51 protein-coding genes, 1 pseudogene and 1 riboswitch (1 of these 53 running past the window's edge) are annotated in these 57671 nt (G+C 33.0%); of the genes and pseudogenes, 16 read left to right on the top strand and 36 right to left on the bottom strand.

From position 1 onward, the window contains the following. The 5 genes from KPL55_RS14030 to KPL55_RS14010 form a co-directional block, all read right to left on the bottom strand. Positions 1–1192 carry the 5' portion of a DNA gyrase/topoisomerase IV subunit B gene (locus tag KPL55_RS14030; RefSeq protein ID WP_216307361.1) on the bottom strand. Its footprint begins 764 nt before the window's first position, so only the first 1192 of its 1956 coding nucleotides appear in the window; the start codon lies at positions 1190–1192; its stop codon lies beyond the left edge, outside the window. Positions 1193–1418: 226 nt separating this feature from the next. Continuing rightward, positions 1419–1805, bottom strand: a complete 387-nt coding sequence (locus KPL55_RS14025; protein WP_216307360.1) for a hypothetical protein — start codon at positions 1803–1805, stop codon at positions 1419–1421. Between the two features lie 104 nt (positions 1806–1909). After that, entirely contained in the window at positions 1910–2413 is a 504-nt protein-coding gene (locus KPL55_RS14020; protein ID WP_216307359.1) for a dihydrofolate reductase, read from the bottom strand. After that, the gene (locus tag KPL55_RS14015) at positions 2413–3198 is read right to left on the bottom strand and encodes a thymidylate synthase (RefSeq protein WP_376770449.1); all 786 of its coding nucleotides are present in this window, start codon (positions 3196–3198) and stop codon (positions 2413–2415) included. The genes KPL55_RS14020 and KPL55_RS14015 overlap by 1 nt, the downstream gene beginning before the upstream one ends. 45 nt (positions 3199–3243) lie before the next feature. Then, complete coding sequence (locus tag KPL55_RS14010) at positions 3244–4989, bottom strand: ABC transporter ATP-binding protein (RefSeq protein WP_216307358.1); 1746 nt, start codon at positions 4987–4989, stop codon at positions 3244–3246. Positions 4990–5266: 277 nt separating this feature from the next. On the opposite strand from KPL55_RS14010, the gene KPL55_RS14005 reads away from it, so the two are divergent. After that, positions 5267–6256 (top strand): 3-oxoacyl-[acyl-carrier-protein] synthase III C-terminal domain-containing protein, encoded by a 990-nt coding sequence (locus KPL55_RS14005; protein WP_216307357.1) that lies wholly within the window; start codon positions 5267–5269, stop codon positions 6254–6256. Positions 6257–6282: 26 nt separating this feature from the next. On the opposite strand, the gene KPL55_RS14000 is transcribed toward KPL55_RS14005, so the two are convergent. From KPL55_RS14000 to KPL55_RS13965, 8 genes are all read right to left on the bottom strand, one after another. Then, positions 6283–6675 (bottom strand): hypothetical protein, encoded by a 393-nt coding sequence (locus KPL55_RS14000; RefSeq protein WP_216307356.1) that lies wholly within the window; start codon positions 6673–6675, stop codon positions 6283–6285. A 46-nt stretch (positions 6676–6721) separates the two neighbouring features. Then, the gene (locus KPL55_RS13995) at positions 6722–9352 is read right to left on the bottom strand and encodes a cation-translocating P-type ATPase (RefSeq protein WP_216307355.1); all 2631 of its coding nucleotides are present in this window, start codon (positions 9350–9352) and stop codon (positions 6722–6724) included. Positions 9353–10107: 755 nt separating this feature from the next. Beyond that, positions 10108–10896: an anaerobic sulfite reductase subunit AsrB gene (gene asrB / locus KPL55_RS13990; RefSeq protein ID WP_216307354.1), complete on the bottom strand. Its 789-nt coding sequence runs from the start codon at positions 10894–10896 to the stop codon at positions 10108–10110. Next, positions 10896–11954 (bottom strand): anaerobic sulfite reductase subunit AsrA, encoded by a 1059-nt coding sequence (gene asrA, locus KPL55_RS13985; RefSeq protein WP_216307353.1) that lies wholly within the window; start codon positions 11952–11954, stop codon positions 10896–10898. Before asrA ends, asrB begins: the two co-directional genes overlap by 1 nt. Before the next feature lie 30 nt (positions 11955–11984). After that, positions 11985–12659 carry a TorD/DmsD family molecular chaperone gene (locus tag KPL55_RS13980; protein WP_216307352.1) on the bottom strand — a complete coding sequence of 225 codons (675 nt, stop codon included), beginning with the start codon at positions 12657–12659 and terminating at the stop codon, positions 11985–11987. After that, positions 12660–13274: a 4Fe-4S dicluster domain-containing protein gene (locus KPL55_RS13975; RefSeq protein WP_216307351.1), complete on the bottom strand. Its 615-nt coding sequence runs from the start codon at positions 13272–13274 to the stop codon at positions 12660–12662. It abuts the gene before it with no gap. Next, positions 13274–15961, bottom strand: coding sequence for a molybdopterin-containing oxidoreductase family protein (locus tag KPL55_RS13970; RefSeq protein WP_216307350.1), 2688 nt, complete (start codon positions 15959–15961; stop codon positions 13274–13276). Before KPL55_RS13970 ends, KPL55_RS13975 begins: the two co-directional genes overlap by 1 nt. Before the next feature lie 156 nt (positions 15962–16117). Continuing rightward, on the bottom strand, positions 16118–17005 hold the full coding sequence (locus KPL55_RS13965) for a LysR family transcriptional regulator (protein WP_216307349.1): 888 nt from the start codon (positions 17003–17005) through the stop codon (positions 16118–16120). Between the two features lie 197 nt (positions 17006–17202). Between KPL55_RS13965 and KPL55_RS13960 the strand changes: the two genes are divergently transcribed. From KPL55_RS13960 to KPL55_RS13920, 9 genes are read left to right on the top strand one after another with little or no spacing between them, the layout of a single operon-like run. Beyond that, positions 17203–18093, top strand: a complete 891-nt coding sequence (locus tag KPL55_RS13960; protein WP_216307348.1) for a LysR family transcriptional regulator — start codon at positions 17203–17205, stop codon at positions 18091–18093. A gap of 30 nt (positions 18094–18123) precedes the next feature. Continuing rightward, positions 18124–19149: a molybdopterin-binding protein gene (locus KPL55_RS13955; RefSeq protein WP_216307347.1), complete on the top strand. Its 1026-nt coding sequence runs from the start codon at positions 18124–18126 to the stop codon at positions 19147–19149. Between the two features lie 2 nt (positions 19150–19151). Next, positions 19152–20357 (top strand): molybdopterin molybdotransferase MoeA, encoded by a 1206-nt coding sequence (locus tag KPL55_RS13950; protein ID WP_216307346.1) that lies wholly within the window; start codon positions 19152–19154, stop codon positions 20355–20357. A 17-nt stretch (positions 20358–20374) separates the two neighbouring features. Further along, positions 20375–20869, top strand: coding sequence for a cyclic pyranopterin monophosphate synthase MoaC (gene moaC, locus KPL55_RS13945; RefSeq protein WP_216307345.1), 495 nt, complete (start codon positions 20375–20377; stop codon positions 20867–20869). A gap of 34 nt (positions 20870–20903) precedes the next feature. Continuing rightward, positions 20904–21983 (top strand): molybdopterin-guanine dinucleotide biosynthesis protein B, encoded by a 1080-nt coding sequence (gene mobB / locus KPL55_RS13940; RefSeq protein WP_216307344.1) that lies wholly within the window; start codon positions 20904–20906, stop codon positions 21981–21983. Further along, a complete protein-coding gene (moaA, locus tag KPL55_RS13935) occupies positions 21973–22953 on the top strand; it encodes a GTP 3',8-cyclase MoaA (RefSeq protein ID WP_216307343.1) in 981 nt (326 codons plus the stop codon). Before mobB ends, moaA begins: the two co-directional genes overlap by 11 nt. A 23-nt stretch (positions 22954–22976) precedes the next feature. Next, positions 22977–23414 carry an MOSC domain-containing protein gene (locus KPL55_RS13930; protein WP_216307342.1) on the top strand — a complete coding sequence of 146 codons (438 nt, stop codon included), beginning with the start codon at positions 22977–22979 and terminating at the stop codon, positions 23412–23414. A 46-nt stretch (positions 23415–23460) separates the two neighbouring features. After that, positions 23461–23973: a MogA/MoaB family molybdenum cofactor biosynthesis protein gene (locus KPL55_RS13925; RefSeq protein ID WP_216307341.1), complete on the top strand. Its 513-nt coding sequence runs from the start codon at positions 23461–23463 to the stop codon at positions 23971–23973. Positions 23974–24023: 50 nt separating this feature from the next. Continuing rightward, the gene (locus KPL55_RS13920) at positions 24024–24359 is read left to right on the top strand and encodes a hypothetical protein (RefSeq protein WP_216307340.1); all 336 of its coding nucleotides are present in this window, start codon (positions 24024–24026) and stop codon (positions 24357–24359) included. 237 nt (positions 24360–24596) lie between these two features. Here KPL55_RS13920 and KPL55_RS13915 read toward each other — a convergent pair whose 3' ends face one another. After that, on the bottom strand, positions 24597–26483 hold the full coding sequence (locus tag KPL55_RS13915; RefSeq protein WP_216307339.1) for a subtype A tannase: 1887 nt from the start codon (positions 26481–26483) through the stop codon (positions 24597–24599). A gap of 174 nt (positions 26484–26657) precedes the next feature. Here KPL55_RS13915 and KPL55_RS13910 point away from each other — a divergent pair, with 174 nt between their 5' ends. Then, on the top strand, positions 26658–27026 hold the full coding sequence (locus tag KPL55_RS13910) for a hypothetical protein (RefSeq protein ID WP_216307338.1): 369 nt from the start codon (positions 26658–26660) through the stop codon (positions 27024–27026). Here the strand turns inward: KPL55_RS13910 and lpdD are convergent. Next, positions 26972–27283 (bottom strand): prenylated flavin chaperone LpdD, encoded by a 312-nt coding sequence (gene lpdD, locus KPL55_RS13905; protein ID WP_216307337.1) that lies wholly within the window; start codon positions 27281–27283, stop codon positions 26972–26974. The two genes, KPL55_RS13910 and lpdD, sit on opposite strands and share 55 nt — an antisense overlap. 184 nt (positions 27284–27467) lie before the next feature. Between lpdD and KPL55_RS13900 the strand changes: the two genes are divergently transcribed. Next, entirely contained in the window at positions 27468–28358 is an 891-nt protein-coding gene (locus KPL55_RS13900) for a LysR family transcriptional regulator (protein ID WP_216307336.1), read from the top strand. Between the two features lie 127 nt (positions 28359–28485). Here KPL55_RS13900 and KPL55_RS26770 read toward each other — a convergent pair. Beyond that, a pseudogene (locus tag KPL55_RS26770) lies at positions 28486–28797 on the bottom strand (glycosyl-4,4'-diaponeurosporenoate acyltransferase CrtO family protein); the annotation flags it as partial. Positions 28798–30081: 1284 nt separating this feature from the next. Here KPL55_RS26770 and KPL55_RS13895 point away from each other — a divergent pair. Beyond that, complete coding sequence (locus tag KPL55_RS13895) at positions 30082–31248, top strand: N-acetylmuramoyl-L-alanine amidase (RefSeq protein WP_216307335.1); 1167 nt, start codon at positions 30082–30084, stop codon at positions 31246–31248. 574 nt (positions 31249–31822) lie between these two features. Here KPL55_RS13895 and rlmD read toward each other — a convergent pair. Both rlmD and KPL55_RS13885 read right to left on the bottom strand, forming a co-directional pair. Next, a complete protein-coding gene (gene rlmD / locus KPL55_RS13890) occupies positions 31823–33175 on the bottom strand; it encodes a 23S rRNA (uracil(1939)-C(5))-methyltransferase RlmD (protein ID WP_216307334.1) in 1353 nt (450 codons plus the stop codon). Between the two features lie 16 nt (positions 33176–33191). Next, positions 33192–33542, bottom strand: coding sequence for an RDD family protein (locus tag KPL55_RS13885; protein ID WP_216307333.1), 351 nt, complete (start codon positions 33540–33542; stop codon positions 33192–33194). A gap of 341 nt (positions 33543–33883) precedes the next feature. Between KPL55_RS13885 and KPL55_RS13880 the strand changes: the two genes are divergently transcribed. Next, a complete protein-coding gene (locus KPL55_RS13880; protein ID WP_216307332.1) occupies positions 33884–34636 on the top strand; it encodes a TSUP family transporter in 753 nt (250 codons plus the stop codon). A gap of 55 nt (positions 34637–34691) precedes the next feature. Here the strand turns inward: KPL55_RS13880 and KPL55_RS13875 are convergent, their stop codons facing one another. The 15 genes from KPL55_RS13875 to KPL55_RS13805 form a co-directional block, all read right to left on the bottom strand. Continuing rightward, positions 34692–34958: an ATP cone domain-containing protein gene (locus KPL55_RS13875; RefSeq protein WP_216307331.1), complete on the bottom strand. Its 267-nt coding sequence runs from the start codon at positions 34956–34958 to the stop codon at positions 34692–34694. 226 nt (positions 34959–35184) lie between these two features. Next, positions 35185–36438, bottom strand: coding sequence for a phosphoribosylamine--glycine ligase (gene purD / locus KPL55_RS13870; protein ID WP_216307330.1), 1254 nt, complete (start codon positions 36436–36438; stop codon positions 35185–35187). A gap of 66 nt (positions 36439–36504) precedes the next feature. Then, positions 36505–38007, bottom strand: coding sequence for a bifunctional phosphoribosylaminoimidazolecarboxamide formyltransferase/IMP cyclohydrolase (gene purH, locus KPL55_RS13865; protein ID WP_216307329.1), 1503 nt, complete (start codon positions 38005–38007; stop codon positions 36505–36507). Positions 38008–38009: 2 nt separating this feature from the next. Beyond that, the gene (purN, locus tag KPL55_RS13860) at positions 38010–38630 is read right to left on the bottom strand and encodes a phosphoribosylglycinamide formyltransferase (protein WP_216307328.1); all 621 of its coding nucleotides are present in this window, start codon (positions 38628–38630) and stop codon (positions 38010–38012) included. Continuing rightward, positions 38618–39616: a phosphoribosylformylglycinamidine cyclo-ligase gene (gene purM, locus KPL55_RS13855; protein WP_216307327.1), complete on the bottom strand. Its 999-nt coding sequence runs from the start codon at positions 39614–39616 to the stop codon at positions 38618–38620. The genes purN and purM overlap by 13 nt, the downstream gene beginning before the upstream one ends. Positions 39617–39625: 9 nt before the next feature. Then, positions 39626–41059: an amidophosphoribosyltransferase gene (gene purF / locus KPL55_RS13850; protein WP_376770448.1), complete on the bottom strand. Its 1434-nt coding sequence runs from the start codon at positions 41057–41059 to the stop codon at positions 39626–39628. A gap of 325 nt (positions 41060–41384) precedes the next feature. Beyond that, the gene (gene purC / locus KPL55_RS13845) at positions 41385–42092 is read right to left on the bottom strand and encodes a phosphoribosylaminoimidazolesuccinocarboxamide synthase (protein WP_216307326.1); all 708 of its coding nucleotides are present in this window, start codon (positions 42090–42092) and stop codon (positions 41385–41387) included. Between the two features lie 65 nt (positions 42093–42157). Then, positions 42158–42637: a 5-(carboxyamino)imidazole ribonucleotide mutase gene (purE, locus tag KPL55_RS13840; protein WP_216307325.1), complete on the bottom strand. Its 480-nt coding sequence runs from the start codon at positions 42635–42637 to the stop codon at positions 42158–42160. A gap of 125 nt (positions 42638–42762) precedes the next feature. Then, a riboswitch (purine riboswitch) is annotated at positions 42763–42862 on the bottom strand. A 137-nt stretch (positions 42863–42999) separates the two neighbouring features. Further along, entirely contained in the window at positions 43000–46824 is a 3825-nt protein-coding gene (locus tag KPL55_RS13835) for a phosphoribosylformylglycinamidine synthase (RefSeq protein WP_216307324.1), read from the bottom strand. Between the two features lie 255 nt (positions 46825–47079). Beyond that, positions 47080–47760 (bottom strand): GntR family transcriptional regulator, encoded by a 681-nt coding sequence (locus KPL55_RS13830; protein ID WP_216307323.1) that lies wholly within the window; start codon positions 47758–47760, stop codon positions 47080–47082. A 7-nt stretch (positions 47761–47767) separates the two neighbouring features. After that, positions 47768–48448, bottom strand: coding sequence for a hypothetical protein (locus tag KPL55_RS13825; protein WP_216307322.1), 681 nt, complete (start codon positions 48446–48448; stop codon positions 47768–47770). A 175-nt stretch (positions 48449–48623) separates the two neighbouring features. Then, on the bottom strand, positions 48624–50756 hold the full coding sequence (locus KPL55_RS13820; RefSeq protein WP_216307321.1) for a hydantoinase/oxoprolinase family protein: 2133 nt from the start codon (positions 50754–50756) through the stop codon (positions 48624–48626). A 102-nt stretch (positions 50757–50858) separates the two neighbouring features. Beyond that, positions 50859–52208: a citrate transporter gene (locus KPL55_RS13815; protein WP_216307320.1), complete on the bottom strand. Its 1350-nt coding sequence runs from the start codon at positions 52206–52208 to the stop codon at positions 50859–50861. 387 nt (positions 52209–52595) lie between these two features. Beyond that, the gene (locus KPL55_RS13810; RefSeq protein ID WP_216307319.1) at positions 52596–52748 is read right to left on the bottom strand and encodes a hypothetical protein; all 153 of its coding nucleotides are present in this window, start codon (positions 52746–52748) and stop codon (positions 52596–52598) included. A gap of 809 nt (positions 52749–53557) precedes the next feature. Continuing rightward, complete coding sequence (locus KPL55_RS13805) at positions 53558–53734, bottom strand: hypothetical protein (RefSeq protein ID WP_216307318.1); 177 nt, start codon at positions 53732–53734, stop codon at positions 53558–53560. 278 nt (positions 53735–54012) lie between these two features. Between KPL55_RS13805 and KPL55_RS13800 the strand changes: the two genes are divergently transcribed. After that, positions 54013–54192, top strand: a complete 180-nt coding sequence (locus KPL55_RS13800) for a hypothetical protein (protein WP_216307317.1) — start codon at positions 54013–54015, stop codon at positions 54190–54192. A gap of 413 nt (positions 54193–54605) precedes the next feature. Here KPL55_RS13800 and KPL55_RS13795 read toward each other — a convergent pair whose 3' ends face one another. Then, positions 54606–55175: a phosphatase PAP2 family protein gene (locus tag KPL55_RS13795; RefSeq protein ID WP_216307316.1), complete on the bottom strand. Its 570-nt coding sequence runs from the start codon at positions 55173–55175 to the stop codon at positions 54606–54608. Positions 55176–55469: 294 nt separating this feature from the next. On the opposite strand from KPL55_RS13795, the gene KPL55_RS13790 reads away from it, so the two are divergent. Further along, positions 55470–55619 carry a hypothetical protein gene (locus KPL55_RS13790; RefSeq protein ID WP_216307315.1) on the top strand — a complete coding sequence of 50 codons (150 nt, stop codon included), beginning with the start codon at positions 55470–55472 and terminating at the stop codon, positions 55617–55619. Between the two features lie 108 nt (positions 55620–55727). Here the strand turns inward: KPL55_RS13790 and KPL55_RS13785 are convergent, their stop codons facing one another. Continuing rightward, on the bottom strand, positions 55728–55940 hold the full coding sequence (locus KPL55_RS13785; protein ID WP_216307314.1) for a heavy-metal-associated domain-containing protein: 213 nt from the start codon (positions 55938–55940) through the stop codon (positions 55728–55730). A 139-nt stretch (positions 55941–56079) separates the two neighbouring features. Further along, on the bottom strand, positions 56080–57671 hold a 1592-nt coding region (locus tag KPL55_RS13780), incomplete at its 5' end, for a heavy metal translocating P-type ATPase (protein ID WP_246599503.1).

Genomic DNA, 57671 nt, shown 5'->3' with positions numbered 1-57671 from the left:
AAATAGCATTATTTATTACATTAGTAGCCATCTCTTTGTTATCTTCTATCCATTCTAAAATTTTAACATAACATAACTCATTCATCATGCTGTATGCTTCATTATTTCCTAATTTACTTTTAGTTTGACCTTCAAAGATTGGGTTACTTATTTTTATTCTTACTATTGCTGTCATGCCTTCTCTTAAATCGTCACCTTCAAATTCTTTATCTTTCTCTTTTAAAAGATTGAGTTTTTTAGCTCCTTCTTTAAAAGCTCTTGTCATTCCTGTTTTAAAACCAGTTTCGTGAGTTCCAGATTCTGTAGTTGGTATATTATTAACATAACTTGCAATGTATTCTGTAGTAGAATCAGTAAATTGCATACAAATTTCACCGTATAGTTGTATCCCATTTATTTCTTTCTCTCCTTGAAAATATACAGGATCTTTGTGTAGTAACGTTTTACTCACATTAAGATAATCAATAAAATCAAGTAGACCTCTGTCTGAATGATATTCTTTTACTTCATTTCCTTCTTTACGCTTATCAATAAATACTAAAGTAATTCCTTTGTTTTGAAAAGCTAATTCCTGTAATCTCTCATCAATAAAATCAGAATTAAACTCTAATGTAGTGAATACATTTTTATCAGGCATAAAAGTAACTTTACTACCTGTTTCTTTTGTTTCTCCTACTATTTCAAGCTTACTCACTGCCGTACCAGGCATAAGTCTTTTAAGTTCATCATCATAAGCATATTCAAATCGTTGAGTGAAAATTTTACCCTTTTGTTTTATCTCAACTTGCAACCATTCTGACAATGCATTTACAACTGCAGCTCCAACACCATGGAGGCCACCAGAAGTTTTATAATTTTTATTGTTAAATTTCCCACCAGTATGAAGTTCAGTAAATACCATTTCTACACCAGATTTATGTTTTAAAGGGTGTATTCCTGTAGGAATTCCCCTGCCATTATCAACAATAGTTACACTTTTATCTATGTTTAATATTATTTCAGCTCTATTTCCATACCCATTAGCTATTTCATCTATAGAATTATCTAAAATTTCCCATATACAATGATGTAGACCTTTGCTTCCAGTAGACCCTATATACATACCTGGTCTTATTCTTACAGGCTCTAGCTTTTCTAGAGAAGTTAGGTCGGTTACATCATATGTTTGAACTTCTGCATTTTCTAAACTCATAAAAATCCTCCAGTAATATTTTATCACACATTTGTTATTCTATATGTTTCTTAGCAAAAGGTAAAGAGATTTAATTAAAAAAATAGAACGTTAGTTTCTGTTTTTTGAAAATTTATAAGTTTTTAGAATATTTATGCCCAATTTTCTACAAAAATATTGACCGGCAAAGTAAAACTTTTTTGCCGGTCAATATTGTAAATAACTATAATTTTATTTTCCACCATACTCAAGACACTGGTTTATTAGTTGGTGGCAATAATGCTGCAGCTATTCTTACAAGATATTTCAAACTTTCTTCATCCACATTAATTTGGAAATTCAATAAATTAGTGCCCTCTTTTGCAATCTTAATAGCCTCTTTTTCCTTAAGGTCATTTTCACTGTTTTTATAGTTAGTTTCTACAAATTGTACTGCTTTTGAAATAATTCTAATAATTTTTTTTGCATTTTCAGGTGTAAATTCACTGGCAGATAAAGAACCAAGTATTACATTAGCAAGACCAAAATAATCATCCTTAATATTTAGATTTTTATCCTTTAACAAATAAGCTAAATAACCAAGTCCTATTACTAAAAGCACAATTAATATATATTGAATAATTATCTCTACCACAACGTACCCTCCTATTTTAGTAGTATACTAATTTGAATTTATACTATTTAAATATGCTATTCAAATTAAAAAGGGTACATTTTTTAACTAAATTATAGAAATACTTATGCTTTTGCTCCAATTTTACGGTCTAATGTTAAAAATTTATATGCTGTTGCTATGTCGTCATCAACAAATCCTGTTTCTTCTTCTCTAATATTCCATTCTAAATAATTTAGCTCTGGAAAGAATATATCAGCATCATATTTTTTATCTATTTTTGTTAAGTGTATTTTATTACAATAAGGTAGCAATAATTTATAGATTTCTCCTCCACCTATAACAAAATATTCTTTATTTTCTTCTAAAGATGATAATAATTCTTCTTTAGAATGCAAAACTAGAACCCTGTTGTCATCTACCACAAAATCTTTATTTTGTGTAATAACTATATGTTGCCTTCCTGGGAGAATACCAGGGAGAGACTCAAATGTTTTTCTTCCCATTATTATTGTATTTCCAGTTGTAATTTGTTTAAATCTTTTTAAATCCTTTGAAAAATGCCATAGTAATTTATTACCTTTTCCTATAGCAAAATCTTCTCCAATAGCAACAATACATGTAAGCATTAAACGGCCACACTCCCCATATTTATTTTACCAAGATGTTTATAATCTATAAGTTTAACATCTTCCGGCGTAAAGTCATAGAAGTTTTTAATTTCTGGATTAATCCAAAACTTAGGGGCTTCTAATGCTTCTTCTTTTCTTGAAATTTGCAATTTTAAACCTTCAATATGATTTTCATATACGTGTGCATTATTTATAACATGAGTAAATAAACCTGCTTTGAGTCCTGTGACTTGTGCTATCATATGAACTAAAACTGCATATTGACTTGTGTTAAACGGAACTCCTAAGGCCATATCCCCAGATCTTTGTACTAACATACAATTTAGTCTTCCATCAGTTACATCCCACAAAGTTAAAAAACAGCAAGGTTGAAGGGCCATTTCAGAAAGATCTTCTATATTCCATAGGTTCATCATCATTCTTCTGTCTTGAGGATTATTTTTTAAAGCCTCAATAAGCGAATCAATCTGGTGATACTTAGCTATTTGATATCCATACGCCTTTCCTATGGTACCGTCGTCCAACGCCCATTCATCCCATATATGTATATTTTGTTCTTGAAGTTTTTTAACGTCATTTGATTGGTCTTTAAATATCCAAAGCAATTCCTTTACAGCTGTCTTAAATGCGACAAATTTAGTTGTTAATATTGGAAATTCTTCCTCTAAATCAAACTGCATAATCTGGTGAGGAAGTTTATACGTTGCAACCCCAGTACGATTTTGGTCATGGTATCCTTTTTTTATAATTTTATCCGCCATTTTAAGGTATTGTCTATCCATTTCATTTATCATATTTATCATTCCTTTCTTCATTTGTGTATATAATTATATCTGCTCTACTTCCTTAAACTGCATATTATAAAGGTTAGAATATAATCCATCTTCCCTTATAAGTTCATCATGTGATCCTCTTTGATTTATTCCTTCATCAGTAAGTACAATTATTTCATCCGCATTTTTTATTGTACTTAGTCTATGAGCAATAACAAATGTTGTTCTATTCTTCGTGAGACTTTCCAATGATTTTTGAATATATTGTTCATTTTCATTGTCTAGCGCAGATGTAGCCTCATCAAGTATTAAAATTGCTGGGTTCTTTAAAAACACTCTCGCTATTGATATTCTTTGCTTTTGTCCACCAGAGAGTTTTACTCCTCTCTCCCCGGTATAAGTATCATAACCATGTTCAAGCCTCATAATAAAATCATGAATATTTGCATTTTTGGCTGCATCAATTATTTCATGGTCCAAGGCTTCTGGTCTGCCATATAATATATTTTCTTTGATAGTTCCAGAAAATAAATAAACATCCTGTTGAACTATTCCAATAGATTTCCTAAGAGATTTAAGTTTTATATCTCTTATATCAAATCCATCTATTGTTATAGACCCATCATTTACCTCGTAAAATCTTGGTATAAGGCTACAAAAAGTTGTTTTACCTCCACCTGACGGACCAACAAGCGCAATATTCTTACCTGGCTTTATCTTCACATTTATATTGCTTAATACATTATGCTTATTATTATAGCTGAATGAAACATTATTAAACGAGATCTCTCCCTTTGGATTAACTAATTCAACTGCTCCATCTTTATCTATTATATCCGGCTTTGTATTTATAACTTCAATAAATCTTTGAAATCCTGAAAGCCCTCTTTGGAATTGCTCTGTGAAATTTACAAGTTTATCAATAGGATTTAAAAACGTATTAATGTAGAGTATGTAAACCACTAGATCAGATACTTGTAATGAACCGTCACTAATGAATACTCCCCCTAAAAGTATTGCACTAAGATACAGTAATCCTTGAAAAAAGCTGTTACCGCTATGAAATCTGCCCATTATAAAATAACTTTTCTCTTTTGTCTTCAAAAAATCATTATTTCCCTTCGAGAATTTAGTGTTTTCTATTCCTTCGTTAGCAAATGATTTCACAACTCTAATCCCTGCTAAACTATCTTGTATTTGAGCATTTACACCTGCAATCTTTTCCTTATTTTCAGTAAATACATCCCTCATCTTTTTATTATAGAAATATGAAAAATATAACATTATCAATGTAAATAAAAATAGTACAAATGTTATTTTAGTATTTATATTTGCGAGTATTACAAAAGACCCTACTATTTTTAGTATTGAAATGAAGACATCCTCAGGTCCATGATGTGCAAGCTCTGATATATCAAAAAGGTCTGTGACTATTCTTGACATGAGCTTTCCTGTATTTGCCTCATCATAATAAGCAAATGATTGCTTTTGAAGATTATCAAAAATGTCTTTTCTCATATCTGTTTCCATTTTCGCTCCCATTATGTGTCCCCATGATGTTATGAAATACTGACAAAAATACCTTACAATATACATAATTAATAGTGCAATACCCACATATAAAACATATTTAAATATTTTATTTCCGTCTTCAAGTACATAAACGTCGTTTAACAAATACCTTACAATCAAAGGAAATACCAAATCAACTGCAGATAAAATTAATGCACAAAACATATCCGCAAAAAACAGATACTTATATGGTTTATAATAGCTTATAAAGTTTTTTAAAATTTTCATTTTCTTGTAACTCCTTATCCCTAAAGTTATTTTATCATAATAATTATAACACTAAGCCCGTTAATATGGGTATTATTATAATTGCATTTTTTAATTGTAAATATATTCTATGTTATCGTTTTTATAACAACTTTGTCGAAATTAGTTGGTTTATTGTTGTAATTTTATTGTAAATAAACCAAACTCATGCTTTAATTTAATATATAGGTAATTACCAAAAGCCATCTACCTACTATATCAAAAACAAAAGATAAAAAAATTAGGGGGACTTACATCAATGAACAATGTAAAAATTCTAAAAGTAGAAGTTTATCATCCTGAAAAACATGTGGATAATAGCTTTTATATTGACCATTTTAAATCTCAGGGCAAAGAAATATCAGGCCTGCTAAACGCTTTTGGGCGGGAAAAGAGATATATAATAGATAACGAAGAAAATACCATTACTATGGGTATAGAAGTAGCTAATAAAGTGTTAAAAAGTGCAGGGCTCGAAGGAAAAGATATTGACATGGTACTATTTTCTTCCCAGTTTCCTGAATATACATTTCCAAGCCAATCATTAATAATACATAATGCAATAAATGGTAAAGAAGATTGTATGTGTATGGATACAAACACTAACTGTGCTGGAATGCTGGTTACAGTTGAGAATGCAATAAGATCCATGATGGGAAATCCTCATGTAAAAAGGGCTTTAGTTATAGGGTCTGATTATACTTCAATACACTGTAGAAACGACGATGAATTAACTTACCCTAATTTTGCAGATGGTGCAGCCGCCGTTATCTTAGAAAAAACAGATGAAGATGGTGGATTTATAGACAGTCTGTGTAAAAGTAATGGTGCAACATGGGAAGCTGTTAAATACCCCGCTTGTGGTATGTCAAAAGTATATAAAGAAGGGTTGTCAATTAGAGATAGAAAATTAGATTGGACCCCTTTTGACGGATTATTTATAATTGACAATGCAGTAACTTCTATTCATGTTCTATTAAATAGGAATAACCTAAAAATAGACGAAATAGAAAACTATTGTTTTTCTCAATATTCAAAAGCATTTGCAACGCTTGGTTCTGAAAAACTTGGTGTAGATATAAATAAATTTATTTATATAGGAGATGTATATGGCTATACAGGTACAAGCAGTCCATTTATAGCACTGTATGAAGGAATTAAAACCGGCAAGATAAAAAGAGGAGACATTGTATGTCTATGGTCAGTTGCAATTAATTGGACAATTTGTACTATGCTTATAAGATATTAAAAAACGTGGGATTTCCCACGTTTTCTTTATGATTTAACTTCAAAGTTTGGAAGTGCTACTTCTTTCGCTAGTCTTTGTAGTTGCATTTTCATTACTAGATTTTTTTCACAATCAAATACAATTTTCTTAAACCCATCTTTTTTGTACATTTCTAAGCAAGCCTTTAACATATTAGTCATATCTACACCAGATTTAACATCTTTTCCTGAAACTTTTAACTCTTTACAGTCAAATTGCAATTCAAGATCTTTTGCACTAGCAGATTTAAGAATTACATTGTACTCAGTTACAAAACCATTAGCATCAGCAGGTCCAAATGAACCAAATGCCTTTGCAAAAAGTATTTGTTTTGATTTGTCTAACTTCAATTCAAATTTTTTATCATTAATTGTTGTAATGTAAACCACATCCTCTTTCATATTTCTACATATTTAACCATATTATGATTAATATTTCTTTATTTTATTATATATTACAATTATTGTTTTGTGAAGTAGATTTTACAAAAAAAACTTTATATATTTGAATAAGAACTAGAGGCATAAAAGATAGTCCATATACTATGACACGTTGATCTAAAGTTAAAGGAGCTACTTCAAAAACACCCATCAGTGGCTTAAAACTTAAAACAAATTCTAAAAGTAAATAACCTAATATAGTTGCAATCCATAAATATTTATTTGAGAAAACCCCTATTTTAAATATAGATTCTCGTGACCTAGAATTAAATCCATGGAGCAGTCTTGATAAACATAGTGTTGCAAATGCCATTGTGCTTGCAACTAAAACATTACCACTTGATAATCCTACATGGAATGATGTCATTGTACCTAGCGCAATTAGTAATCCTTCAATTAGCACTTCTATTGAAAAAGATTTATTTAGTATAGGCAAGTTTATATTTCTAGGTTTTTCATTCATTATATTTTTGTTGTGTGGCTCAAGACCTATTGCAATAGCAGGGAGACTATCGGTAACCAGGTTGATGAAAAGAAGGTGCACTGGTGCAAAAGGCATTGGAAGCGCTGTAATCGAGGTATAAAGCACTGATAGAACAGCAGCAGTATTCCCAGATAATAGAAATTTGATTGAATTTTTTATGTTTGAATATATACTTCTACCATTAGAAATTGCCTTTACAATGGTAGAAAAATTATCATCCATAAGCACTATGGCAGCAGCGTCCTTAGCAACCTCAGTACCCGTTATTCCCATGGCTATACCAATATCTGCTTGTTTTAAAGCAGGCGCATCATTTACTCCATCACCTGTCATCGCTACAATATTTCCTCTTTCCTGCCATGCCCTTACTATTCTGATCTTATGCTCAGGTGATACCCTTGCATATACAGATATATTCTCTACCTTAATTTTAAGTTCTTCATCATTTAAAGAGTCAATCTCATAGCCGTCTATAGCTTCAGATTCATTATTTAATATACCTATTTGTTTAGCTATAGCAGAGGCAGTTATCTTATGATCTCCAGTTATCATTACCGGTTTAATACCTGACCTAATACAGTCTGCAACTGCTGCTTTAGATTCCAGTCTTGGAGGATCCATCATAGAAATTAGACCTACAAATATTAAGTCATTTTCATCTATAATACCTATTTGTTTTCCATTTTCTATTTCTTTATAAGCGAAGGCTAAAACCCTTAGACCACTTTCAGAAAACTCCTTATTTACTCTCTCAATCTCCTTTTTACCGTCTTCACTCAGGATTTCAACTCCACTTGATGTAACAATCCTTGTTGTTCTTAATAAAAGCACATCAAGCGCACCCTTGGTTATTATATATGTTTTGTCTTTAAGTTTATTTGCTGTACTCATTAGTTTTCTATCAGAGTCAAATGGTACCTCAGAACTTCTTGGATAGTCTTTTCTAATATCTAGCTCATCTAAATCATATATTTCACCTAAGTTTACAAGTGCAACCTCAGTAGGGTCTCCAATTTCTTTATCTTTAACTGTTATAGCATCATTACACAATAATGCCATTAGTACAAGATTCTTTTCCAATATCTTATCATGGTCAAGTTCATCATGTCCAAGGACCTTTTCATCAACATATACCTTTTGTACAGTCATTTTGTTCTGTGTTAGCGTTCCAGTTTTATCTGAGCATATTACTGAAATACTTCCCAAGCTTTCAACTGCATGAAGCTTTCTTACAACAGCATTTTCACGAGACATTTTTTGGGTTCCGATGGCAAGAACTATTGTTACTATTGAACTTAATGCCTCTGGAATTGCAGCAACAGCAAGTGATACAGCAAACATAAAGGAATCAATAATTGCATACCCTCTAAATATATTAAGGGCTAGAATAAGTGCTGATATCACAATTATAACAAAGGCTAGTTTTTTTCCAAAATTATCTAAATTAACTTGTAGTGGAGTTTTCTTTTCTTTTGTACTTTCTAAAAGGTTAGCTATTTTACCTATCTCTGTTTTCATACCAATAGATGTAACTAAAATTACAGCTCTGCCATAGGTTACAAAACTCCCAGAAAACACCATGTTTTTCCTATCTCCAATAGCTACATTCTCCCCATTTACTAGATCAGTTATTTTTAGAACGCTTTCTGACTCACCTGTAAGTGAACTTTCATTTATCTGAAGACTGTAGTTTTCAATTATTCTTCCATCAGCACCTACAGAGTCTCCTGCATCTAAATACAAGATATCCCCAACAAGTAATTCTTTTGAAGCAATTTCTAGCTTCTGGCCATTTCTTAAAACCTTGGCTGTGGGGGAAGAAAGATCCTTAAGGCTTTTCAAAGATTGCTCTGCTTTAATATGCTGAACAGTACCTAGTATTGCATTTATAATAACAACCACAAGAATAACAAGTGTACTCTCAAACTTACCTAGAAAAGCTGATATAACTGCCGCAGCTAGAAGTATTAGTACTAAGAAGTCCTTAAACTGCTCTAAAAATATCTGGATGTGGCTTTTTCTAGCGCCTTCAGTTAATTCATTAAAACCTTGTTCTTCTCTCCGTTCTTTTATTTCAATGTCATTAAGTCCTTTGCCATTAACCCCCAAGAAACTCATCACTTCTTCAGATGTTTGTTTATAAAATATGTTCATTAATATTCCCCCTCTTTTAGTGCTTATTTAATAACAGGATAAAATAAAAGACTCTACAACTGGTATAATATAAATACCAGTTGTAGAGTCTCACTAAACTTTAGAAGTTATCAAAGCCGGGACTTAATCCGTGGTGACGACTTTGATTCTGTTTAAAAAAACAGAAAGTTACTCCCTCTACATATATAATTTTATAACTCATTAATAATCCTATTATTTAATATATTAATATTTTTAGCTATATTTGTCAACATAAATATTAAAAACTTGTTTAAACTATTAATTTACCTTAACTAAATCTACAATCGTCTCAATATGAGGTATGTATTTGCATTTTATTTTATCTGTATATTTTATAATATTCTGTGAGCATTGATATAATACCACATATGAGGTATATAATAATTTTTAAGCACTAAAATTATTTAATTATATCTAATCATATTTTATGGACCGGTGGAAAATGGTCGGAATTTCCGCCGCATCATTGAATTTTATGTATCTTCATTAAAGAAAGATACGACAGAACTAAATTTAAACTTATACTACATTAACCCTACAAATCTATATTTATTAAAGAATACCATTATTACCTTATATTAAATATAAAATTTATTATTTTAAAACATAATACGCTTAGACTTCTCTTAAAATAATTCAAAGGAGCCTAGACGTATTAATGTTATGTGTACATGATAGAATATGGTTCATAACCCTAAGGCAGCAATGCAAAAATATCCGATCCTAAGCTATCCTTAGTCAAGCAAGTCTTTTGCTTTGCTATAATTGAAAACCGGTCCTTCTAGGCAGACATAGGTCTCATTTATCTTACAGTGCCCGCACTTGCCTACTGCACAAGACATTTTTCTTTCAAAAGAAACCCATATTTTAGATTCTTCCACACCATTCGCAAGGCACTCCTTAGCCGCAAAATGCATCATAATTGGAGGACCAACTATAACTACATTATAGTCTTTGAAACTACTAAATGGTATTTTCTTAATATGTGCTGTAACCATTCCAGTTTCATATCCATCTGCTTTAGTATTATCTAAGGTACAAATCGTATTGAATCCAGTTTTGAATTTTTTAAGGTCATCTTCGAACAGAACGCAGTCAACATCTTTGAAACCAGCAATTAAATTTACGGATTTAATTTCTTCTGGATGTTCATAAAAGTAGGTCAAAAAGCTTCTAACTGGAGCCAGACCGGTACCACCAGAGATTACTAGCAAATCCTTGTTCTTAAATTCATCCACAGGGAAGGAGTTTCCATAAGGACCTCGCATAAACAGCATGTCTCCAGGTTGCATACCGAAAATTCCTTGGGTCATTCTCCCTACTTTTCTAATAGTAAACTCAACCCATCCCTCTCCCTTAGCACTTACAGATATTGGAGCTTCGCCTACCTTGGGGATTGACAGTTGAAAAAATTGTCCGTGCTTGATTTTAGCATCACATGCAACTCTGAAGGTATATTCAGCATTAGTTTCATGTATGACACCTAGAATTTTATGGGGTGTCGGCATCATGATATTATTCATTATTTAGTCACCTCCCTGAATGTCTCTTCCTTGCTTGATAATTTTTCCATTTCTTCACTCAAGCTGTTAATAGTATCTGCGAATGAAATCTCTTGTGGGCATCTGCTGATGCAACGTCCACAACCTACACACATATGTTCCTCGCCGCCAAAACGAGCATTGTAATCATAAACCTTGTGCAAGGTTTTAAATCTCATCATTTCGCCTGCTGTTTTTCGAACTTTATTTCCGCCCGCCATAGTTGTAAAATCTTCAAGCATACAAGATGACCATATTCTTCTTCTCTCTCCGTTACGGCTAGTTTCATTATATATGATGTCCGTAGTGTCGAAACAACTACACGTACCACAGACTGTATTGCAACTGCCACAGCTTATGCAATCAGTATTGAAGCTCTCCCATAATCCCAAATTGCATGCTTTTTTCAAAAGGTCAATGCTATTAATTTTAGGCAATTTGACTTTTTTTTGATTATCATGAACAAACTCAGGAGTAAAGTCTTTTAATGTTTCCCCTGCGAAGTACTTTTCGAATTCATCACCCTTCGTATTCACAAGCAAGCCACCGTTTTCAAACCTTACAGCTGCACTATAATTGTCAGTCTTATTTGAACCCATGGAAACACAAAAGCAGTTATCAAAGCCTTCTCGGCATTCCATCATGAAAATCTTTACTTTATCACGTAATCGTTTATAATAATTATCTTCCATATTACCATTTTTCAAAAATATAGTGTCCAGTCTCCTAATTGCGTTAATATCACAGGGACGGGCAAAGATAATGATGCCTTTGCTATCTTCAATACTGCTCTCACTACATTTATCCTCAGTAAAATAAAGAAGCGCTTGACTAATAGGGTAAAAGACTTCTTTCGGTGAAAAATCGGATTCTACATCATAAACGATCTCTGCCACCGAATTAATTTGCGCATAACGTATTAAGTCAGTATTAGACTTCCAGCCACGCTTTTCAAAGCGCCTGGGAGCATATATCTTGTATTCTTTTTTAAGTTCATTGATAATTTTGTCCATTCTTTCCGAACTTACATAGTAACCCAATGACTACCCCTCCTATTTTTCTAAATTATTTTATAATAATTCATCCATCGAACTTTTAAGCATTGCACTGTCCAACCGCAAGTAGCCATTAGTGATTTTACCAATCCCTTTGTAGAACTCAGTACCTGCATATTTTTCTACATCGGCACAAAATGAAGGAACCCACTTGAGCAGATGCTGACTTAGAAAATCCATCTGCTGTTTTAAACAAGATAAAAATTCTGATTCATTTTGTGTATCCAAAACGCATTGCGCCTCGTGGCATAGAAAGGACATAAATTGCAGTTCTAAAGAGATATGGTCTTCAAAAAGTTCAGGCCTTTCATCATCTTTGCTAAGACCCTTTGCTGCGTATATCAACGTCACTTGCTCCCAAGCCTCCTGCATAATAACTCTCTTTTTACTGGTATACACTGACTCATATGGATATGCAGCAGAGCCCTCTGCTATCCCAGCACCAAGAAAAACTTTCGTATAATCTACAGCTAGGTCGGTCAACGGGTCGCTACTGCAGTTATCCAGATACTCACTAAGTACTAGGTAGCCTTCGCTGAGTTCAGTTTCTGAGCACTCCACAGGAAATCTCATGGCTTTCATTTGCTGCAGTAATGGTCCATCCACCTCTACTCTATAGAGACGTCCCAAAAAACGATACAGATTTTCCCGGTTTTTCATAAGTTCCAAGTACTCTGATTTTTTATCCATTTATCTTTTCCTCCCATTTTGCTCTTTACACTCCTGTGGGATAACATCAACCCATTTGTCATGGCGTAAAATGTATCGAACTGAAGGATTATTATCAAAATTACGAAGGCTATATACATTTTCGCTTCCAGCTTCTTTTAGTGCTACTGAAGCATCACTGCTGGAATCGTTAATATCACCAAAATGGAGCGCTCTACCTGAACAATTTTTTACACAGGCAGGCTTTCCACCATCTTCTGTTAAATCTGCGCAAAGATTGCATTTATCCGCTACCCTCATTTCATTGTTGAAGGTGTTTACCTCATATGGGCAGGCTTTTATACAACTTTTACAACCGATACATTTTTCCTGGTCAATAACAATAACACCATCATCACTACGTTTATAACATGCCCCAGTAGGACAGACTTTGACGCAAGAAGGATCAGCACATTGTTGACACATCACTGGTAGAAAATACATTTTTACATCTGGATATATTCCTGTGGGACCTATGGTAGGTACTGTGATTCTTGAAGAACCAAGTGCAACTTCGTTCTCCATCTTACATGCCACCTGACATCCATAGCAGCCTATACACCTATCTAAATCAATTACCATAACATTCTGTTTCATTATTTAACCACCTCCGTAGGATCAGATGGCTGTGGAAGCCATGGCTTAAAATCTTCAGGTTTTAGCCAGACGCCTTTTGGTGGGCCATCATCAGCTCTTGAAACTTTTACAAGATAACCTCTGAGAGTATACGTACCAACAACATCATTAAATGGAGCAGTTGCTTTTGAAAGCACGTTGACGTTCATTTCACGCCATCCTTCAGTCTCAGTGTGATAATTTTCAGGGAAAATAAAACGTTCCATATATACGGCTCCAGGATTTATCCCTTTTGTCACATTGGCTAATGCTTTGATCTTTCCTCTTAATGATTCCACCCATACCCAGTCTCCATGGGAAATGCCATAAGTTAATGCAGCTTCAGGGTGAATCCAGATCTCAGGCACAGGATATATCTCCCTTAACCATGGGATATCTCTTTGTGTTGAATGATGATATATAGGAAGTCGTCCATTTGTCATAACTAAAGGGTACTCTTTAGCAAGCTCACTGCCCTCAAGAGGACTTTCAGATGGTTCTAAGTAGTATGGCAATGGATCATAATCAATAGACGCAGGAGGCAATGGATAAGTGGTATATGGCATACCTGTTCTTCCTAATGTAATCAGGCTTTCCAGATAAAGCTCGATTTTCTTAGAAGGTGTATCAAATCCTCTTGGCTTACCTGTCTCTGAATTAATCTGTTTGTAAGCATAGTACTGCTTCCACTCATTTTTAGGTAGAAATTCAAAGGGAGCCTTTTGAGTGAATTCTTTCCATGTCATATCAAAGGCACTTGTACAGACATCAAGAAGGTCCTCCATCTTGTTCCAGTAAGGAAGATTGCTACCCATAAATTCCGAATTAAATGCTTTCTTACAGTCTTCGTGTCCGAGCTCTCCACAGCGTTTGGACAACTTGGACCAGAATAATGTTTCATCCATAGTTTCCCAAAGATGGGTAACCGCTTGTCTAGCAAAGACCTTGTTGCAAGATTCTACAGGCATATCTGTCTCTAACCATTCTGCTGCTGGAAGAAGTATATCTGCATAGTTAGAGAATGATGTAGGATACATGTACATGTGTACAACAAACTCCATTTCTTTAAGAGCAGGAACCCATGACCCACTATCGGCTACATTTGCGAACTTATTACCTGAACGTTCAATCCACACTCTTGGTTTATAAGGTTTTCCAGTAATCATTGCCTCCTTAACACTGGAAGCATGACCTGCCCACCAAAATAAAAGTCCTTTGTATTCGGTCCCGCCCAAACGCTTTTTGAGTTGTTCTTCTGAAAGCATCTCACGAGCAACTGGTACTATATATGTTGAAACAGCAGCATCGCCTGGGATAACACCACTTGTTTTAAAACGTTGCATCAATGCTCCAGGTTTTTCAATATTACCCATCAGTGCATTAAGAATAACCGCTCCCATAGCTGCTTGTACAGAGTTAGGGCTTTGGTCAGTGGCAACGCCTAGGCATAGGCCTGCTGGAGAGTTTTGTACATATATATTAATGGCTTCTTCAATCTTGTTTGCATCAAGCCAACAAAGTTCTGCTGCCTTCTCAATAGTATAAGGTTCTACCCTCTCCTTTAGAAGCTGAAAACCAGTTTTACACTCAACTCCATTTACCACGAAAGTACCTTCAAGGGAAGGACGCAAATCATCATTCCAAGGATAAACTATGGGCTGTGCTGAGTTGGTAATTGTGTCCCAAACCATAAAGGTATCTGGAATTCCTGGAGTATTATCTTCATTGTCGCGTAAGAACATCTTAGTATTAACGTCCACAAGATATGGGAGATTTGTCCATTTCATTACAAAATCTTGGTCGTAAAGCGTTTTGTCAATGATGTACCGTGTCCACGCTTGCAATAGTGCCACGTCGCTTCCAGGTCTTATAGGTAACCAAACATCAGCCTTGGCTGCATCAGGTGTTAGTCGTGGGTCAATTACAACTGTTTTCACTCCTTTAGCACGAAGATCAACAACAGCGCCTCCTCCCATTGCAGGACTAGAATACGAAGGAGCTGCTCCCCAAAGGACTAGACATTTTATTGGCGTATCATCTGTATAATAAATTTCTTGAGCGTTTGAGTCAGCGATACTGTAGTCAGAACCACCATACATCAAATGATTGGTAAGAATACGTGGCAGATAACATTGTGCACAACCAGGCTCAAACCAGTTAGGAGTACCAAACACATTACAAAATCTAGCAACACTCCAAAACTCAGGGTTTCCACCGCCTCCAGTTGAGCAAACTACACTTTCTGCACCATGCTTTTCACGGGTTTCCATTAGTTTCTTTGCAATAATGTCAATAGATTCATCCCATGAAATACGCTTCCATTTATTCTCACCACGCTTACCAACTCTAAGCATTGGATACTTATTACGATTAGGATTGTAAAGAGCTTGTATACCGGAAAGTCCTTTGGCACACATTGCTCCCTTGTTCATGGGATTCTCTGGATCTCCTTCAAGCTTGACTACTCGTCCATTTTTGACATGGGCAATAACGCCGCAATTGGAAATACATGCTCTGCAACATGTCTTGACGAGCTTAGTCGAAGATGATGCCTCTGCATGTGATGACTCATTTTGCGATAAACTTCCGGAGTCATCTAGCGCTGATGTAATTCCTGTTATGTTTATTAAGCTGAGAAAGTCTTTCTTATTTAATTTTTGTTCTTCCATTTGTTTGCCTCCTTTACTAATGAATGATCTTAGCTAATCGTATACATATTGTGAATGAAATAACTGCCTGTTTTTAGGATAACATCATATGATTTAGATTCCCAATTCAAAATAAAGGACTGATTATTCCAAAAAAGAATAACCAGTCCATTTTTATTATTCATTATTTCTAGCTATTAACCTATTAACTAGTTCTTTAACCTTAGGATTCTTTTGACTGTCTTTATTAATAACCACGCCTAGTATAGTTGGAATACTAGGTGAAACAGGTATTAAAACAACATTTTCAGCTAACAAATGACTGGCTAGTCTACGTGTTATTAAAGCAGAACCACGTTTAGCTTCTACCCCACTCAAAATAGTTTCTGGTCTCCCTCTAGCTATAATATCCGGAACAATATCATGTTCTTCAAAGAAAGTCATACATAAGGTAGATATACATGTATAAGTTTCCATTAACATAAGAGAAGTATTTTTTAATTGTTCCGGAGTAACATGATCTAGTTTTGCTAAAGGATTATCTTTATGAACAGCTAAAACAATTTCATCTACAGAGACAGGAACAAAAGTATTTTTGCTATTAGCTAGGTTTTGTTCATGCCAATAAGTTATTGCTATATCAAAACTATTACCTAACATTTTACGAAATAATTGGGGTTCTTCTAGCTCCATGATATTGATTATGAAAGAAGGATTCTCTAATTCAAATCGACTCATAGGAATATACAAACCATAATAACTCATTACAGGCAAAGTTAGTACTATAACTCTCTCTTTATATCCAGGTTGTAACTTTTCCGCCATATATGTCAAACGACGAATTTCTTCTAATGCCTGTCTAGCTTGAGGTAATAATTGCTCTCCTTTATCTGTTAATTCAATCCGTCTATGTTGACGATTAAAGAGTTGAACACCTAATTCACGTTCTAATGCTTGTATTTGTTTACTAATAGAAGATTGAGCAATATTTAGCTCTAAAGCAGTTTCCATATAACTACCAGTGTCCACTATAGTTACAAAATATTTCAATTGGTCTTCTGTCATCACATCTCACCTATTCCGTTTTTGAATTAATTATATGATGATTCGAAATTGATTACAAGTGTCTATTGTGATATTTTATTAACAAAGATACTTTTTAAAATGAAAGCTAGCCATAATAGTAGGCAAGCTAATGCAAACCATTTCAAGAAATATATTGTTATAAGATAGTATTTAAACTTACAGAAAGGAGATAAGAGATGCCAATTAGCTTGTTGCGTGAGTTTATTGCACTTTCTAAAAACTTAAATTTTAGTACAACAGCGCAAGAACTTTATATTACACAGTCTGTAATTAGTAAACATATTGCATTATTGGAATTGAAAATTGGCGTAACTTTGTTAATAAGAAATCACCATAGCGTTGAATTAACATCAATAGGAAAATTATTTTTAGTCGAGGCTATTGCTATAGTAAATCGGTATGATGAAGGTATGAAGAAAATAAAACTGGCAGTATGGGGAATTAAAAAGGATTTGAAAATCGGTTATTTACATGCACATACTAGAGATATTCTTGGATCATCTATACACCTATTTGAAAATCTTTACCCTCATATTGAACTAACATTAATGGCTTGTGAATATGGAGAATTACCCCAAAAGCTTAAAAATAATGATGTTGATTTAATCCTGACCCTTAACTTTGATAAAGATCTTTTATCGTGGTGCGATACATACAAGCTATATAAGGACGTTCTTTGTGCCGTCGTATGTAAAAATCATCCTTTAGCTAAACAACAAAATGTCATGATCCATGAGTTACATTCAGAGCGCATTTTAATGCCTTCAACTAAGAATTTTAATGGGTATGCAACATTTGTTAACGATATTTTTAATTCAGAAAAAATATCTCAGGACAAGAAGATTCGATATAAATGTATAAATTCTTCATTATTAATGGTTGAAGCGGGATATGGCATTGCAATTATCCCCCAAAAACTCAAATCTAATGCAAGTGAAAAAGTTCGTTTTGTACCACTTAAAGGAAGTCAATATTCGTTTGATGTTATTGCAGCTTGGAGAAAATCAGATAACAACCCAGCAATAAAAAATTTCATAGAAGCATTGTCTGTTGGGGTTAAAGAATAATCTTCTTAAATTAGAAAGGACTGTTAACTTATGAAAGAAATTAAAACCATAGATGCTGTTGGTCATATTCTTTGTCATGACATAACTCAAATTATAAAAGATAAAGTTAAAGATCGTGCCTTCAAAAAAGGCCATATTATTAAAAAAGAAGACATTCCAGTTTTACTTTCTCTCGGAAAGGATCATCTCTATGTTTGGGAGCAAAATGAAAATACGCTGCACGAGGATGATGCTGCTAAATTCATTTATAATTTTTGCAAAAACGAATATATGCACCCAAGCGAAGTTAAGGAAGGTAAAATTGATATTATTGCAGATGTAGCTGGCCTCTTTTGCGTAGATACAAAAAGACTTATTGAGGTCAACTGCCTAGATCAAATAATCATTGCTACTAGACACACGAATTTTCCTGTAAAAAAAGGGGATAAGCTGGCAGGTACAAGAGTTATTCCTCTTGTTATAGAAAAAGATAAACTTCAAAGAGCAGCTGAAATTGTAGGTGCTACTCCTCTACTTAAACTTTTTCCTTTTAAGAAACTTAAGGTTGGTATAGTTACTACAGGAAGTGAAATTTTCTATGGTAGAATAAAAGATACTTTTACACCTGTAATAATTGAAAAACTCAAGAATTACGACCTTGAAGTCATAGAGCACTTTACGGTAAATGATGATGAGGCAATGATAATAGAAGCCATTTTAAAATTAAAATCATGTGGCTGTGAAATGATTTTATGTACTGGTGGCATGAGTGTTGACCCCGATGACAGAACTCCAAGTGCTATTAAATCTTCTGGAGCTACTATTATTACCTATGGGGCTCCTGTGCTTCCTGGTGCTATGTTCTTACTTGGTTACTTTGAAGATTCTACTCCTATTATGGGTCTACCTGGTTGCGTGATGTATGCTAAGAATACTATCTTTGATTTGATTTTACCAAGAGTTATAGCTGGTACCACCTTGTCAAAGTGTGATTTTGCAGTTCTTTCCCATGGTGGCTTATGCTTGCAATGTGATACTTGCTCCTTTCCTAACTGTAGTTTTGGAAAAGGGGTGTAAATATGCCAAATATAGAATTAGAAGAAGCCCTCAAAATCGTGCTTAATTCAGTATCCCCTAATAAAGAGACTGAACTTATAGAAATTTCAAAAGCTAGGGGGAGAATTTGCAGTGAAAACATTTTTGCACCTATTAATAATCCGCCTTTTAATCGTTCTCCACTAGACGGTTACGCCTTAAATTCTAGTGACACCCACCTTGCAACTTCTAAAAAACCTGTAACCCTTTGCGTTATAGGGGAAGTTTGTGCCGGTGCCACCTTTAATAAAAAACTTCAATGTGGTGAAGCTATCCGAATCATGACTGGTGCAAAAATTCCTGATGGATGTGACTGCGTTATAGCTCAAGAAAATACAAACTACGGAGAAAATGTAGTTCAAATATATAAAAGCCTCAAGCCCTATGAGAATTTCTGCTTTTTAGGTGAAGATATTAAAAAAGACACTACAATTATAAGAAAAGGTGAAAAACTATCATATATACACTTAGGTGTACTTGCTAGTATGGGTATTCAGCGGATATCCGTTATAGAAAAAGTAAGGGTAGGTTTATTAATTACTGGAGATGAACTGACCCCTCTAGGTAATAATCTAGAGGAAGGCAAAATATATAATTCTAATCTTTATTTGCTGCAATCTAGACTAGAAGAATTATCCGTAGAGGTTACTGTAATGTCTCCTCTTAAAGACCACATTGTAGATGTAGCAAATGCTATTACAATGCACATTGATGATTTAGATCTTTTAATAACTACGGGTGGAGTTTCTGTTGGAAAAAAGGATATCTTCCATGATGTACTTCCTCTTCTTTGCGCTAAGCAGTATTTTTGGCGAGTTAATATAAAACCAGGAACTCCTGTGATTTACTGGGAATACAGAAAAAAACCAATTATAAGTCTTTCTGGAAACCCCTTTGCAGCCCTTACCACTTTTGAACTTATAGCTCGCCCGCTAGTATCCAAACTATGCTACGACCCAAGCCTTGATTTAATGCATAAAAAGGCTATATTTAAGGGCAGCTTTACTAAAAAAAGTGCTACTAGAAGATTCCTTAGAGGAATATTTTCAGAAGGTGAAGTGAGTCTTCCTGAAGGTTTACTTTCTTCAGGTGCCCTTTACTCTATGACTTATTGCAACTGCCTTATAGATATAGAAAAAGGCAGTCAAGGCTTATTAGATGGACAAAATATAAAAATCATTTTAATATAAAAATTAAGGAGAGTAATATGAATACTGATAGTAATCTTACGCATTTTGACGCAAGTGGCAATGCCATTATGGTAGACGTATCAACTAAACCTGTTACAGAAAGAGTAGCTACTGCTAAAGGAAGTATCAAAGTAAGTAAAGAAGTTATTAATGCCATTACAGGGCACACAGTTCATAAAGGTGATGTACTTGGTGTTGCCAGGATTGCGGGCATAATGGGACTAAAAAAAACCTCAGATCTTATTCCTATGTGTCACCCTTTATTTGTGACAAAGTGTAGCATTGACTTTACTATAGACGAAGTTGCTTTATGCATACACGCCATTTGTACAACTAAGGTTTCAGGGCAAACTGGTGTGGAAATGGAGGCACTAACTGGAGTGAGTATAGCTTTACTTACTATCTACGACATGTGTAAGGCTCTGGACAGATCCATGGAGATTACAAATATTCACTTGGTTAGAAAAAGCGGTGGAAAAAGTGGCGACTACTTTAATAAAAAATTTACATAGCCTTTAAATATGTTTTATTTTTGGAGGAGAAGAAATGTATACAATTTCTGGTTTAGTTTTAACAGGAGGACATAGCACCCGTATGGGACAAGACAAAGCCTTTTTAAAATTATATGATAAAAGCTTTTTAGACGTAATACTAACGTCTCTTTCTATATTCCCTTCTAATTATATAAGTTGTAATAAAGGGCAATCATCTAAACTTTCAAGTTACAATTTAATAACCGATGAATATGAGTCCATAGGTCCTATAGGAGGGCTATATTCTGGACTTCACTCTATTAAAAGCGACTATATTTTTGTTTGTTCTTGTGATACACCTTTAATATCTTCTTCTTTTATAGAATTCATTTGTAGTTATATAAGTAGTGATTTTGATGTATACGTACCTATTGATAGAAGTAAAAGAGCCCATCCTCTTTGTTCACTTTACAGTAAAAAATGTTTAAACTTACTGAGGGAACAAATTGAAAAGGGAAACTATAAACTTTGGAATAGTTTAAATTTACTTAAAGTAAAATACATCGATATTTCTAACACTGTATTTCAGGATGAAGAACTTTCAAATATTAATACTAAGCTTCAGTATGGGGAAATTTTTTCTAAAAAGTCATACCCTAGGGTTCTTGCTATTAGTGGTGTTAAAAACTCTGGAAAAACAACCCTTATCACAAAGCTGATTCCTCTATTAAAAGAAAAAGGACTAAGGGTTGCAACTATAAAACATGATGGCCACGACTTTAAGGCAGATACCCCCAATACTGATACTTATAAACACCTTGAGGCCGGAGCCTACGGGACCTCTGCTTTTTCAAATACAAAGTACATGTTAATAAAAAATCAGCCCTTTATTAGTGAAGCTATGCTTATAGAAGAGTTTAGTGAAGTTGATCTTATTTTACTTGAAGGCTTTAAATACTCTTCATATAAAAAAATAGAAATAGTAAGGTTTAAAAATTCTAGTGCACCTGTAGGTGACCCAAAAACTATTATAGCCCTAGCAACTGATGGCCCTACTAGCTTTGAAGGCCGTGTTATAGATTTGAATAATATATACATCATTGCTGATTTAATAATAAATTACACAAAAGGAGGTGTCGACCTTGCTAGATAAACTACATCGCAACATAGATTATATAAGAATATCCATTACAGATAACTGCAATTTACGATGCATCTACTGCCTTCCGCAGGAAGGTTCTAATAATAGTTGTTCTTTAAAAACAATGTCCTTTGAAGAAATAATAAAACTTTGTACCCTCTTTGTTAAGCTTGGCATAACTAAAATAAAAATCACTGGTGGGGAACCATTAGTTAGAAAAAACTGTATAGATATTATTAAAGGTATCAAAAACATTCCTGGTATAAAAGAAGTAACTCTTACTACAAACGGAGTTCTTCTAGAAGAAAATATGCCCGCTTTAAAAGAAGCAGGCATAGACGGTATAAATGTAAGCCTAGACTCCATGGATGAAAACACTTTTAAGCTTATTACTAGAAGAAATCAACTTTCAAAAGTACTACTCGGTATAGATAAAGCATTAGAAGCTAACATTAAATCAGTAAAAATTAATTGCATTCCAATATCAGGAGTAAATGATTCTGAACTTATAAATATAGCCTCTTTGGCAAAACATCGTAATATTTTAGTCCGTTTTATTGAGATGATGCCCATTGGCTACGGTACAAATTATACTTGTATTAAAGAAAATCGTATGGTTTCTATACTGGAAAAAGAATTTGGAAATCTTACCCCCTGTAGTCAGAAACTTGGAAATGGTCCTTCTACCTACTATACACCCCCAAGTTTCCATGGGAAAATAGGATTTGTTAGTGCAGTGAGCCACAAATTTTGTAGCTCTTGTAACCGCATTCGCTTAACTTCATCTGGATTTTTAAAAACTTGCTTACAATATAATAAGGGGTTGGATGTTCTCTCTCTTTTAAGAAGCGATGTCTCTTGCGATGAAATTTTAAAAGCTATAGAATCTACAATTCTAGAGAAACCAGAAAGCCATGATTTTTTTGGAAACCAGCCTGGAAAATATAAAGAACAAAAAAACATGTCACAAATCGGTGGTTAAAAAAATTTAAAATGAGGTGTATTATGGGGAAAATTATTGGCATTTGTATTAGTGAAAAACGCGGAACAGAAAAGGAAAATATGGGCCAAGGTGAATTTATAGAAAATTTCGGTATAAAAGGTGACGCTCATGCTGGGGACTGGCACAGACAAGTAAGCCTTTTATCCTATGATAAAATTCTAGCCTTTAAAGAAAGAGGGGCTATAGTAAATGATGGTGCTTTTGGCGAAAATGTTATTGTACAAGGTATAGACTTTAAAACTTTACCTGTAGGTACAAAACTTAAGTGTAAAAATATAGTTTTAGAAGTAACACAAATTGGTAAGGAGTGTCACTCCCACTGCCAGATTTATAAAAAAATGGGCGAGTGCATTATGCCTAAAGAAGGGGTATTTGCAAGAGTTATTTTCGGTGGCAAAATGAAAATCGGAGATGAGATGGAAGTTGAACTTGCTCTATAATACCCTTAGTGTGGATTAGAATGATTTGTTTAGGGAGATGAATTTAATGGAACCATTCAAGCAAAAAATTACAGCTGGTATAATCACAGCCAGCGACAAAGGTTACCAAGGCCAAAGAGAAGATGTAAGTGGTATTCTAGTTTCTGAAATTCTAAAAAAGCACGATTTTGAAGTTCTGGATTACAAACTTCTACCAGATGATAAAAGCATGTTAAGTAATGCACTAATAGCTATGTGTAAAAAAGGTATAGATTTAATCATAACAACAGGTGGCACTGGCTTTTCTCCCCGTGACATAACTCCTGAAGCCACTCTTTGCGTTATTGAAAGAAATGCCCCCGGAATTGCAGAAGCTATGCGCTACAATAGTCTTAAAATCACACCCCGCGCTATGCTAAGTAGAGGTGTCGCTGGAATTCGTGATAAAACTCTAATAGTTAATTTACCAGGGAGCCCTAAAGCTGTAAAAGAAAACTTAGAATATATTATTACAAATCTTGGCCATGGCATAGAAATACTAAAAGGTACTGCTTTTGATTGCGCAGCACCTTCAAAATAGTTGTATTATTCATACTCGTATGTATCGCTGTTAGCGATTTAGTCCAATGTATGAAATACGAACCTTATACACATATCCCTCTAAAATATATTTCAGAATATTTTAGAGGGATATGTTATAACACGATTAAATCTAAGTTGTATTGCTTAGACTTAGATATTCTTAGAGAGATATTAAAATCTTATTATTCTAATATTGGTAGACATGCAACTCTTCAACCCGAAATATTTCGTTCATTTCCTTTAATGCTTTTTCAAAAGGAAGCAAGCATTACCAACTGGGTTAAAAAGCTCCATGCCAGTGAGTTACTTGCCACATGTATAGGCTGCAATATAAATAATGTCCCATCACTTGGCGCTCATTATGATTTTATCTCTAGATTATGACTCTCAAATCTGTCTACCGACAGAGCAAACCTAAGAAAAATGTATTTTTATAAGAAGAAAACCTCTAAAACTAAAGCTCTCGGGAAAAAATAAAAAGCTTCCTAATAAAAAAGTGGTATTATTAAGAGAATTTCAGATTTACCTGTTTAATCATAATTTTTTTAAAATATTTCAATATAAAAAATAACACCAGTCTAAAACATCAACTGGTGTTATTTTAAGGATTCTATTATTCATTTACTCACTCACGCATTCGTTGACCCACTTAATGAAGTTATCTGTGCTGTCACCGGTGCGTTCAGCCATTGTGTGTTTCAAACCCCAAACGGTCTCGAAATCAACATCTTTAATGCTGCTGTTGCTTTGCAGTGCCAATGCCAAGTTTGTTTCAACTGTTAAAGCTGTATCACCTTGATCGATTCCCGTACGTATTCTCCAATGGGTTGCTACTGTGGAGGTTTTGTAACCGGCATAATAATCGGATAAGAAATACATTGGATTATACATGTCCACACGAGTTTGCATACTTGTTCCAAGGCTATCAACAGATTTAAGGTCATTCTCATAATCTGTTATATAAGAAGGCTTCCAATCGCTGAATTTTGCATATGCCGTAGAGTTTGTTTTTAAGAGACTTGCTATAACCGAATCAAAATGCAACGAATCGGCTTGGCCATTTCCAAAAAGGTTATTCTCTCCCTGACTGCGATCTACGGCATCGAATGCACCAACCGCCTTAGTCGTAGGCTTGCAATTTTTAACAAATGCTTCTATGCTTGTAATTTTTGCAGTGTTGGTTTTTGAATCATATACTATCCATTTTTCGTCAGAATTCAAAGAATTAATATAATCTTGTACAGTTTCATATGTCTTAGGTGTCGTAGCTTCGCTTGAGTTGGCACCCCCAGTACCGTCCATAGCCGGTTTTTCACTATCAGTACCACCCATTGCCGGTTTTTCACTATCAGTACCACCCATTGCCGGTTTTTCACTATCAGTATCACCTCCGGCAAAATTACCACTAGCCATAAAACTAGTACTTTCCGTATAAGGGAATTTTGTATCACTTAAAAAGTTATTTAAGGACCCCTCAGTTACTGAAAGGAGATAATCATAATAAGTTCCTGATGTATAGATTCCAGTACTGGATTCGGTAAGCGCAAGGTTTGTTCCATTTTGATCTTTAAGTCCAAGTTTATTGATATAAGGTGCATAAGACTGGGCCAAATCTTTAGACAGTGCAGATGTAAATGTTGTACTTGCACGGGTATCGGTGGAAAAATATTGCCCCATATTCCATTCATAAGCTTCATCAGCTGAGTCTAAACTTGTAATCGGACACCAGCACATTGACCCGGAAACAGCGTCGCTGATAGTATTACCGTCTTTATCGTACATTGCAGAACCGATGGATTCCAGGTAACTGTAATAAAGTTTACTATCACCAGTTGCACCCACCAGAGCACTCTGCGCTCCGCCTCCGCTCATCCCAAACGTGAAAATATTGTCTGTATTACCAGGAAGAGCACTTTTATTAAAGCGATAATAACGGACAGCTGCCTTTAAATCAGTAACACCCCAAGGTGCGCCACCGCTATAAGCCTCATTGGAGCTACTTGTGCCCATTATACTGCTTCTACCGCGCATACCAGCATATACATAGATTTGTCCCGCCTTAATATAGCTAGAAATGCCATCGTAACTGTAAGAAGTCGGAGACGCCTGTCCTGCATAACCTGGAGTATTTATCGGAAATACAATTGGCGCAGTTGATGCGGTATACCCGTTTACTTTGCTGTTTGTATTGAGTTCACAGGTGTAAGTCCCATCACTATTGGCTGTACCGGTCATATACGCTCCCGGAACATAGATACCCATGGTCTCATAATCAGTGGTCATAGGGTTGGCGCAATATCCAACTTTAATCTGCCAATAAACATCGTTGGTTTTGTCGTAGTTCCACTTAGCGCTATTAAAAGTCAGTTTTTCTTCATCTTGAGTGTAGCTGCTTGTTGTACCAGAAGATTCTTCTGAGGAAGAACTAGAAGAATTTGAGCATGAGCTAAGGGATGCAACCATTGCTCCCAAAAGAATAAAAGATAATATTTTTTTAGATAATTTCATTTTTTTACCTCCAGTAAAATTTTGATAGTGTTAACACTATCTTTGTTTTATTTATTTAAAACCCTGCTATTGCAGGGTTTGTAGCTGTTTTTAACAAAAAAAACAATGACCCCCTCTTTTTGGTATAATTGTTGTATCTAAACTCAACAAAAATTCCCTAAAGAAGGTGTCATTGTGAGTTCAATTATATCAATGTTAGTTACATATAATCAAGTATTACTTTCTCAAATTAAACAATTACTTATTTTTATAGCTAAAAATATACCATTAAAGGTTCCGAAATACGATATGACAAGCCCTAAATATAAAAAACTTACTGTGGATAAATTACCAATTATTAAAACTTTTAAAAAACTTGATTACAAGCAACTCTTAGACGAGTATAAGACCACTCATGGTAAGGATAAAAAGACTGTTAATTCTCGGGGTAAACATCCTATATCACCTGATACTTTGTGCCCTCAATGTGGCTCTCCGCACACCTATATTTACGATAACGCCGGCGGCCGTGGGCATCTTTGGTGCCCTGTTACGTTGTCATAATGTATTCCACATACAACTGTTACCCTGCAATGAAACTCTTCCGATATTTTTTTTGCCCATTTACTGCTGACCAGACCATCCTTGTGTCCGTCCAATTGTATAAATCCGACTTCTTTCACATCTTCAAAGATACTGACAGCAACAGTGTGAGGAAGACATCCTCCTGTAAGTAATATATGAATATCCGAGCTCATAGCGGTAATATTTGCTTCTATGTCATATCCATAAACCTCACTTTTTATTTTTAACTGCTGCATGTTTAAATTCCTCCCCATCTTAAAAAGGATTCTCCCTCGATATCAAACTGATCAAGAATTTTACCAACAAGATATTTTATCCCTCCGCTTTTATCTATTCTATATAAAAAAAGATATTCAATCAATTCAAGTTTTGTGATATACTATTCCATATTAGAATAGTTAGAGGAATGCTGAAGGAATTATGAAAATTGAACACATAAGATGCTTTTTAGATTTGACAATAACCTTAAATTTTACTGAAACAGCAGAAATGAACTTTACAACACAAAGTAATATTTCCAAGCAGATTATTACTTTGGAAAAAGAATTGGATATAACCTTATTTTTCCGTGAGCACCGGAAAATTTCACTAACAGATGCCGGAAAAGCTTTACTGCCTTATGCTAAAAAAATCCTGTCCGATTATTCCGCATTAAACCAAGCGATTCTTCCTTTTCAGAATTCCAAATGCTCCATTATAAAAATGGGTGCTATTCCTGTTATGGCAAATTACAATTTGCCTAGGCTAATTGCAGAATTTTGTAACAATTATTCAGATGTTCTGCTCGATGTAAAGGAAATCGAAAGCATCAATCTACTCAGGGAATTAGACGAAGTATCCTGTGATATTGCTTTTATCCGTATTTTTGAAACGAATTCAGATAAATATGAAAAAATCACATTTAAATTTGATAAGTTTGCAGTAGTTCTTCCTCAAAATCATCGCCTTTCAAAGAAAGAAATGATTCCACTCTTAGAACTTAAAAACGAACTTTTTTTTCAACTGGATAAAAACACACAGCTTTTCAATTTGTTTTATGTCGCATGCGAAAATGCTGGTTTTAAGCCCCAAATAGGCTACAGCGGAACACGTATTGTTAATATTTTAGACTTTGTTTCTAATGGTATGGTTATTTCACTTATGATGGAAAATTCTGTTAAATGTCTGCATTATCCCGGAATTGTAGTCATACCTATAGATATTATAGTAAGGAGCGAATTGGCTTTTATACGATCCAAATCAAAAAAACATTCATCCGCTTCTGATATTTTTTGGAAATACTTATCTCAAAAATCATTACACCAACTGTGAAGTTACCTATCTCGGACCCTTAAGGAGGATGACGTGTGATTTTAACAAAAATATAGTTATAGTAAGTGTAACCCTTAGTGATAAAACCTCACTATATTATCAATTTCTTTAGCAAAATTATAATGTTTTAATTTAGTTTATTAATCACTCGCCGTACCCGTGGACGATTATAGCGCTGGACTATAATTGGGTATATGTTCATAAATATATTAAGAAATATTAACCATATTGTTTCCTTGAAAGAGTACGCCATAGAAACATATACAATCATTGAAATAATAATAGCAATAATTACGTGACCAAATTCAGATGTTCGGGTCCTGTATTCATAAAATTCTAAAGAATTCAAAGATTTTCTGATAGGAGTTTCCTTTTTTCTACTTCTCTCCCAACCACTTAATAATAATAATAATAATAATTTTTTAAAAAAATGAACACCAAGATACTTGTACCTTAATCATGTTGTATGCACACACTTCTTTCCATTATATCTAAACCTTGATAGGCTGACATCTCATCTCTGTAAGAAATATACATAGTAGGCACCTTGAAAGAGTAAAACTATTTCACCGAAAACCCCTACACAAAAAAACAGTAAATAGTAAGTTAATTTTGTTATTTCTTTACTAAACAGCTCCTTAAAAGCTTGTATAATTAATCGTTCGAATTAAACCAATTTAGATCCAGGCAATACCCATATTTATTACCCCCTTCATACTCACCCTTTGTTACTCATAAGACACTCATATCATTAAGTATAAAAATTAAAATTATTAAAATATTATATAATTAATGTATGATCAAAATCAAGCCATTCTTATAGGCTCTGTTAGTGAACAATATAATACTACTGAGAAACAACTCTGATTAAATTATACCAACTTATACAACGGTTACTATTATTTATAGTCTTTAAATGGAAAATGTTAGTGCTATCCTAATATTTTAAACCATAATAAAAAAAGAAGGTATTTTATTTACCCTCTTCCTATTGATTAATTAATTTATAAAATTTAGTTTTCTTTTCCGACGAACTTGAGTAACTGTCGGAAAAATTCATAATCTGATTAGGTTTTAAACATCTAAACCCTTGAACCTATTGACTTGCCTTCACTATATCCACAATAGTCTCAATGTGAGGTGTGTGTCTATACTTTGCATTTTATTTTATCTGTATATATTTTATAATACTCTGTGAGCATTGATATAATACCATATATGAGGTATATAATAATTTTTAAGCACTAAAATTATTTAATTATATCTAATCATATTTTATGGACCGGCGGAAAATGGTCGGAATTCCCACCACATCATTGAATTTTATGTATCTTTTAATCAATGCTTTTATATTAACTAATTGTATCTAATAATATTTTGTGTAACGGTGGCAAACGGGTGGCATTGCCACCATAAAACTAGAGTCCATTATATATATTTTAAAATATTTAAGCTCTTTTTTACTATAACGTTTTTTAAAGTACAACATATATTATATTACATAAATAATTTATTTTAGTTATTTATTCGATAGTTTTAATTATCTAAAATAATTGCAGCTAAAATCACCCGCTTAAATATTTTTAAATGTTGCTCGAAAAATAATAATAAAACTATATTAGAGCCGAAAATATTAATTAAAAGATTGTTTGCAACTTTGGTAGTTCTTCTGACTGATTAATTATCAATCCTTGCAACTGAATATATAAGGAGTGAAATATTAATGATCAATAAAATATTTACACACTGCTTGGATCCTGGACATGGTGGTAGCGATCCAGGAGCAGTAGGTAAGCGTTCTCATGAAGCTGATATTGTTCTAGTTATTGCTAAAATTGTAGGTAGGATTCTAATAGAGAATGGACAAAAGGTAATATATACGAGAACCACAGATAAATATTTAACTCTAGCACAGAGAGCGACAATAGCAAATAACAACAAATGTGATACATTCATATCTATCCATTGTAATTCCGCTGTAAATAAAACCGCTCATGGAGTGGAAACTTTTTCTCATCCTTCAAGTTCTAATGGATTAAAATTATCAAAATTTGTACAATCAGAACTTGTTAAAGCAACGTCATTAACAAATCGTGGGAGTAAGACTGCGAATTTCGGAGTTTTAAGAATGAGTTATATGCCAGCTATTTTAGTCGAAACTGCATTTATATCTAATGCTTTAGAAGAAACTTCGTTATTACAATATGCTTTTCAAGAAAAAATTGCGCTCTCAATTGTCAAGGGAATATTTTCGTATTTAGGTTTAACTTTTAATAAATCTACGACAACGAATTCTAATAATGCAATTCCAAAACCTGTGGTTCTAGGACACACATATAGAGTTCGATTATCATGGGAGGCTGTTAAATCTCAAAAAGGGGCTTATTCTAATTTGCAAAATGCACTCAATCTTCTTAAGACTTTACCTGGTTATAAAGTATTTGATGAAAATGGGAAAGTTGTTGGTGGTAATAATACTGCTACAACAACTACTCCTACAAGTATAGATACAAAGTTACTTTCAATACAAAAATCTTTAAATAGATTGGGATTCAAAGGTAAAAATGGCTTAAAGTTAAGTGAAGATGGAATTACAGGTGATAACAGCATATTTGCTATAAAGGTTTGTCAATGGAAATTGGGGCTTGCCGTTGATGGAATTGCTGGAGTTAATACTATAAATGCAATAAATTCTGTATTGGCAAAGCCACTTCTTAAAGTAGGTTCGAAGGGAATTGTAGTAAGATATTTGCAGAGTAAATTGGGCGTAGCTGTGGATGGTATATTCGGAAATGTTACTAAAAATTCAGTAATTATCTATCAAAATGCAAATGGCTTAGATAGTGATGGAATAGTTGGAAATAAAACTTGGAATAAGTTAATAAAATGATCTTAGCAAATAAAATTTGAACGATATTATATACAGATGAGATGCGTGAATATGAACTAAAAAATCTTAAGGAACAAAAGGCCTATTCATTTTAACTATATTTATAAATTAAGAGAGGTAGAAGCCAAAAGGAGGAATGTAATATGCCAGAAATAAAAAAAGCAGAAGTGGTAGTTAGCAAGAAATGGTATTTGAGTAAAACGATTTATGTAAATGCAATTATGCTAGTAGGAGCTATGGCACAACAAATTTAAGGTAAAGATATAATTACACCTGAATTACAAGTAGTTGTTTTGTCTGTAATTAATTTGATTTTAAGGAGTATCACAAATGAAAATATAACATGGTAATATAACTTGACCTGTGCCATACAATATAAAAAATGTTATTGTAAACCAAAAGAAAGAACTATCTGAGCTCAGATAGTTCTTTCTTTTGGTTTTAACGTCCTTTCCTATAATTATTGATCTTATACAAATTATTGGTATACATTTAAAAAAACTTTTCCGACGTGCTTGAATAGCCGTCGGAAATGAATAAACTTTAAGCTTTCAAACCTTTGCAACTGTTGGTATTACTTGATTAGATTAACTATCGTCTCAATGTGTGGTGTATGAGGGAACATATCCATTAATATGACCTTATTCACCTTATATCCTCTATCTATCATTTCTTTCAAATCAACCACTAGGCTTTTAGGATTACAAGAAACATAAACTATATGGTTTGCATCAAACTTTATTACATAGTCTAGAGCTGTAGGATGAACTCCTGCTCTTGGTGGGTCTAGAATAATGCTATCTGGCTTATCCTTTACCTCTTTTATAACCTTTGCAATGTCACCTGCTATAAACTCACAATTATCTAATCCATTAATTTTCGCATTTTCATTTGCAGCAGCAACTGCTTCTTCTATTAATTCAATTCCTAAAACTTTTTTAGCTTTAGCTGCAACAATTTGTCCTATAGTCCCAGTTCCACAATATAAATCAAACACAACTTTAGACTCTGAATCACCTAAAAAGTCTCTAACTAAACTATAAAGTTTTTCTGCACCTTTTGTATTGGTCTGAAAAAAAGCAAAAGGATTAATTTTAAACTTCAAATCTAATAATTTTTCAATAATGTAATCTCTTCCGAATAATGTTTCAGTTTTATCAGATTGAACTATATCCGATAAAGAGTCATTAAATGTATGTATTATTCCTGTAATATTTCCATCGCATTTTAATTCTTTAAGCTTATTTGTTATTTCATTAAGATCGAAATCTATTTGACTTGTAGTTACGATATTTACTAATATCTCACCAGTGTTTTTAGCCTTTCTAACAACTAAGTTCCTTAAATATCCCTCATGCTCCATTACTTTATAGTGTGGTAATTTTAGTTCTTTAAAATAGTTTAATACTACTTTTAAAATTTCTCTAAAATCTACATCTACAATTCTACAATCATCAACAGTAACAATACTAAAGCTTCTGCCTTTGGTATGCATACCTAGAGTTAATTCACCATTTTTTAAGAAGTCTCCAAATGTAAATTCCATCTTATTTCTATATTCGAATACCTCAGGGCTTTTTTCTATACCTAAAAACTCAAAATCCATTATTTCTGCTTCTTCAAACAACTTCAATACCTGTTCTTTTTTAAATTCTAATTGTTTTTCGTATGTAAGAAATTGATGACTACATCCTCCACAAAACTCTGTAATAGCGCATTGAGGTTCAATTTTATAGTCTACATCCTCAAGTATTTTTACAAGTTTAGCTTCTACTCCAACTGCTTTCTTTTTTGATACTTTAGCAATTACTTTTTGTCCAGGCAATGTGTTTTTTATCAAAACTTTTTCGCCTTCATAATATGCTATGCCTTGAGATGGAAATTCTAATTTTTCTATATTAAATTCGTACTCTTTTCTTTTTTGCATACGTTTATTCAAACTCCTATCGTTTTGTAATAATTAATCTAGCTACTTTCTTGCCTATTGTTGCAGATTTTTTTCCACTTTCCATAATACTCATATAAAAAACCATCACAACCATAAAGATTATAAATGCCATTGTGAATTTTTCAGATATAGCAAATCCTGCTATTTTAAGAAGCGCATCAGCTGCAAATACTCCTACTGTTGATATTGCTCCTACAACTACTAAATCTATAATACTAGCTTTAAAAGCATCAAAGAAAGTAGGTTTTATAGCTCTATTACCGCCTTGTCCAACTAGTTCTTCACTTCCATTGTTTAATTTATCAATTATTCTTTCGTTTCCAATTTCATCTTTTTGTTCTAACATATTAAATCCCCCTAATATTATATTAATATTTTTAATAACGTTTATTTTATTAACTCCGTTTATTTTATTAAATCTGCTTACTTTGATAAATCAGCTTATTCTAATAAAGTTTAAACTAGAAAATTCTTATAATGTTTTACTCCCACTATATATAATACGTATTTATGCCATATAAATCAATAGGTTATTGATTATCGCCTTAAAATATGCTGATTTACTGTTTTCTTTTTTCTAACATTGTCTTAAATTGCTATATTTCTTTAATTTATACTTATTATCATTTATAATGGTAATGATAATATATATTCTTTTTTAAATTCATCAAAATAGGCAGGTGTTACATGACAACTACAATTATTCTATTATGCATGGCTGGTTTTTTGGCTTCTTTTGTAGATTCCATAGCCGGTGGTGGTGGATTAATAAGCGTACCGGCCTTTATGCTAGCAGGTCTACCTCCCCATATGGTACTTGGTACTAACAAATTTAGTGCCACAGCTGGTTCTTTTACTAGTTCGCTCCAATTTATAAAATCAGGTAAGGCTAATTTTAAACTTTTGAAATATCTCATTCCCTTCACGTTCATAGGTTCAATGCTAGGTGTTAGAGCAGTACTACATATAGACCAAAAATTTCTAAATGTTTTAGTATTAATTCTTATCATGTTTATTGGAATTTATACTCTTTTCTCCAAATCACTAGGACTAAAAGACAAATTTCAAAAACTTACTAAAAAAAATGTAATATGCGGAATATTACTTGCACTTTCTCTAGGTTTCTATGATGGTTTTTTTGGTCCTGGGACTGGTTCTTTTTTAGTTTTTGGATTTATTAATATTTTTGGATTCAACTTTGTATCTTCTTCTGCTAACGCTAGAATTTTAAACTTTGTTAGTAATGTAACAGCACTTATTTTGTTTGCCCTTAGTGGCAAAATAAATTACGCCATAGGATTGCCAGTTGCATTATCTATGATTATAGGTGCTAAAATGGGCACAACAGTTGCATTAAGTAAAGGTTCGCGGCTTATAAAACCCATATTTGTAACCATGTCCCTAGCCGTTGCTGTGAAAATGCTCGCAGGAATTTTTTAAATATTATTTATAAAAGAGAAAGCAGATGATTTATTTTCATCTGCTTTCTCTTTTATTATTCTAAATTTCCCAGATTATAGTATTTGGCCAAAACATTAAACCCTGATTTCTCTAATTGGTCCACTACTAGTTCTTGAATAACATAAGAATTAACAGAGTCCTTTTTAAGGTCCTTTATGTTTGTTTCAATATCTCCTGCTATATTATCAATATCTGACTCATTTAAAGGCTGCTCAGCATCGTCTGAGGCCCTGTATATGCTAGTTTTTATTTTATCTAAATCAAACTTTTGTGTCCTACCATCTTTTTTTATAACTTTCATAATTATCATCTCCTAATATGTAAATATAAACCAATTATATTTTTCTAATTAAATCTTCTCTATCTTTACTTCTAAAATTTACTAGCGTACTCCTATCATATATAACATTATCACAATATTCAAGTTATTTCGATAAATAGATTGCTAATAATATCATATTCATATCGATAAAGATAATTTACTTCCTAAGGAGAGATATTATGAACTATTTTTAATAGGTCTATATCTAATTTATTTTTCCAATATCTGTTCTATGGTACATTCCAGCAAACTGAATCTTTTTCATATCAGCATAAGCTGTATCTCTTGCTATTTCTAGTGTTCCACCAAACCCTGTTATTCCTAGTACCCTTCCACCATTTGTCCTAATAGTACCATCATCCCCGCATACAGCACCTGCTAGAAATAACTTACCATCTAATTTACCAGACTCCGTTATCTCAAGTCCTGTATCGTAATTACCAGGATACCCTTTGGATGCAGCAATTAGGCAACAAGAATAACCCTCATTCCACTGCAAATTAAAGTTTTCAAGTTTTCCATCTATAGCACTAACTATAAGCTCCGTAAAATCACTTTTCATAAGTGGTAGGACCGCCTGTGTTTCAGGATCACCAAATCTTACATTATATTCTAGTAAATATACGCCTTTTTTAGTTATCATTATTCCAAAAAATATTATGCCTGTATAATCCATTTTTTCCGTTTGAATACCTTTAAGCGTAGGTGTTAATATGTTTTTGTAAAATTCATCTAGTACCTCTTCATTACAATATGGATTTGGTGCGATTGCCCCCATTCCGCCTGTATTGGGTCCAATGCCCCCATCAAATATTTGTTTATGATCTTTTGAAGATACAAATGGAAGTATAACCTTACCATCTGTTATAGAAAGTATTGATGCCTCAACACCTTCTAAAAATTCTTCAATAATAATATTTTTACCACTACCTTTAAATATATCTAATACCATAAAATCATTTATGCATTTCTGAGCAGTTTCATAATCGTTACAAATAACTACTCCTTTACCTGCCGCCAGACCATCTGCTTTAATTACTATAGGGTATTCACATTTTTTTAAATAGTCTATAGCATCATTTGTATTATCAAAAAATTCATATGCAGCTGTTTTTATCTTGTATTTTTTCATAAATTCTTTAGAAAAAGACTTACTACCTTCGAGCATTGCAGCTTTTTTACTAGGTCCTAGTATTTTTAGACCATTTTCTTTAAACTTATCTACAATTCCTTGTACAAGCCATTCCTCTGATCCAACTATTGTAAAATCTATTTTATTTTTAATAGCAAATGCTAAAAGCTCATCTATTTTTGTGATATTAACATTTTCACATTTATCTTCGCGACCTGTTCCACCATTGCCAGGCGCACAATAAACCTTAGTAACTGCAGAATTCTCAGAAACCTTGGCAACTAATGCATGTTCACGTCCCCCTGAACCAATAATTAACACTTTCATATAATCCATCTCCTTTATCTATATAAATTAAAATTGATGGAATAACTACGTTATTCCATCATGACCTTAATGTTTAAAATGCCTTATTCCAGTAAATACCATAGAAATTCCATTTTTATCGCACATCTCTATTGATTGTACGTCCTTAATAGAACCACCGGGCTGAATAATTGCTTTTATATTATATTTCGCAGCAAGCTCTACCACATCTCCAAATGGGAAAAATGCATCTGATGCGAGTATTGTACCATCTCCTGATCTTTCTAACGCCTGCTCTGCAGCCCATATTCTATTTACCTGGCCTGCTCCAATTCCCTTAGTCACCCCATCTTTAACCACTACAATGGCATTTGATTTAACATACTTAACTACTATCATTGCAAATATTAAATCTTTCATTTCATCCTCTGTTGGACTTTTCTTAGTAACTACTTTTATATCTTCTATTAACTTATTATCTGCACTTTGTACTAATATTCCGCCATCCACATTAACTATATTCTTTGTGCCGACAGCTTTACTTAAACATTTTATAATTCTTATGTTTTTCTTCTTTTCTAAAATTAGTAATGCGTCATCGTCAAAATCTGGTGCAATGATAACCTCTAGAAATATCTTTGTAAGTTCTAGTGCAGTTTCTTTATCTACTTTTTTATTAAAAGCAACTATGCCTCCAAAAATAGACATTGGATCACATTCGTATGCCTTTTTATATGTATCAAGTACGCTACTACCTGTAGCTACACCACAAGGGGTATTGTGTTTTAGAGCGCAACAAGCAATTTCATCAAATTCACATACTACCTTCCATGCAATATCCATATCCTTTATATTATTATAAGATAATTCTTTGCCGTGTAACTGCTTTATATCTTTCATCGCTCCATTACTAGCAGCAGACACATAATAGGCTGCACTTTGATGAGGATTTTCACCATATCTTAAATCCATTTGTTTTTTATATGAGATAGAAAGATAGTCAGGGTATGTTTCTTCACCAAGTAAGAAATTACTAATAGCTGCATCGTATGCTGATATTAAATTAAAAACTTTGCCTGCTAAGTGTTTTCGAGTTTCAAAATCCACTTCTTGTTTTGCATCCATTTTATTTATAATATTTTCATAATCGCTTGCATCACTAAGTACTATAACATCTTTAAAGTTTTTAGCTGCTGCTCTTAGCATTGTTGGTCCACCAATATCGATAAATTCAACTTTTTCCTCAAAACTTAAATCCTCTGTTACTTTATCAAAGAAAGGGTAAAGATTAACTACTACCATATCGATAGTGTTTATTCCTTTAGCTTTGATTGTTGCCATGTGTTCTTTATTACCACGGATTGCTAGTATCCCACTATGAATTATTGGATGCAATGTTTTAACCCTTCCATCTAATATCTCTTCGAATCCTGTAACATCAGAAATCTCCAAAACTTTTATTCCATTGTCTTTTAAGTACTTAAAAGTTCCACCTGTAGATATAATCTCCACACCATTATTTTGAAGTGATGTTGCAAGTTCTAAAACATTATTTTTATCAAAAACACTTATAAGTGCTGTTTTAATCATTATTACTCCACCTTTCCAATAGCAAGTACTTTTCTTCCCTCAATTTTTATAGCCTCTTCACTTATTAATTTAATAGCTTCGGGAAGTGCAATATGCTCTTGCTCTAAAACTCTTAGTTGCAAATCTTTTGCCGAATCTGTGCTACAAACATCTACAACTTTTTGAATTATAATTGGGCCTGAATCCGTACCTTCGTCTACGAAATGCACGCTGCAACCAGAAACTTTAACGCCGTACTCTATAGCTTTTTCATGTACTTTTATACCATACATTCCACCACCGCAAAATGATGGTATAAGGGATGGGTGAATGTTAATAATTTTATCTTTAAAAACCTGAAGAAGTTCACCTTGAAGTATAGATAAAAATCCAGCAAGTACTATTAAATCTACTTTTCCATCTAAAATTCTTAATATTTCACCTGAAATCCCACTGCCTAATTGTTTTCTATCCAATATGTAAGTTTTTATATCCTTAGATTTAGCTCTTTCTATTCCATAAACGCCCTTTTTATCGCTAATTACCGCTTCTATAGAGCAATTTAGGTATCCACTTTCTATATTATCTATTATAGCTTGAAGATTGCTTCCGCTTCCTGATACCAGTACGGCTATTTTAAGCAAACTCCGCCACCTCCAGCTTCTACATGACCAATTTTATATGCTCTATCCCCTAAATCATGAATAGTTTTTATAACTTTGATAACGTCCTTATCTTCAACACATAATACATAACCTATTCCCATATTATATGTATTAAACATATGTTCTTCTGTTACACCTAATGATATAAGGTGGTTAAAGATCTCTGGTCTATTAAAGCTGTTTTTCTCAACAACCGCTGTGAAATCTCCATTAAACATTCTTGGAATGTTTTCATAAAAACCACCACCTGTTATATGAGCCATCCCTTTTATATCAAATTTATCTAAAAGATTTAATATAGTTTTAACATAAATTTTTGTTGGAGTCAAAAGAGTTTTTCCAATCTTATCTCCATTAAAATCTTCATCTAAATTAGGTATTAATTTTCTAACTAAGGAATATCCATTACTATGAAGACCTGAGGATTCAATACCTATAAGAGAATAACCGTCTTTAATAGCAGATCCATCAATTATCTTATGTTTGTCAACTATTCCAACAGTAAATCCGGCCATGTCATATTCACCGTCTCTATAAAATCCTGGCATTTCAGCAGTTTCGCCGCCTATTAGTGCGCAATTAGATTGAATACAACCATCAGATACACCTTTAACAAGCTGAGCTGATACAGCAGAATCTAATTTACCACAAGCAATGTAATCTAAAAAGAAAAGAGGTTTTGCACCATGACAAAGAACATCATTAACGCACATAGCAACGCAGTCAATACCAACTGTGTCATATTTTTTCATTCTAAAAGCTATATCAAGTTTTGTTCCTACTCCATCAGTACCTGAAACTAAAATAGGGTTTTTATAACCTTCTCCTATTTCAAACATACCAGCAAAACTTCCTAAATGATTTAAAACACCTTTTGTAAATGTTGCTGCTGCATATTCTTTTATAAGTTTTACTGATTTGTATCCTTCCTCAATATTAACACCTGCATCTTTATAAGTTATCATAAATATCCCCTACCTCTCTAATCTTTCGTTTTCATTTTCATATGGAGCTGATACTGGATAGGTACCGTTAAAACAACCTAAGCAAAATTCAGTATGTCCAAGTGTTTTAAGTAGTCCATCAATGCTTAAGTATCCTAAGCTATCTGCACCTATGTCTTGCCTTATTTCCTCAACGGAAGTATCCGACCCAATTAAATCCTTTCTATAAGGTGTATCTATTCCAAAATAACATGGGTATTTTACTACTGGTGAGCAAACCCTAAAATGTACTTCTTTTGCTCCAGCTTTCCTTAGAATATCAACCAGTCTTTTACTTGTTGTTCCACGAACTATTGAATCATCTATAAGGATAACTCTTTTACCCTCAACATTTATCTTTAACGCATTTAATTTTACAGAAACCGCACGTTCGCGAATTTCTTGAGTTGGGCTTATAAATGTTCTACCTACGTACCTATTTTTTATAAGACCTATACCAAAAGGTATTCCAGATATTTCAGAATATCCTATTGCTGCAGCAAGTCCTGAATCTGGAACTCCTATAACCATATCCGCATCAACAGGCGATTCTTTGTATAACTGCTTTCCTGCTGCTACTCTTGAAGTGTAAACATTAATTCCATCAATTGTGCTATCTGGTCTTGCAAAATATATATATTCAAATGAGCAAGTTCCATTTTTAGTTTTTTCAGCAAAATTAATTGATTGAAGTCCATTTTCATCTATTATTACTATCTCACCAGGTTTTACATCTCTTAAGAAATTTGCACCTACCGCATCTAATGCGCAACTCTCGGATGCAATAACATAACTGTTGTCAATTTTCCCTATGCAAAGAGGTCTAATACCGTTTTGATCTCTGACACCTATTAGTTTATCCTTAGTAAGCATAACTATTCCATAAGAACCTTTAACTGCTTGTATTGCATCTACTACAGCCTTTTCAACGCCTCTTTTTGCACCTCTAGCAATTAAGTTTAATATTACTTCTGAATCTATTGATGTTTGGAACATATACCCACAATCTTCTAATAGCTCACGGATAACTTCAGCGTTTACCAAATTACCGTTATGAGCTATAGCTATGTCTCCTAGTTTGGATTTACTCAGGAGTGGTTGTGCATTTTTAACTTCACTACATCCAGAAGTTGAATATCTAACATGACCGATTGCCGCATGACCCTTCATTTCTCCAAGTTTTTTTTCATTAAAAACATCACATACAAGTCCCATAGCTTTTTCACAAGTAAGGTTTACGCCATCTGATAAAACTATTCCAGCACTTTCTTCACCCCTATGTTGCAATGCATAAAGTCCATAATAAGTTAGAGTAGCTACATCTAAGTCCTTATCAGTTGCGAAAATCCCAAAGACACCACATTCGTCTTTAAACTTATCCTGATCATTTATAACTACTTCGTTTAATTCAATAGCCTTATTCAAAGAAATTCCTCCTCGTATGTTTGGGTATTTACTCATTACTTTCATTATTCGTCATCTGCTAAATGCAAATGCCACATAGTATGAATTTCTTCGGAAGTGACTTGTAATAAGAAGAGCAGAAACATTGAAATTTCATTTAGAAATTCTTTTTTTATAAATATAAAATTATCGTGAGACTTCCAGGAGGGAAGTCTAGTGAACCGGCTGAAGGCCGAATGTGAACGTTAGAGAATTTTATATTTATAAAAATTTAGAATTTCTTAATGAAATTTCACGTTTCAATCTCTTATTACAAGTCACGCAGAAGATTTCATATATCGCACTATTATTTTTGAGTAATTCTACTTAATATTTCCTCATAAGCTTCTGTAACATTTCCTAAATCTCTTCTAAATCTATCTTTATCTAATTTTTCGCCAGTTTTAACATCCCAAAATCTACAAGTATCAGGTGATATCTCATCTGCCAAAATTATTTCTCCATGAAATCTACCAAATTCTAATTTAAAATCTATTAAATTAATATCTTGTTTTAAGAAAACTTCTTTTAATATATCATTTATTGCAAAAGCCATCTTATATATTTCACCTAGTTCTTCAAAAGTAGTAAGCTCCATAGCTACTGCATGATAATCATTTATAAGTGGATCTCCTAAACTATCATCTTTATAACTTAATTCAATTACGGATATTTTAAGCTTAGTTCCTTCAACTATTCCATAACGTTTTGCCATGCTGCCAGCTGCAACATTTCTCACTATTACTTCTAGAGGAACTATTTCAACCTTTTTACAAAGTTGTTCTCTATCACTAAGTTTTTTAATAAAATGAGTTTTTATGCCTTTACTTTCTAATAATTCGAATATCATAGTAGTTATACTGTTATTTAAAATTCCTTTTTTCTCGATTTGAGCCTTTTTGAGTCCGTTTAAAGCTGTTGCATCATCTTTGTAATATACTCTGATCTCATCTTTATTATCTGTGCTGTACATTTGTTTAGCCTTTCCCTCATATAACAATACTGAATCTCCCATTAATAACCACTCCTTAGTATTTTAGTTTGTACACTTATGTATAAAATCATTTTATATATTCAAAATTAAAGTTCGATATGCTCTTCATTTTCTGTTATAAATTTTTCTTTCATTTCTGTTCTATATGTATATAACTTATCTTTAAGTTCCAAATATTTAAGAGATAAAATCTGGACTGCTAGCATTCCTGCATTATAGCTATTATTTATTCCCACTGTTGCTACCGGAATAGCTTTTGGCATTTGAACTATTGAAAGTAGTGAATCAATTCCTCCAAGTGCAGCCTTGATTGGAACTCCGATTACTGGAAGTACCGTTTGAGATGCTATGACACCTGGAAGATGAGCTGCAAGCCCTGCTCCTGCTATTATGCATTCTATCCCCGAATCTTCCATTTCCCTTATCACTGTTGTTAATCTTTCTGGAACTCTATGAGCTGATAAAATATGAACTTCATACTCTACCTCAAATTCCTTAAGTGCCACTGCTGCATTTCTCATTATATCTATATCGGATTTACTTCCAAATATTATTCCTACCTTCATTTATTACCCTCCTATTTACAAAAACTATTTAGATTTGTATTTACAGACAAAAAAAGATTACACCAGAAAATTTATTTTTATGGTGTAATCTTGAATTAAAGGCACAATACATGCCCTTTTATGTGGTCAATTCAAGATTCACCAATAGTGAGAAGTTAACGGCCTCTCGTAGAAACTTCTAAGCCATATCCTTAGAAATATATCGATGAACTAATTATTTATTTTATTATCTTTAACATGTTTTAATGTTAACATCTATCTTTTAGTAAGTCAATACATTAATAATTAAATTAATATTAATGTTCGTGTTTTAATACATATATAAATGATTAATAACTTTATTCTAATATATTGTTCGTGTTTTATTTAAAATAATTTACTCCTGCCTCAAATATTTTCTGATCCTTATTCCCAACTATATTTATACCAATGTTCTCTCCAACTCTTTCTGAGTGACCCATTTTACCAAAAACTCTTCCATCCAAACTAGTAATTCCTTCAATTGCATGCATTGAACCATTTGGATTAAAGTTTATATCATTACTTGGAATTCCATTAAAGTCTACATATTGGGTAGCAACTTGGCCACTTTCAAATAATTTTTTAATAACATCGTCACTTGCTACAAATCTACCTTCACCATGTGATACTGGAATAGAATGTACATCTCCTACTTTTAAATTACTAAGCCAAGGAGACAACGTTGAAACTACTTTAGTTTGCACCATACACGATATATGTCTGCCTATTTCATTATATGTTAAGGTTGGGCTATCCTTTGTTATATCAGTTATTTTTCCATAAGGTACAAGTCCAAGTTTTATTAATGCTTGAAATCCGTTGCATATTCCTAGCATTAATCCATCTCTATTTTGTAATAACTCGTTTATGCTTTCTCGAATTATTGGATTTCTAAAAAATGTAGCTATAAATTTACCAGAACCATCTGGTTCATCCCCAGCACTAAATCCACCCGGAAGCATAACAATTTGAGAATTTCTAATTTTATCCGCAATTACCTTTATCGATTCTTCAATGTTGCTTGATGATAAATTATTTAATACCATTACTTCCACCTGAGCTCCAGCCTTCTCAAAAGCTCTCATAGAATCATATTCACAATTAGTACCTGGGAATACAGGAATTATAACTCTAGGTTTTGCTATTTTAATAGAGTTCGTGTATATAGTTTTTGTATTTTTGGCATTAACATCATTTTTATAACTTATAATATTTTCTGAGATAGCGACCTCTTTAGCAGCATCGTCTTTAGTATTATTTACTTTTGTACTAAATACGCTTTCTAGAGTTCCTTCCCAGCTAATTAATGCTTCTTCTAAACTAATAGTTTCTCCTAATACTTTAATAAGTGGTTCTACATTAGTATGCCCAAGCATCTTAATATTCAAGTTATCTTTATTTAATTCGACAAGAGTAACATTATCTATTTCCATTACTATACTGCCATAATCTTCATTGAATAAACTCTCTGCTTTAATGTCATTTTGAAATGTAAATCCTATATTATTACCAAAACACATTTTAGATATAGCACTTGCAATACCCCCCATTCCCACTGCATATGTTGATAATACTTTCCCACTATCAATTAACTTCTTCACTAATTTATAATTTGTTCGAAGTTTTTCGAAATCTGGTAATCCATCTTCGTTAATATTTGAGTAAATTAAAACAACCTCGCTATCGCCTTTTTTAAATTCTGGAGATATAACCTTGTCTGTATTTATAACATCTACTGCAAAAGATACCAAAGTTGGTGGTACATTCATATCATTAAAGGTACCTGACATACTATCTTTTCCACCAATAGCCGCTATACTAAATTGTTTTTGTACATGAAATGCTCCTAAAAGTGAAGAAAAAGGTTTCCCCCATTTTTGAGGTTCTTTTGATAATTTTTCAAAGTATTCTTGGAATGTGAGTTTAATATTTTCATAATCTGCTCCACTAGCTACTACCTTTGTTACAGAATCTATTACAGCGTAAGCTGCACCATGAAATGGACTCCAATAGGACAGTTTAGGGTTGTAACCATAAGACATTATCGTACCTGTATTTGTATCTCCATGAAGGACAGGTAGTTTTGCTACCATAGATTGAATTGGTGTTTTCTGAAATTTCCCACCAAATGGCATAAGCACAGTTCCCGCACCTATTGTGCTATCAAATCTTTCTGCTAATCCTTTGTTACTACAAATATTTAAATCTGATAATGTATCATTCCACAGTTCCTTTATTGATTTTGACTTATCTAATTTATCTTTTGTAACTTTTGAAAAGTAGAATTCACTTTCTTTTGGAGCTGTTACTTTAATATTAGCATGTTGTTTTACTCCATTGGTGTCTAAGAAACTTCTACTTACATCAACAATAGTTTCCCCTTTCCATATCATTTTAAGCCTGTTATCATCGGTTATTTGCGCAACTTCTACAGCCTCTAAATTTTCCTCTTGTGAAAGTTTTATAAATACATCAACATCACTTTTTCTAACAACAACAGCCATACGTTCTTGAGATTCTGAAATTGCAAGCTCTGTACCATCTAGTCCATCATATTTCTTAGTAACTTTATCTAAATTTATTATAAGCGCATCTGCAAGTTCACCAATTGCTACAGATACTCCACCTGCACCAAAATCATTACATCTTTTTATAAGCGTAGTAACCTTAGGATTTCTAAATAGTCTTTGAATTTTTCTTTCAGTAGGCGCATTACCCTTTTGGACTTCTGCTCCAGAAGTTAATATCGAGCTCTCACTATGTTGCTTAGATGACCCTGTAGCTCCTCCGCATCCATCACGACCAGTTTTTCCGCCAAGAAGTATAACAACGTCCGTAGCTAAAGGTTCTTCCCTAATTACATTCTTATAAGGCGCCGCTCCAATAACCGCTCCAACTTCCATTCTTTTAGCAACAAAACCCTCATCATAAATCTCAGATACAAGTCCTGTAGCAAGTCCTATTTGGTTTCCATAAGAACTAAATCCATGAGCAGCTTCAAGTGTTATTTTTCTTTGAGGAAGTTTGCCTTTTATAGTATCTGAAATTTTGGTTCTAGGGTCTCCAGATCCTGTAACACGCATTGCCTGATACACATAACTTCTACCTGATAACGGATCCCTAATTGATCCACCAAGACAAGTAGCCGCTCCACCAAAAGGTTCTATTTCAGTAGGGTGGTTATGGGTTTCATTTTTAAACATTACTAGCCATTTTTCTTTTTCTCCATCTATATTTGCTTCAACGACAATGCTGCAAGCGTTAATTTCGTCAGATACATCTAAGTCCTGCAACTTCCCTTGTTTTCTTAAATCTTTCATTCCAATAACAGCCATATCCATAAGTGTTACGTCGCGACTTGTAGTACCATAAACAAATTCTCTAGTATCTAAATATTCGCTATAAGCCATTTTAATTGGTTCAGCGTATTTCCCGTCTTCAAAAGACACATCTTCAATTACAGTATTAAATGTTGTATGCCTACAATGATCGGACCAATATGTATCTATAACTTTTATCTCAGTTATAGTTGGGTTTCTTTTTTCTGTTTCCCTAAAATATTCACTGCAATATTTTAAATCTTCAAAACTCATTGCAAGTCCATTCTCTTTTAAGAATTCTGCAAGCTCCATGTCACTTTTATTAATAAAAGATTCCACTACTTTTACCTGCTCTGGCTTTTTATAACTTTGCTCTAGGTCCTTTTGCTTTTCTAAACTCGCTTCTCTAGAATCTACAGCATTAATGCAATACTCTTTGATCTTATTTAACTCAATTTTAGTAATATTACCGCTTAATATAATAATTCTTGCAGTTTTAACTATATGCTTATCCATTTGAGTTAAAATTTGTATACATTGTGCAGCTGAATCTGCCCTCTGATCATATTGACCAGGCAAAAACTCAATAGCAAACATAATTTCTCCACTTTTAATATCCAGTTCTTCATCATAAATATCGTCTACAGTAGGTTCAGAAAATATTGTATTCCTGGACTTTAAGTACTGCTCCTCGGATATTCCCATAATATCATATCTACTAACTAACCTAAGCCCATCAAGGCCCGATATACCTAAATTTATTTTTATATCTCTTAATATTTTTTTGCCCTCAACATCATAGTTCGCTTTTTTCTCTACATATAACCTATATATCTTATTTTTCATGATTAATACCTCCAAAAGTTAAATTTTATACGAATATTAAACATTAATTATCTTTTATAATTCGTTATATTAAGATTATAGTATAGTTTATACAAAAAAAAAAGTCTATTTCAGAAAAAAATGCATTTAATTTTTCAACTCCATTATAAACTGACTAAATTTATACTTTTTTATGCATAAAAAAACACCCACAATTAAGTGAATGTTTTCTTGATTATTTTACTTATTATATTTGTATATATTTATTACTTATGGTTATTTAAAGTCATTTGTAAAAAAATGTGGATATTGTTTTGACATACTTTTTACCTGTTCAAGCAAATTATTGGGATATTCCATAACAGCTTTGCGCATAGCTTCCGCATCACGCCTGCGTACTGTTTTAAGTATTCTTTCATGTCCATCGATAATGGACGCCACACCATTAATTTTACCATGTAATATTCGAATACGACTATAATGAGACGCTACACTTTCAGCCGTCTTCCATGCAAGTGGTTGCCCTGCAGTCTCAAAAATAAGCTGATGAAAGCGGTTATCTTTTGAATAAAAATCTGCAAGCTGCCCCTTGTCCATACATATTTTCTGCTTATTTATTAGTTCCTGCATGGTATCTCCAACAAGTTCACTGCACCGATGTATAAACTCATCCACCACTGCAGCCTCCAAAGAAGTTCTTATAAATAATTCTTCTAAAATTCTATCCAGATCAATTTTTGATACCACAGTCTTTCGCTGTGGATAGATTTCCACCAAACCTGACTGTTGAAGTCGAACAATTGCTTCACGTACAGGTGTCCTGCTGACACCATAACGCTCAGAAAGCTTCTGTACACTGACATTCATTCCCGGTTCCAGTGTCATATTCATAATATCTTTCCTTATCGCATCATAAGTTACATCGTTTAATGAATTGCTACTATCAATAATTTTCAAGTGTTCTCTACCTTCCCGAACTCATTTCTAAAACATCACGATAAATTTTCTCGGCACTTACAGAATCATAGCTATAATATAAAAGAATATCTAGAATAAAAGGAGAATATTTTAGTCCATTCAGTTCTTTTGTAAATGCCATTGCTCCGATTTCGCCCAGTGCACGCAGGGTAGAATTATTTTTAAACCCTATAAAATTCCATAGTAATATTTTTTCTGTTCTTGTATATATTTCCTTCTCAAATCGATCCTCAACACAATGAAAAATTTCATGTCCCAACATAGTATTAATTATACTATATTTTTGAAAATAATCAATGAGTATTGATTCCTCCTTCGAAATTAGCTCAACGGCCTTATTCACAGGTTCCGTCATAATTCCTATTTCATCAGGCGGTGTATAGCTGGCAAATAATATACGTGTTCCTATCATTGCAGCATCCTGAAACACAATATTTAACTTTAATTTTTCAGCTATGATATTCACATCCGATGATCCATATTCACGTATCGTGCGCTCTGCATATTCCCTCCCGCAAGACATAGCTTTTCTAATCATCTCTATTTTTTTGCCCTCAGGTATACGTTCCTTTAAAATATCTCTCGAAAATGCATACAATCCCCAAGCTTCATCATCTACCTGTAACAACTTTTCAATCATTTCTACTAAACTGAGTTGCTCCTGCATATTTCCTCCTTCTAGAAAATTATTACATATAAGTAAGGTTTTCATTATGGAACCCTGTACAGAAATCCAAGTTCACCCTTAATATTTTCAAGAACTCTTGCAGCTTTTAGCAAGCGTTCTAGAAAATATTTAATTTAGTTATGAACTTGGATATTTATATAAAATATATTTTTCTTTATTGCTGATGAATATTTGCAGCCACTATAATAATTTCTTCATCAGCTTCAAGGGATGAAACTTCGATATCCATTAATAACTCCAACTGTTCATAATCGGTTGCAGAAAAGTCCATTAATCTGGCTCCCATACACAGATAAAAATCTGGTCTAACAATTAGTTCGGTCTTATATACAGCCAGACCTTCCCACAACTGCTTAACAGCATTCATATATTCTCCTGCTGTTGTCTTTATTGCAAGACCTCGGCTTCTTTGAACTTTAATGAAACCCTTAGTATCTAAAATACGTATATGTCCAGCATCTTCAGGAGTAGTAGTTTCCTCAGCATACACATAAAAATATTTAGTTTCTTCTAATAATTGAACCTGATTTATTGAAAGCCGCATATCATCTGCTGCGAGCTTCTTTGCTTCCTCTTTATCACATTCTTCTAAATGATCTGCTGTTTTTACTTCTGTTGATCCAGTTGCAATGGCTGTTACCTTGCCAGTCTGCGCATCAATATCAATGTGTATTTCTATACTTTCAGCTGTTGCTCCACTTTCTATTGCTTTATTCATGACTTCCAACTTAATTGCACGAATATCTTCTTTGGAAGGCGAAGGAATAATACGTTCCACAGCATCTCTTACCATGGCAAGCGCTACACCAATCGAGGAAATAACTTCTGCATTTTCAGGAATACTAAACTTAACACCCATTTTATCTGCAAAATATATGATTAGTGAAGCTGCACCGCCTCCAACACCAACTAAAGAAATTTGATCTTTCTCCAACTTATACTTTTCTGCAAGGCCTAAAATTACTGGTTCAATTTTTGCATATGATTTTTCCATTATTTGTTTTGCGATATCTTCAACAGTTGTTCCACAATAATCAGCTAATGCCTGCATACACTTTCTTGCAGACTCTACTTGACCATAGGAGAAATGTTCAGGTTTTACTAGTCCAAGCACATTGGCTGCGCAGGAATTTGTTATGGTTACCTTCTCACCGTTTTCCATTTTTATTGCTACATAATCTGATGGATCACCTGGTTTTGGCGAGAAAAATTCTACCTGTGGACCTTTAACTTTCTCAACATCTGTAAATACGCTGTAATCTAGTCCTGCAATATGCGCAGACCTTGGTCCAACATCTACTATTCCGTTTTTATTAGCACGAACCATGGAACCTCCAGCACAACCAAGAACTTGCACATCTAGTGAACTAATGTATGTAGGATGACCACCAACTATAGAATAATCAATAGCAGGTCTTCCATTTTTAATAACTCCGATATTAGTAGTTGTACCACCTACCTCAAAATATACACCATTAGAAGCTCTTAAATACATCAAAGATCCCATAACAGAAGCCGCTGGACCAGAAAGCATAGTTAGCACAGGGCGCTTTTTCATTTCGCTAATTTCCATAACGCCGCCGTCACCCCTCATTATCATCAAAGGTACGTTAACTCCAGCTTCTCTAACTGCCTGCTCTGTTGAATTGGCTGTATCTAGCATTTTCGGAAGAATACTTGCATTAATTGCCGCTGTTCTTGTCCTTCTTGTTAATCCATATAGCTTCGTAATATCAGAAGCCATAGTAGTAGGAATTCCTATTTTATCTGCCACTTCAAAAACCATTCTTTCAGGTCTTCCATCATCCACACCAAAGGCCATGGATGAAACGGCTACCTCTGCTCCCTGATTTTTAATATCAGCGAGTAACTGTTGTAGTGATTCCTCAGTCATACCCTTCGTCCTAATAAAACTATTAATTATTCTAATTTCTTTTCCATTGCCTAAATCTATATTGTTTAATTTTGTTTGTTTTTTTGCTAAATAGCTTTCAAATAAACCTTTACCCATACCGATGATGCCAACCTTTGCAACATCTCCTTCGATAAGTGCATTGGTTGCCTGCGTTGTACTATGCGCAACAAATACCACGTCTTCTGGACTAATATTATTTTCAGAAAGACAATTCATAAAGCATTTTACAACACCTGCAGCTACTCCTCTTTTGTCATCATGAGTAGTCTTAACTGATGACTTCCCAATAATATCATGAGTTTCATTATCAATAGCTACCGCCTTTGTGTGCGTGCCACCTACATCTATACCCATTCTAACCTTTCTTCCCATACCTGCACCATCCAATCTTAATTTTATTCTATATTAGTTTGAATAACCGGCTACCACAATATTGTAGCGGCCGGTTGTATTGAATTGTTTTTATAAATTATTTTAAACCAAATTACCATATTTAATGTATACAACAATACAAAGAATAATTCCAACAATCCATCCAGTTGGTATTGACATTTTCATGTAATCCTTTGTTTTTACCTTTGTGTAACCAAATCCCCATGCAACCCATGACTGAGTAATATCTAAGTGCTGAGGAGCAATAGTTGTTATTGCAAATAGTGGAAACAAGAATTGAACTGGCCAAGCTGTTACTGATACAACTACTGCTAAGAGTGCAGCACCAGATCCAACTAAATTCATAGGTCCACGGAAGAATCCAAGTGGTGTAAGTAATGCAAATACTATACATAATACCAATGCACTTTGAGGAATTACTCCTCCAAGTAAGGTCTTAAAATAAGGAGCAACAAAAGTTGCGGTATTATTAAACATAGCTAGTGCTAATAAGAAACCAACCATTGGTGCTACATCAATTGCTCCATCAGCAAATTGCTTCGCAAGCATTCCACACACCTTTGTAAATCCACCTTTAAGTTTTCCACAGGTTACCAATGCAAATAACCCAGCAAAGATAAATCCAAAAATAATTGGAATTTTAAATGCTACCACTCCGATTACTGGAAGTATAACAGATATCCATGAAATTGCGGGTGCATTTGTTGCACTTCCAGAATCAGGTGATGCTGCCCATGAATGAGATGCCTTTTTCTTGTTCATTGAGATATTAGCCACAATTAGTACAACAACCAAAGCAACCACTGCTGCAATTACACCAAACCCGAAGTATTGATTATAGTCATAACTTGCATAATCCTTATTTGCAGTTGCAAAAATAGCTTGATACTGTTTGAAGTTAACAATATTAGCAAAAATACCTGCCATAATAGAACCGATAAATGCGAACATAGCAATTGGAGAAGGAATTCCTAGGGATAGCATAATAGGCAATATGATTACCGCTATAGAAATAACTGGTCCAATTCCTGTCATGGATGTAAAAATAACTGCTGTAACAGTACATAAAAGTGCCATTGTTATTCTTGGTTTATCACCACCAAGCTCAACTACCTTACGAATTAAGGTTGCTGCTATTCCTGTGTCAATTAATATTCTTCCAAAGAAAGCGCCAAAGAATATGTTTACGAGAATTGCTTTACCATAGTTTTCAGGACCTGTTTGAAATACATTCGTAAGAACATCAATAGTCGATTTTCCAACGATAGCAGGGTTCGGTGAGATAGCATTTCCAATTAATGCGATTGCTACCCAGAGTACAGACATAATGAAGAAACCAACCATAAGGTTATAACCCTTCACACAGTACCATACCATTCCAAAAAATGTTAGAATTAAAATTACACCTAAAATAATGTTAATAGTGTTCATAATATGAGCCCCCTATAATATAATGTTATTGCTTTGTCTAACATGTTAGTTAGTATAAATACATGCTAACATGTTAGGTAAACGGTGTCAACATATATTTTCATTTATATAAATATTGTATAGAATTATTATTACCTACCATTATACAACTATGTATTATTTGTGATTTTTTAGGATTTTAGAAGAACAATTAATGATTTAGTTTAAAAATTCAAAGAACTTTTCTGCTGTAAAAAAGTCAAAAAAATAAAAAACACTATGCATTAAACATAGTGTTTTTATGGTGTGAGTAAGTCTATAAGCAGAGTCCTTTTAAAGAGCGGTGGCAAAGCGGTGGCAAACAATAAATTTGCCACCGCTTTTTTTTACAGCATCTTTAAATGTAGTTTAAAGATGCTGTAATGTGTAATTAAGGTGATCATGCTGTCTCTTATACTCATCTTCTTTTATGGATTCTATTACCTTGTATTCGATTGAAGCTGGTATATCATCGGCTTTAATACCAATAATTTCAGAAATCCCTGACTTCAAGTCCATCATCTAAACCTCCCCTAATATAAATAATCTTCCATTCGCAGTTTTTTACAAATTTGTATAAATCGTAGTTTTAAGATATATTCACCATATATAAATGTTCCGAACTAATCATTAATTATTGGTTGATTAAAGAATGGAAAAATCAATGGAATTTAAATGAAGATATTATAATCATGCTCTAAGATTTGATAATTCTGTAAATAATCTTGTGAAAAAACCTGCGATAATACCAACTAGTATATATCTTATATATATGCTTCCAGTAGTGTTTAACCTGATATTATCAGATATTGTATGTGAAATAATCCATATTATTAATGATATTAAAATTAAGATAATATAGGTAATTTTATTTTTTTTAATATACCTCTTTAAATTAATCTTTTTAAAGATTAAAAAACAAAGTTTGTAAGAAATACAGCAAAATACTAATACCAAAAAGGCTAATTTCCAAAACATAAGTAACACTCTCCCAGCGTGGACTTTATCCACTATGTTATTAACACAATTATTCGCAGTTTATTACTACTGTGAAGCAATATATTTATATATTTATATTAATTATACTATTAATAATGAATATTCCATATAAAAAGGTGCTCAGCTTTAAACGATCAAAGGGCATTCAATATAATATTGAACTGCCCCCTGTCAAGTAGACAGGGCAAATAATAAAATTAACTTAAGCGGCTGCCTGTCAGAAATAATCAATTCATATATGATGTTATCAATATCTGGAAGTTTCAATATTAGACTTACAAGACTATACAATGCGAGTTTTCTATATTTTTTTAGAACATGAGCCTTGCAAATTACATATAATTTTGATTTCTAACAGTATATTTTGCTCTGACTTTAAGCATTTCTATAAATATTTGTTCTGTATCTTTCATAGATGATGGGTAATTGCCATTGGATACTCTCCAATTCCTAATATAAGTAAAGAATCCAAGATAATCTTGAAAATATTTAGTGCTTACATTTGTCATATACCCATAGATGTAGTTTTTTATATGACCCACAAGTTGTAGTTAAATATAAATATTGATAATTGTAAAACAAAAAAAACATCTGGTGCTCTAGATGTTTTTTTGTTTTATAACCTATTATTATGTTGTATGGGTTTTATTTTACTTTTGATTCAAATAATATATTTTAAGTTAATAGAGAATTATAAAATTTTAAATTAAATTTTCATGCATTTTCAAGGTTATAGTAGTATACTTTATGAAAATAATATAAATAAAGTTAATTGGAGGTTGTTAAAATGACTAATGAACTTTGTCCAAACTGCAGAGTCTTAACAGATGCTGTAGTCTCAATGTTTGAAAAAGAAATCAAAGAAAAAGGAGAAGTTTACAATGTGATATCAAGAAGTTATAACTGTTCAATGTGCAACACATTTATTCGGTGTGAGAATATAAAAAGTAAATACAAAAAAGATTAAACTTAATTTAATAATATTCTTATAAACCCATTCATATTGATCTTAAAACCAATAAACCTATATCTTAAATTAAAACCCATACAACATAAAATAAGAAACATAGTCCTCCCTTGACAAGAAGATTATGTTTCTTATTTTTTAATATTAGTAAGAGATTTTATGCTAATTATATTATAAAATTTCTATTATATTGTTTTTTAGGAAGTATTATACTATGTTAAAATGACATGTATAAAGCTATAAATAGTGAATAAAAGGGGTGTATATTCTAAATTTGATTACTTTTATTAATTCAAGAACAAAGATATGATTATTTTTAAAATGAGAGTTTAAGAAGAAAGTAAATATTGCCATAACCTTTTCTTTCGTATCTTTCTTAAAGCAAAGTAACAATAATGTTATTGAATATTTCTCTATTCCTTCTCCAATATATCGGGCGTCTTATTATTATTTAAATAACTTACTTTATTAAATACATAAATTATTATTCCACTGCATATAAGTCCCAAAATTATACCGCCTAAAATATCTGTAGGATAATGCACATATAAATATAATCTTGAAAAAGCTATCAAAGACGCTAAGCTGAAAAATTCAACTGCATAATCTTTGAAATATCTTGCTAGTATTCCTGCAACTGCAAATGAGGAAGTCGTATGACCTGATGGAAATGAATAAGATAGAGGCCTTGCAATTAAAAGATTAATTGCTGGTATAGTTGCTGATGGCCGTATACGCTTAACAACATTTTTTAATACTATGTCTCCTAAAATTGTGCTTAGTATTAAAGCTGCTAAAACCATAAAACCTATTCTCCTATATTTTTTGCTAATTACAAGTAGTGCTATTATTATAATCCAGACCATACCTCCATTACCTAAGTATGATGATACAACCATAACTTTATCAATAATAGGTCCATGCATATTATCTTTTATATACAATAATATGAAATTATCAAAATTCTGTATTAAATGCATCATTGTCCTAACCCACCTACCCATTTATAATATAAAATATATATTTATCCATATAAATATATATTTTATTTATTAAAAACAAATTAAAAAGGCATTAGAGTTAGCTTAGAATTTTAATTACTAAAAAAATAAAACCTGTAGGACATATGTGTCTAAATTCTTTCTTATTTAATAGAAGTAAATTTATCTGCCCTTTTAAGAAAATATGTATTATAATCATAAAATCAAATGCCAAATTTTAACTTACATCCTTTTAATGAGTTACCACCTTGAGGGATAAAATTATCAGTATAGAGAATGAAAAGCTTGCATGGAATTTTATGCGAGTTTATACTTGCCGAAGTTTACTCAAAGGAGCAGAAAGGATTTATGAACTTAAGTATGAGTTGGGGACTTGTAGATGGATATTATATAAACTTTAGTTTAGAAAAGCAAAATACCGCATAAGGGAGGAGTCCCTTGCGGTATTTAGTTAGTTTTTAGTTAACTTTAACTTAATTATTAGGTGCATAATACTTGAATATTTGTATGTTTAAATTTAATAATTGTTTCTGTTTATGCTTTTTGTATTCCTACAACATCATATCCGGCCTCTTCAATAGCTACCTTAATAGCTTCATCAGTAATATCTTCACTTATTTCAGCCGTAGCAAGTTTTTTATCAAGACTTACCTCCACGTCTTTTGCTCCAATCTCCTTTAGAGCCTCACTAACATGATTAGAGCAATGTCCACAGCTCATACCTTCTACTAATATTTTCTTCTTCATTTTAATTTCTCCTTTCAATTTATGTTTTTTATATTTTATCTTAAATTGTATATAATAATTATTATTAAGCTTTAATGAAAAGGAATACTAACTAATGCTAATTACCACTTTAAAATGGTGCCTAGTATAAAATATAGATTTACATATGCTTTTTAAATATATCCCCGCCAGGTACTGTATTTATCAACATAGAATTAGCACTAATAGATAAAACAATGAACAACACAATTGCAACTATAAGAAAAATTATAATTAATTTTGCATATTGTTTTCTAGTTAGCTCAAATGCATTTTTTATCTTAAAACTAATGAGAGATACCATTATTCCAATAGGTATTAAATATGATACGTAAACTGGACTTTCTTTAAAATGAGCAATACCACCACTAATCATACCTATTCCTATAGCTAAAGTAAGTGAAACTATTACTAACTTTATACTTTCATTCAGGGATAAATGCTTTTTATCTATTATTACTTCATTTATAAATGAGCCTGTGCTAAATAGTAACAAACCTATTACTAATATTGTTCCATATCTAGTCTTATTAAATGGCATCAAAACTATCCCGCTGGATACCATGCCTACACCTAAGAAGTACATGATATAAACTAAATACCTTGAAATTACTCTTTTTAACATATTTGTTTCACCATTGATAGATCCTTTTGGTTTAAAGCCTTTTAAACGCAGGGCATTTGTTAATACGGAAACTGAACTAAAACTCATTGCAAGTGCCGCGATAATAGGATTTAGAAGTGGACCTCCAAATAAGTGTAGTACTCCCATCGCTACTGGTATTCCTAATATATTGTATCCAAACGCCCAAAATAAATTTTGCTTTATATTTGTTATAGTTTCTTTACTTAATTGTAGAGCTGTAGGTACATCCATTAAATCGCTTCTCATGAGAACTATGTCCGCTGATTCCATTGCAACGTCTGTACCTGATCCTATAGCTATACCAATATCAGCTTGAGCAAGTGCAGGTGCATCATTAATGCCATCCCCAACCATAGCAACCTTTTTACCTTCTGCTTGAAGTTTTTTAACTTCATTTGCCTTATCTTCAGGTAAAACTTCAGCTAATATTCTATCAATGCCAACTTGTCTTCCAATAGCTGCTGCAGTCCTTTTGTTATCACCAGTTATCATGGCAACTTCTATTCCCATGCTATGAAGTCTTTCTATAGCTTTTTTACTATTTTCTTTAACAGTGTCTGCAACTGCAATTATTCCGCTTAACTTATTTTCTATGACAATATACATCGGAGTCTTGCCTTCTTCAGCTAGTCTGTTTGAAACGTCTTCTAATTTTTCTAAAGAAATTTCACGGTCAATCATAAGTTTTCTATTTCCTAGTATTATTTTATTACCATCTATACTAACTTCTATTCCATAACCAGGTATAGCTTTAAAGCTATCTACCTTTTTAAATTCTAGTGATTTTTCTTCTGCATCTTTAACTATAGCCTCACCTAATGGATGCTCAGATCCTTTTTCTGCAGAGGCTGCTATTTGAAGTAAGGATTCCTGTGATAGACCGTCTATTGTAACTATATCTGTTACTTTTGGTTTTCCCTCAGTAAGTGTTCCTGTCTTATCAAATACTATAGTTCGAATTTTATGTGCAGTTTCAAGCGCTGTACCACTTTTTATAAGTACTCCATACTCTGCACCTTTTCCCGTTCCCACCATTATTGCTGTAGGTGTTGCAAGGCCAAGGGCAC

Origin of the sequence: Clostridium lacusfryxellense (assembly GCF_018861735.1) — a bacterium.
Lineage (GTDB): Bacteria > Bacillota > Clostridia > Clostridiales > Clostridiaceae > Clostridium_AD > Clostridium_AD lacusfryxellense.
Note: the sequence above shows the minus strand (reverse complement) of the source record. Positions and strands in the feature narration are given on the sequence as shown.

Excerpts from the sequence above, each read along its gene's own strand:
- KPL55_RS14020 (WP_216307359.1), bottom strand. The coding sequence starts at position 2,413 with ATGCTTACATGTATTGTTGCTATTGGAGAAGATTTTGCTATAGGAAAA.
- KPL55_RS14015 (WP_376770449.1), bottom strand. The coding sequence starts at position 3,198 with ATGGATAGACAATACCTTAAAATGGCGGATAAAATTATAAAAAAAGGA.
- KPL55_RS14010 (WP_216307358.1), bottom strand. The coding sequence starts at position 4,989 with ATGAAAATTTTAAAAAACTTTATAAGCTATTATAAACCATATAAGTAT.
- KPL55_RS14005 (WP_216307357.1), top strand. The coding sequence starts at position 5,267 with ATGAACAATGTAAAAATTCTAAAAGTAGAAGTTTATCATCCTGAAAAA.
- KPL55_RS14000 (WP_216307356.1), bottom strand. The coding sequence starts at position 6,675 with ATGAAAGAGGATGTGGTTTACATTACAACAATTAATGATAAAAAATTT.
- KPL55_RS13995 (WP_216307355.1), bottom strand. The coding sequence starts at position 9,352 with ATGAACATATTTTATAAACAAACATCTGAAGAAGTGATGAGTTTCTTG.
- asrB (WP_216307354.1), bottom strand. The coding sequence starts at position 10,896 with ATGAATAATATCATGATGCCGACACCCCATAAAATTCTAGGTGTCATA.
- KPL55_RS13980 (WP_216307352.1), bottom strand. The coding sequence starts at position 12,659 with ATGGATAAAAAATCAGAGTACTTGGAACTTATGAAAAACCGGGAAAAT.
- KPL55_RS13975 (WP_216307351.1), bottom strand. The coding sequence starts at position 13,274 with ATGAAACAGAATGTTATGGTAATTGATTTAGATAGGTGTATAGGCTGC.
- KPL55_RS13970 (WP_216307350.1), bottom strand. The coding sequence starts at position 15,961 with ATGGAAGAACAAAAATTAAATAAGAAAGACTTTCTCAGCTTAATAAAC.
- KPL55_RS13965 (WP_216307349.1), bottom strand. The coding sequence starts at position 17,005 with ATGACAGAAGACCAATTGAAATATTTTGTAACTATAGTGGACACTGGT.
- KPL55_RS13960 (WP_216307348.1), top strand. The coding sequence starts at position 17,203 with ATGCCAATTAGCTTGTTGCGTGAGTTTATTGCACTTTCTAAAAACTTA.
- KPL55_RS13955 (WP_216307347.1), top strand. The coding sequence starts at position 18,124 with ATGAAAGAAATTAAAACCATAGATGCTGTTGGTCATATTCTTTGTCAT.
- KPL55_RS13950 (WP_216307346.1), top strand. The coding sequence starts at position 19,152 with ATGCCAAATATAGAATTAGAAGAAGCCCTCAAAATCGTGCTTAATTCA.
- moaC (WP_216307345.1), top strand. The coding sequence starts at position 20,375 with ATGAATACTGATAGTAATCTTACGCATTTTGACGCAAGTGGCAATGCC.
- mobB (WP_216307344.1), top strand. The coding sequence starts at position 20,904 with ATGTATACAATTTCTGGTTTAGTTTTAACAGGAGGACATAGCACCCGT.
- KPL55_RS13930 (WP_216307342.1), top strand. The coding sequence starts at position 22,977 with ATGGGGAAAATTATTGGCATTTGTATTAGTGAAAAACGCGGAACAGAA.
- KPL55_RS13925 (WP_216307341.1), top strand. The coding sequence starts at position 23,461 with ATGGAACCATTCAAGCAAAAAATTACAGCTGGTATAATCACAGCCAGC.
- KPL55_RS13920 (WP_216307340.1), top strand. The coding sequence starts at position 24,024 with ATGAAATACGAACCTTATACACATATCCCTCTAAAATATATTTCAGAA.
- KPL55_RS13915 (WP_216307339.1), bottom strand. The coding sequence starts at position 26,483 with ATGAAATTATCTAAAAAAATATTATCTTTTATTCTTTTGGGAGCAATG.
- lpdD (WP_216307337.1), bottom strand. The coding sequence starts at position 27,283 with ATGCAGCAGTTAAAAATAAAAAGTGAGGTTTATGGATATGACATAGAA.
- KPL55_RS13900 (WP_216307336.1), top strand. The coding sequence starts at position 27,468 with ATGAAAATTGAACACATAAGATGCTTTTTAGATTTGACAATAACCTTA.
- KPL55_RS13895 (WP_216307335.1), top strand. The coding sequence starts at position 30,082 with ATGATCAATAAAATATTTACACACTGCTTGGATCCTGGACATGGTGGT.
- rlmD (WP_216307334.1), bottom strand. The coding sequence starts at position 33,175 with ATGCAAAAAAGAAAAGAGTACGAATTTAATATAGAAAAATTAGAATTT.
- KPL55_RS13885 (WP_216307333.1), bottom strand. The coding sequence starts at position 33,542 with ATGTTAGAACAAAAAGATGAAATTGGAAACGAAAGAATAATTGATAAA.
- KPL55_RS13880 (WP_216307332.1), top strand. The coding sequence starts at position 33,884 with ATGACAACTACAATTATTCTATTATGCATGGCTGGTTTTTTGGCTTCT.
- KPL55_RS13875 (WP_216307331.1), bottom strand. The coding sequence starts at position 34,958 with ATGAAAGTTATAAAAAAAGATGGTAGGACACAAAAGTTTGATTTAGAT.
- purD (WP_216307330.1), bottom strand. The coding sequence starts at position 36,438 with ATGAAAGTGTTAATTATTGGTTCAGGGGGACGTGAACATGCATTAGTT.
- purH (WP_216307329.1), bottom strand. The coding sequence starts at position 38,007 with ATGATTAAAACAGCACTTATAAGTGTTTTTGATAAAAATAATGTTTTA.
- purM (WP_216307327.1), bottom strand. The coding sequence starts at position 39,616 with ATGATAACTTATAAAGATGCAGGTGTTAATATTGAGGAAGGATACAAA.
- purC (WP_216307326.1), bottom strand. The coding sequence starts at position 42,092 with ATGGGAGATTCAGTATTGTTATATGAGGGAAAGGCTAAACAAATGTAC.
- purE (WP_216307325.1), bottom strand. The coding sequence starts at position 42,637 with ATGAAGGTAGGAATAATATTTGGAAGTAAATCCGATATAGATATAATG.
- KPL55_RS13835 (WP_216307324.1), bottom strand. The coding sequence starts at position 46,824 with ATGAAAAATAAGATATATAGGTTATATGTAGAGAAAAAAGCGAACTAT.
- KPL55_RS13825 (WP_216307322.1), bottom strand. The coding sequence starts at position 48,448 with ATGCAGGAGCAACTCAGTTTAGTAGAAATGATTGAAAAGTTGTTACAG.
- KPL55_RS13820 (WP_216307321.1), bottom strand. The coding sequence starts at position 50,756 with ATGGGAAGAAAGGTTAGAATGGGTATAGATGTAGGTGGCACGCACACA.
- KPL55_RS13815 (WP_216307320.1), bottom strand. The coding sequence starts at position 52,208 with ATGAACACTATTAACATTATTTTAGGTGTAATTTTAATTCTAACATTT.
- KPL55_RS13810 (WP_216307319.1), bottom strand. The coding sequence starts at position 52,748 with ATGATGGACTTGAAGTCAGGGATTTCTGAAATTATTGGTATTAAAGCC.
- KPL55_RS13805 (WP_216307318.1), bottom strand. The coding sequence starts at position 53,734 with ATGACAAATGTAAGCACTAAATATTTTCAAGATTATCTTGGATTCTTT.
- KPL55_RS13800 (WP_216307317.1), top strand. The coding sequence starts at position 54,013 with ATGACTAATGAACTTTGTCCAAACTGCAGAGTCTTAACAGATGCTGTA.
- KPL55_RS13795 (WP_216307316.1), bottom strand. The coding sequence starts at position 55,175 with ATGATGCATTTAATACAGAATTTTGATAATTTCATATTATTGTATATA.
- KPL55_RS13790 (WP_216307315.1), top strand. The coding sequence starts at position 55,470 with ATGAAAAGCTTGCATGGAATTTTATGCGAGTTTATACTTGCCGAAGTT.
- KPL55_RS13785 (WP_216307314.1), bottom strand. The coding sequence starts at position 55,940 with ATGAAGAAGAAAATATTAGTAGAAGGTATGAGCTGTGGACATTGCTCT.